This is a genomic window from Pseudomonas taetrolens, assembly GCF_900475285.1.
Classification (GTDB): Bacteria; Pseudomonadota; Gammaproteobacteria; order Pseudomonadales; family Pseudomonadaceae; genus Aquipseudomonas; species Aquipseudomonas taetrolens.
The window spans coordinates 2,925,746-2,981,671 of record NZ_LS483370.1 but is presented as its reverse complement, the minus strand read 5'-3'; the positions used below and the strand labels follow the sequence as shown (position 1 = coordinate 2,981,671).

The 55,926-nt window shown below is 58.6% G+C and carries 55 protein-coding genes and 1 pseudogene (2 of these 56 only partly in view); 27 read left to right on the top strand and 29 right to left on the bottom strand.

Annotated features, from left to right (window positions below; all coding sequences use genetic code 11):
• A protein-coding gene (locus DQN55_RS13580; protein WP_048381937.1) for an SDR family NAD(P)-dependent oxidoreductase crosses the window boundary here: on the bottom strand, positions 1-553 show its 5' portion. It extends 236 nt beyond the left edge of the window; only the first 553 of its 789 coding nucleotides appear in the window; the start codon lies at positions 551-553; the stop codon falls past the left edge of the window.
• Between the two features lie 197 nt (positions 554-750).
• Between DQN55_RS13580 and DQN55_RS13575 the strand changes: the two genes are divergently transcribed.
• Complete coding sequence (locus DQN55_RS13575) at positions 751-1,347, top strand: TetR/AcrR family transcriptional regulator (protein WP_048382232.1); 597 nt, start codon at positions 751-753, stop codon at positions 1,345-1,347.
• A gap of 60 nt (positions 1,348-1,407) precedes the next feature.
• Here DQN55_RS13575 and DQN55_RS13570 read toward each other — a convergent pair whose 3' ends face one another.
• The 4 genes from DQN55_RS13570 to DQN55_RS13545 form a co-directional block, all read right to left on the bottom strand.
• Positions 1,408-3,033: a methyl-accepting chemotaxis protein gene (locus DQN55_RS13570; RefSeq protein WP_048381939.1), complete on the bottom strand. Its 1,626-nt coding sequence runs from the start codon at positions 3,031-3,033 to the stop codon at positions 1,408-1,410.
• Positions 3,034-3,656: 623 nt separating this feature from the next.
• Positions 3,657-5,369 carry a peptidoglycan D,D-transpeptidase FtsI family protein gene (locus tag DQN55_RS13555; protein WP_053070919.1) on the bottom strand — a complete coding sequence of 571 codons (1,713 nt, stop codon included), beginning with the start codon at positions 5,367-5,369 and terminating at the stop codon, positions 3,657-3,659.
• A gap of 197 nt (positions 5,370-5,566) precedes the next feature.
• Positions 5,567-6,082: a DUF1289 domain-containing protein gene (locus tag DQN55_RS13550; RefSeq protein WP_048381944.1), complete on the bottom strand. Its 516-nt coding sequence runs from the start codon at positions 6,080-6,082 to the stop codon at positions 5,567-5,569.
• Between the two features lie 108 nt (positions 6,083-6,190).
• Positions 6,191-7,363, bottom strand: a complete 1,173-nt coding sequence (locus tag DQN55_RS13545) for a ribonucleotide-diphosphate reductase subunit beta (protein ID WP_231995693.1) — start codon at positions 7,361-7,363, stop codon at positions 6,191-6,193.
• Positions 7,364-8,227: 864 nt separating this feature from the next.
• Between DQN55_RS13545 and DQN55_RS13540 the strand changes: the two genes are divergently transcribed.
• A complete protein-coding gene (locus DQN55_RS13540) occupies positions 8,228-9,145 on the top strand; it encodes a LysR substrate-binding domain-containing protein (protein ID WP_048381945.1) in 918 nt (305 codons plus the stop codon).
• 47 nt (positions 9,146-9,192) lie between these two features.
• On the opposite strand, the gene leuD is transcribed toward DQN55_RS13540, so the two are convergent.
• The 6 genes and pseudogenes from leuD to DQN55_RS13515 form a co-directional block, all read right to left on the bottom strand.
• On the bottom strand, positions 9,193-9,798 hold the full coding sequence (gene leuD / locus DQN55_RS13535; RefSeq protein ID WP_048381946.1) for a 3-isopropylmalate dehydratase small subunit: 606 nt from the start codon (positions 9,796-9,798) through the stop codon (positions 9,193-9,195).
• A gap of 3 nt (positions 9,799-9,801) precedes the next feature.
• The gene (leuC, locus tag DQN55_RS13530) at positions 9,802-11,223 is read right to left on the bottom strand and encodes a 3-isopropylmalate dehydratase large subunit (RefSeq protein ID WP_048381947.1); all 1,422 of its coding nucleotides are present in this window, start codon (positions 11,221-11,223) and stop codon (positions 9,802-9,804) included.
• Positions 11,224-11,390: 167 nt separating this feature from the next.
• Positions 11,391-11,623, bottom strand: a pseudogene (locus tag DQN55_RS22595) (sulfite exporter TauE/SafE family protein); the annotation flags it as partial.
• 1 nt (position 11,624) lies between these two features.
• On the bottom strand, positions 11,625-12,326 hold the full coding sequence (locus DQN55_RS13525; RefSeq protein WP_231995587.1) for an RraA family protein: 702 nt from the start codon (positions 12,324-12,326) through the stop codon (positions 11,625-11,627).
• Between the two features lie 130 nt (positions 12,327-12,456).
• The gene (locus DQN55_RS13520; RefSeq protein ID WP_048381950.1) at positions 12,457-13,761 is read right to left on the bottom strand and encodes a dicarboxylate/amino acid:cation symporter; all 1,305 of its coding nucleotides are present in this window, start codon (positions 13,759-13,761) and stop codon (positions 12,457-12,459) included.
• A 97-nt stretch (positions 13,762-13,858) separates the two neighbouring features.
• Complete coding sequence (locus DQN55_RS13515) at positions 13,859-14,734, bottom strand: alpha/beta hydrolase (RefSeq protein ID WP_048381952.1); 876 nt, start codon at positions 14,732-14,734, stop codon at positions 13,859-13,861.
• Positions 14,735-15,172: 438 nt separating this feature from the next.
• On the opposite strand from DQN55_RS13515, the gene DQN55_RS13510 reads away from it, so the two are divergent.
• The 4 genes from DQN55_RS13510 (at position 15,173) to DQN55_RS13495 (ending at position 18,681) form a co-directional block, all read left to right on the top strand.
• On the top strand, positions 15,173-15,532 hold the full coding sequence (locus DQN55_RS13510) for a hypothetical protein (RefSeq protein WP_048381956.1): 360 nt from the start codon (positions 15,173-15,175) through the stop codon (positions 15,530-15,532).
• A gap of 280 nt (positions 15,533-15,812) precedes the next feature.
• Positions 15,813-16,154, top strand: a complete 342-nt coding sequence (locus tag DQN55_RS13505; protein WP_048381958.1) for a hypothetical protein — start codon at positions 15,813-15,815, stop codon at positions 16,152-16,154.
• Positions 16,155-16,196: 42 nt separating this feature from the next.
• Positions 16,197-17,312, top strand: coding sequence for a hypothetical protein (locus DQN55_RS13500; RefSeq protein WP_048381960.1), 1,116 nt, complete (start codon positions 16,197-16,199; stop codon positions 17,310-17,312).
• A 547-nt stretch (positions 17,313-17,859) separates the two neighbouring features.
• Complete coding sequence (locus tag DQN55_RS13495; protein ID WP_048381962.1) at positions 17,860-18,681, top strand: hypothetical protein; 822 nt, start codon at positions 17,860-17,862, stop codon at positions 18,679-18,681.
• Positions 18,682-18,941: 260 nt separating this feature from the next.
• Here DQN55_RS13495 and DQN55_RS13490 read toward each other — a convergent pair whose 3' ends face one another.
• The gene (locus tag DQN55_RS13490) at positions 18,942-19,337 is read right to left on the bottom strand and encodes a RidA family protein (RefSeq protein WP_048381964.1); all 396 of its coding nucleotides are present in this window, start codon (positions 19,335-19,337) and stop codon (positions 18,942-18,944) included.
• 140 nt (positions 19,338-19,477) lie between these two features.
• Between DQN55_RS13490 and DQN55_RS13485 the strand changes: the two genes are divergently transcribed.
• Positions 19,478-20,392: a LysR family transcriptional regulator gene (locus DQN55_RS13485; RefSeq protein WP_048381966.1), complete on the top strand. Its 915-nt coding sequence runs from the start codon at positions 19,478-19,480 to the stop codon at positions 20,390-20,392.
• Between the two features lie 29 nt (positions 20,393-20,421).
• On the opposite strand, the gene DQN55_RS13480 is transcribed toward DQN55_RS13485, so the two are convergent.
• Positions 20,422-21,228: a helix-turn-helix transcriptional regulator gene (locus DQN55_RS13480; protein WP_048381967.1), complete on the bottom strand. Its 807-nt coding sequence runs from the start codon at positions 21,226-21,228 to the stop codon at positions 20,422-20,424.
• A 96-nt stretch (positions 21,229-21,324) separates the two neighbouring features.
• On the opposite strand from DQN55_RS13480, the gene DQN55_RS13475 reads away from it, so the two are divergent.
• Positions 21,325-22,281 carry a threonine dehydratase gene (locus DQN55_RS13475; protein WP_048381969.1) on the top strand — a complete coding sequence of 319 codons (957 nt, stop codon included), beginning with the start codon at positions 21,325-21,327 and terminating at the stop codon, positions 22,279-22,281.
• Between the two features lie 52 nt (positions 22,282-22,333).
• Here DQN55_RS13475 and DQN55_RS13470 read toward each other — a convergent pair whose 3' ends face one another.
• From DQN55_RS13470 to pdxR, 6 genes are all read right to left on the bottom strand, one after another.
• Complete coding sequence (locus DQN55_RS13470; RefSeq protein WP_048381970.1) at positions 22,334-22,810, bottom strand: nuclear transport factor 2 family protein; 477 nt, start codon at positions 22,808-22,810, stop codon at positions 22,334-22,336.
• Between the two features lie 318 nt (positions 22,811-23,128).
• Positions 23,129-25,186: a pyridoxamine 5'-phosphate oxidase family protein gene (locus DQN55_RS13460; RefSeq protein ID WP_048381971.1), complete on the bottom strand. Its 2,058-nt coding sequence runs from the start codon at positions 25,184-25,186 to the stop codon at positions 23,129-23,131.
• Positions 25,187-25,238: 52 nt separating this feature from the next.
• Positions 25,239-25,865 (bottom strand): glutathione S-transferase family protein, encoded by a 627-nt coding sequence (locus tag DQN55_RS13455; protein WP_048381972.1) that lies wholly within the window; start codon positions 25,863-25,865, stop codon positions 25,239-25,241.
• Positions 25,866-26,034: 169 nt separating this feature from the next.
• Positions 26,035-26,937, bottom strand: coding sequence for a LysR family transcriptional regulator (locus tag DQN55_RS13450; protein WP_048381974.1), 903 nt, complete (start codon positions 26,935-26,937; stop codon positions 26,035-26,037).
• A gap of 2 nt (positions 26,938-26,939) precedes the next feature.
• The gene (locus tag DQN55_RS13445; protein WP_048381975.1) at positions 26,940-27,854 is read right to left on the bottom strand and encodes a LysR substrate-binding domain-containing protein; all 915 of its coding nucleotides are present in this window, start codon (positions 27,852-27,854) and stop codon (positions 26,940-26,942) included.
• A 137-nt stretch (positions 27,855-27,991) separates the two neighbouring features.
• A complete protein-coding gene (gene pdxR, locus DQN55_RS13440; RefSeq protein ID WP_048381977.1) occupies positions 27,992-29,392 on the bottom strand; it encodes a MocR-like pyridoxine biosynthesis transcription factor PdxR in 1,401 nt (466 codons plus the stop codon).
• An 86-nt stretch (positions 29,393-29,478) separates the two neighbouring features.
• On the opposite strand from pdxR, the gene DQN55_RS13435 reads away from it, so the two are divergent.
• The 3 genes from DQN55_RS13435 to DQN55_RS13425 are packed head-to-tail and all read left to right on the top strand — an operon-like array spanning position 29,479 to position 31,001.
• Positions 29,479-29,925 carry a GNAT family N-acetyltransferase gene (locus tag DQN55_RS13435; RefSeq protein WP_048381979.1) on the top strand — a complete coding sequence of 149 codons (447 nt, stop codon included), beginning with the start codon at positions 29,479-29,481 and terminating at the stop codon, positions 29,923-29,925.
• On the top strand, positions 29,922-30,542 hold the full coding sequence (locus DQN55_RS13430; protein ID WP_048381981.1) for an FMN-dependent NADH-azoreductase: 621 nt from the start codon (positions 29,922-29,924) through the stop codon (positions 30,540-30,542). Before DQN55_RS13435 ends, DQN55_RS13430 begins: the two co-directional genes overlap by 4 nt.
• Before the next feature lie 27 nt (positions 30,543-30,569).
• On the top strand, positions 30,570-31,001 hold the full coding sequence (locus tag DQN55_RS13425) for a carboxymuconolactone decarboxylase family protein (RefSeq protein WP_048381983.1): 432 nt from the start codon (positions 30,570-30,572) through the stop codon (positions 30,999-31,001).
• Positions 31,002-31,066: 65 nt separating this feature from the next.
• Here DQN55_RS13425 and DQN55_RS13420 read toward each other — a convergent pair whose 3' ends face one another.
• Positions 31,067-31,816: a hypothetical protein gene (locus DQN55_RS13420; RefSeq protein WP_048381985.1), complete on the bottom strand. Its 750-nt coding sequence runs from the start codon at positions 31,814-31,816 to the stop codon at positions 31,067-31,069.
• A gap of 442 nt (positions 31,817-32,258) precedes the next feature.
• On the opposite strand from DQN55_RS13420, the gene DQN55_RS13415 reads away from it, so the two are divergent.
• The 3 genes from DQN55_RS13415 to DQN55_RS13405 all read left to right on the top strand — a co-directional run bounded on the left by DQN55_RS13415 (position 32,259) and on the right by DQN55_RS13405 (position 35,040).
• Complete coding sequence (locus DQN55_RS13415) at positions 32,259-33,356, top strand: carboxynorspermidine decarboxylase (RefSeq protein WP_048381988.1); 1,098 nt, start codon at positions 32,259-32,261, stop codon at positions 33,354-33,356.
• Between the two features lie 28 nt (positions 33,357-33,384).
• Positions 33,385-34,629 (top strand): saccharopine dehydrogenase family protein, encoded by a 1,245-nt coding sequence (locus DQN55_RS13410; protein ID WP_048381989.1) that lies wholly within the window; start codon positions 33,385-33,387, stop codon positions 34,627-34,629.
• 180 nt (positions 34,630-34,809) lie between these two features.
• Positions 34,810-35,040, top strand: a complete 231-nt coding sequence (locus DQN55_RS13405) for a hypothetical protein (protein WP_074702953.1) — start codon at positions 34,810-34,812, stop codon at positions 35,038-35,040.
• Between the two features lie 135 nt (positions 35,041-35,175).
• Here the strand turns inward: DQN55_RS13405 and DQN55_RS13400 are convergent, their stop codons facing one another.
• The gene (locus DQN55_RS13400) at positions 35,176-35,595 is read right to left on the bottom strand and encodes a glycine zipper domain-containing protein (protein WP_048381993.1); all 420 of its coding nucleotides are present in this window, start codon (positions 35,593-35,595) and stop codon (positions 35,176-35,178) included.
• 265 nt (positions 35,596-35,860) lie between these two features.
• Here DQN55_RS13400 and DQN55_RS22300 point away from each other — a divergent pair, with 265 nt between their 5' ends.
• A complete protein-coding gene (locus tag DQN55_RS22300) occupies positions 35,861-36,037 on the top strand; it encodes a hypothetical protein (protein ID WP_162837534.1) in 177 nt (58 codons plus the stop codon).
• A gap of 30 nt (positions 36,038-36,067) precedes the next feature.
• Here the strand turns inward: DQN55_RS22300 and DQN55_RS13395 are convergent, their stop codons facing one another.
• The 3 genes from DQN55_RS13395 to DQN55_RS13385 form a co-directional block, all read right to left on the bottom strand.
• Positions 36,068-36,589, bottom strand: a complete 522-nt coding sequence (locus tag DQN55_RS13395; RefSeq protein ID WP_048381995.1) for a hypothetical protein — start codon at positions 36,587-36,589, stop codon at positions 36,068-36,070.
• A 254-nt stretch (positions 36,590-36,843) separates the two neighbouring features.
• Positions 36,844-38,049 (bottom strand): CynX/NimT family MFS transporter, encoded by a 1,206-nt coding sequence (locus DQN55_RS13390; RefSeq protein WP_048381997.1) that lies wholly within the window; start codon positions 38,047-38,049, stop codon positions 36,844-36,846.
• Positions 38,036-38,497 (bottom strand): nucleoside deaminase, encoded by a 462-nt coding sequence (locus DQN55_RS13385; RefSeq protein WP_048381999.1) that lies wholly within the window; start codon positions 38,495-38,497, stop codon positions 38,036-38,038. The genes DQN55_RS13390 and DQN55_RS13385 overlap by 14 nt, the downstream gene beginning before the upstream one ends.
• Positions 38,498-38,629: 132 nt before the next feature.
• On the opposite strand from DQN55_RS13385, the gene DQN55_RS13380 reads away from it, so the two are divergent.
• Positions 38,630-39,502, top strand: a complete 873-nt coding sequence (locus DQN55_RS13380; RefSeq protein WP_048382001.1) for a LysR family transcriptional regulator — start codon at positions 38,630-38,632, stop codon at positions 39,500-39,502.
• Here the strand turns inward: DQN55_RS13380 and DQN55_RS13375 are convergent.
• Positions 39,483-41,393 carry an avidin/streptavidin family protein gene (locus DQN55_RS13375; RefSeq protein ID WP_048382003.1) on the bottom strand — a complete coding sequence of 637 codons (1,911 nt, stop codon included), beginning with the start codon at positions 41,391-41,393 and terminating at the stop codon, positions 39,483-39,485. The two genes, DQN55_RS13380 and DQN55_RS13375, sit on opposite strands and share 20 nt — an antisense overlap.
• Before the next feature lie 96 nt (positions 41,394-41,489).
• Between DQN55_RS13375 and DQN55_RS22535 the strand changes: the two genes are divergently transcribed.
• A complete protein-coding gene (locus DQN55_RS22535; RefSeq protein WP_268876082.1) occupies positions 41,490-41,612 on the top strand; it encodes a hypothetical protein in 123 nt (40 codons plus the stop codon).
• 89 nt (positions 41,613-41,701) lie between these two features.
• Here the strand turns inward: DQN55_RS22535 and alr are convergent, their stop codons facing one another.
• Together alr and DQN55_RS13365 are read right to left on the bottom strand one after the other, a co-directional pair.
• Positions 41,702-42,931: an alanine racemase gene (gene alr, locus DQN55_RS13370; RefSeq protein WP_048382005.1), complete on the bottom strand. Its 1,230-nt coding sequence runs from the start codon at positions 42,929-42,931 to the stop codon at positions 41,702-41,704.
• 180 nt (positions 42,932-43,111) lie between these two features.
• Positions 43,112-44,446 (bottom strand): amidohydrolase, encoded by a 1,335-nt coding sequence (locus DQN55_RS13365; RefSeq protein WP_082150751.1) that lies wholly within the window; start codon positions 44,444-44,446, stop codon positions 43,112-43,114.
• A gap of 252 nt (positions 44,447-44,698) precedes the next feature.
• Here DQN55_RS13365 and DQN55_RS13360 point away from each other — a divergent pair, with 252 nt between their 5' ends.
• The 8 genes from DQN55_RS13360 (at position 44,699) to catA (ending at position 52,443) form a co-directional block, all read left to right on the top strand.
• Positions 44,699-45,655 carry an AraC family transcriptional regulator gene (locus tag DQN55_RS13360; protein WP_048382006.1) on the top strand — a complete coding sequence of 319 codons (957 nt, stop codon included), beginning with the start codon at positions 44,699-44,701 and terminating at the stop codon, positions 45,653-45,655.
• Between the two features lie 571 nt (positions 45,656-46,226).
• A complete protein-coding gene (benA, locus tag DQN55_RS13355) occupies positions 46,227-47,585 on the top strand; it encodes a benzoate 1,2-dioxygenase large subunit (protein WP_048382008.1) in 1,359 nt (452 codons plus the stop codon).
• Positions 47,582-48,070, top strand: coding sequence for a benzoate 1,2-dioxygenase small subunit (benB, locus tag DQN55_RS13350; RefSeq protein ID WP_048382011.1), 489 nt, complete (start codon positions 47,582-47,584; stop codon positions 48,068-48,070). Before benA ends, benB begins: the two co-directional genes overlap by 4 nt.
• 70 nt (positions 48,071-48,140) lie before the next feature.
• Positions 48,141-49,154: a benzoate 1,2-dioxygenase electron transfer component BenC gene (benC, locus tag DQN55_RS13345; RefSeq protein ID WP_048382012.1), complete on the top strand. Its 1,014-nt coding sequence runs from the start codon at positions 48,141-48,143 to the stop codon at positions 49,152-49,154.
• A 62-nt stretch (positions 49,155-49,216) separates the two neighbouring features.
• Positions 49,217-49,978, top strand: coding sequence for a 1,6-dihydroxycyclohexa-2,4-diene-1-carboxylate dehydrogenase (locus tag DQN55_RS13340; protein ID WP_048382014.1), 762 nt, complete (start codon positions 49,217-49,219; stop codon positions 49,976-49,978).
• A gap of 43 nt (positions 49,979-50,021) precedes the next feature.
• On the top strand, positions 50,022-51,143 hold the full coding sequence (locus tag DQN55_RS13335) for a muconate cycloisomerase family protein (protein ID WP_048382019.1): 1,122 nt from the start codon (positions 50,022-50,024) through the stop codon (positions 51,141-51,143).
• Positions 51,144-51,170: 27 nt separating this feature from the next.
• A complete protein-coding gene (catC, locus tag DQN55_RS13330) occupies positions 51,171-51,461 on the top strand; it encodes a muconolactone Delta-isomerase (RefSeq protein WP_048382021.1) in 291 nt (96 codons plus the stop codon).
• Between the two features lie 55 nt (positions 51,462-51,516).
• Entirely contained in the window at positions 51,517-52,443 is a 927-nt protein-coding gene (gene catA / locus DQN55_RS13325; RefSeq protein WP_048382024.1) for a catechol 1,2-dioxygenase, read from the top strand.
• 51 nt (positions 52,444-52,494) lie between these two features.
• Here the strand turns inward: catA and DQN55_RS13320 are convergent, their stop codons facing one another.
• Positions 52,495-53,247 (bottom strand): AraC family transcriptional regulator, encoded by a 753-nt coding sequence (locus DQN55_RS13320; RefSeq protein ID WP_048382026.1) that lies wholly within the window; start codon positions 53,245-53,247, stop codon positions 52,495-52,497.
• A gap of 98 nt (positions 53,248-53,345) precedes the next feature.
• On the opposite strand from DQN55_RS13320, the gene DQN55_RS13315 reads away from it, so the two are divergent.
• Positions 53,346-54,473: an MFS transporter gene (locus DQN55_RS13315; protein ID WP_048382028.1), complete on the top strand. Its 1,128-nt coding sequence runs from the start codon at positions 53,346-53,348 to the stop codon at positions 54,471-54,473.
• A gap of 10 nt (positions 54,474-54,483) precedes the next feature.
• Here DQN55_RS13315 and DQN55_RS13310 read toward each other — a convergent pair whose 3' ends face one another.
• On the bottom strand, positions 54,484-55,374 hold the full coding sequence (locus DQN55_RS13310) for a LysR family transcriptional regulator (RefSeq protein ID WP_048382030.1): 891 nt from the start codon (positions 55,372-55,374) through the stop codon (positions 54,484-54,486).
• Positions 55,375-55,527: 153 nt separating this feature from the next.
• Here DQN55_RS13310 and DQN55_RS13305 point away from each other — a divergent pair, with 153 nt between their 5' ends.
• A protein-coding gene (locus tag DQN55_RS13305; protein ID WP_048382034.1) for an SDR family NAD(P)-dependent oxidoreductase crosses the window boundary here: on the top strand, positions 55,528-55,926 show its 5' portion. Its footprint extends 375 nt past the window's final position; only the first 399 of its 774 coding nucleotides appear in the window; its start codon is at positions 55,528-55,530; its stop codon lies off the right edge, out of view.

Below are 55,926 nucleotides of genomic sequence, written 5' to 3'. Positions count from 1 at the left end.
CGGCGGGCAGCACGGCTTGTACATAAACACCTTGGGGCGAAAGCTCCAGGCTGAGACCTTGTGAAAGGAACAGTACAAACGCCTTGGTCGCCCCATAGACCGACATGCCGAACTCCGGAGCCAGACCCACCACCGAGCCAATATTGATGATAGCGCCGCTGCCTGCTTTCGCCAGACGTGGAGCGACAGCACTGGCGAGGCGCACCAGCGCGGTGGTATTGAGGGCTACCAGATGCGCAACGCTGTCGGTGCTCTGCTCAATGAAATGGCCGGCCTGCGCGGCGCCGGCGTTATTGATCAGGATCCCGATGCTGGCGTCATCGCGCAGGCGCGCTTCGACGATTGCCAGATCGCTGAGTTGGGTCAGGTCCGCTTGCAGCACTTCAATGCTGACGTCAAAGGCATCCCGCAACCGGGTGGCGAGCGTTTGCAGGCGTACGTGGTCGCGGGCGACCAACACCAGATCATGCCCGCGTTGGGCGAAACGCTCGGCGTAAACAGCGCCGATGCCGGTGGAAGCGCCAGTGATGAGAACGGTGGGGCGAGAAGTCATGGTGTTATCTCTTTTTCATGGGACAGGGGAGTGATCCGCGAAAACGCTTTGCGTGCTTCGCCGCGCCCGTCAACGAATTGAAACCAGGCGTGCCATTAAGATGATGATCTAAATCTAAACTGTCAACGTAATTTGATTACGTTCAACATCTATGTATGATTGGCACACGATTTACGAGCGAATGCGAGGTGTTGAACGTGAGAGTGAGCAAGGCCCAGGCGCAGGCAAACCGCGAGCACATCGTCGAGACGGCTTCAGAGCTGTTTCGCGAGCGTGGTTTTGACGGCGTAGGCGTGGCCGACCTTATGGCGGCTGCCGGATTCACCCACGGAGGTTTCTACAAACATTTCGGCTCGAAGGCTGATTTGATGGCCGAAGCCTCCAGCAATAGCCTTGACCGGTCGCTGGCCAGTGCCGAAGCGCTCGATATTCAGGGTTTTATCGATATCTATGTGTCGAGGGCTCACCGCGACGGGCGTGGCACTGGCTGCACCATGGCTGCGTTGTGTGGCGACGCTGCGCGCCAGCCGGACGAGCTGAAAGCGGCGTTTGCCGAGGGGATAGAGTGCACCCTGCAGACGCTGGCTGAAAAAGACCCGTCGTCGCCCGATGCAGCACCCGCAGACGCGAGAGCGAAGATGATCGAGATGTTCGCGCAGGCGGTAGGCGCGATTATTCTGTCGCGGGCCTGTCCGGATGACGCGCCGCTGGCTGATGAAATCCTCGAGGTTTGCCACGCCAGAATGACGGCATCGATGTCTGTTCAATCGGAGACCGACCCGCAGAGGGGATAGACGCAGGTCACACCTGCGCCTGTCACTTCGACGCCTGAATCAATGGCGACCAGCCCCGTGTCACGCGCTCAAACGGTCCGTCACCTGATTCAACTGCCCTGACAGCTCATGCAGGTGATGACTGGCCGCTTCGGTACGCTGCACGTTGTCCAGGTTGGTACTGGCAATGCTGGTGATTTCGGTCAGGTTGCGCGAAATGTCCTCGGCCACTGATGTCTGTTCTTCCGCCGCGGTAGCGATCTGGCGGTTCATGTCGCGGATCGCTTCCACGGCCTGGGTGATCCGTTCCAGCATGACGCCGGCCAGGGTCACTTGCTCGACGCTTTCCTCGCTACGTGACTGACCGCTTTCAATGGCTTGGGCCGCCTCCACCGCGCCGGTTTGCACGATGTGAATGATCTGGTTGATCTCGATAATCGACTCGGCCGTGCGCTGGGCCAGGCTGCGTACCTCATCGGCCACCACGGCGAATCCGCGCCCGGCTTCCCCGGCGCGGGCGGCTTCGATGGCGGCGTTGAGGGCTAGCAGGTTGGTCTGTTCGGCAATCCCGCGAATCACTTCCAGGACTTTGCCGATGCGGCCGCTGTCGGTTTCCAGGCGATGAATGACAGTGGCAGTGCTGGCGATTTCACTGCGCATCCGGGTGATGAGATCAATGGTGCCTTGCATGACTTTTTCGCCTTGCCGGGCGGACTGGTCGGCGTCGTCGGCAGCATGCGCAGCATCGGCGGCGTGACGCGCCACTTCTTGCGCGGTGGCCGACATTTCGGTCATCGCCGTGGCCACCTGATCCGTGCGGCTGAACTGCTCGTTGGTGCCACCGGCCATCAGGCTGGCGATGGCTTTCAGCTCACTGCTGGCGCTGTCCAGATCCTTGGCGCTGACCTGTAAACGGCTGAAGGTCTCGGCGAGAAAGTCGCGAAGGGTGTTGGCGGCGGCGGCCAATGTACCCAGTTCATCCTGGCGGCCGCTGACCACGCGTTCGGCGAAGCGGCCTTGGCTAAGTTGCGCCACGTATTCAATCAACGCGCGAATCGGTGTGACCAGATGGCGGTTGACCAGCCACAGGCTCAACACACCGATCAGCAGACCAGAAGCAAGCATCACGATGATCCCCAGCAACACCGTGCGATCGGCGCTGGCGCTGATCCGTTTCGATTGTTCGACACCTTGCTGGCGCAACGCATGGACCAGTTCGCTCATCTGCTCGCTGGCGGCACGGTCCACGCCCTTGACGGCGGTGTCACCGGCCGTTGCATCGGCGCCTGCGGCCACATAGGCCTCACGCCCCTTCAGGTAGGCCATACCCAGCAAGCGGTGCTCGTCACGCAAGCGTTCGATGCGGGCCTTGAGGGGGGGCTCGATATCCGCTATTCCGATCAGTTCACCCAGGATGCCCTGCACATCGTTCTGCCGTGCTTCAAACTGCCTCCAGTACTTGTCCAGATCGGCGGGTTGTTTGCCGCGCAGCAGCACGTTTTTCCATTCCTGAACCTGCACCTTGAATTGCAGGTTGGCTTCATCGATCAATTGAGACGTGCGCAGCGGACCCTCGATCAGCGTTGCGTACTGCTGTATGCCGTTCGACAGAAAGTGAAAACACGCCAGGGCGATCAACAGCATTGCCAGCAGACTCCCGCTCAACAGGGCAAGAATTTGCGCTCTCAGGGATTTTTGCAGAAACATCAGAAGGTACTCATGGCAGGGGTGAGGCACGCCTCGTCAAGGCGTGAAAAATGTCCGGGCTTCCCTGTCCGCGACCTTGGCCAATAGGGTCGGGGTCGGACCACTTGGCTTAAACAGGATCGGCGGGCCAGAGCAGTTCTTGAGCAAAATATGATCGTGGGCAACGGATAATTTGATGTGCATGCTTTGCCATCAAAATGTCATGCTGGCTTGGGATAATCCGGTTAACGTGAGCCTGTAGAAATGTCCCGGCCCGAGCGGCTCGGGCGGGAAGGGGGACCTGTGTGTCAGCCGCTACCGGGTGACGCGCAGTGCGGTAAAAAACGGCCAGGATCGGGGCGAATGCAAACACACCAAATAGCCACGCCGCAGCATTGGCAATGCCCGCGGCTCCGCCGGGATCGGTGAGGCCGGCGACGTTTGCCACCATTCCATGGAAGACTGTCCTCTTCGCAATCCCGGTGATCGTTTGAGCCTGCTCGGAGACGGTGCCGTTCTACTCGAAAAAATGCCAAGCCCACCGCGTGAGTGAGCCGCTTGCGGCCAAAAGCAGCTTACGGATCAGCGTCTGGGCAATAAGGAATTGAGGGCGAGTTGCTGGTTTTAGACACATAACCACACCTCTATGCGGAGTCAGAGGGCTCTGGCTCAAGTGAAACGTGGACTGCCGGAAAAACTTCACTTTCATGGCCTGGGATGTTTCTGATCCGAAGAACGTCTTCAAGGACTTCCTTGAAAATCGGTGCTGCAATAGCCCCCCCGAAGTAGCCATGTGCAGTCGGTTCATCCACGACCACAGCCATAATGAATTCAGGTGCATTGGCCGGGGCGATACCCACGAACATGGCTCTATATTTGTTGCTTTTGTATCCGCCACTGGACGCCTTGCGTGAGGTCCCGCTTTTGCCCGCTATCACATAACCTTTGATTGCTGCGCGCTTTCCACCTGCTCCAGGTCCATCCACAGCCTGTATCATCATGTCCAGAACAGTGTTGGCGACCTCCGGACTTATAACATTGCGTGGCGGCTGCGATTTACCTTTGATGAGTGACAGGGAGATCAGATCTCCATCGTTGGCAAAGACGGTATAGGCTTGCGCCAGCTGAGCCAGATTGACCGACAAACTGTATCCGTACGAGAGGCTCGCTGTAGCGATATCCGACCATACTCTCTTGACTGGAACAGTCCCGATACTTTCCCCCGGGAAGTAAATCGCCGTATTATTTCCGAATCCAAGGTCAGTAAGTAATCGCGAAATTACTGCGCCGCCCGTTGGAATGGCGACCTTGCTCATGCCGACATTTGAAGAGCGGCGGATAATTCCTGCCAGGTCTAACTGGTGGTCTCTACCGACATCCCGAATGGTATATCCATTGATTTTTAGGAAGCCAGGGGCTATCTGAATGATTGCATCTTTATCAATGACATTGGCGGTCAGAACGGCGGCCATGCTGAAGGGTTTTATCACCGAGCCGGGCTCATACACATCCGTAAATACACGATTTCTAATGAGTTCAGCATTGAACCCTCTGCGTGCATTTGGGTTGAATGAGGGCATTGTCGACAGGGCTAGTATCTCTCCTGTTCTGGCGTTTATAAGAATGGCACTTGCCGATTTGGCGGCATTGTTCTTGAGCCCTTTAAACAATGCTTTTTCAACGTAATATTGAAGGGTGGAGTCAATGGTTAAATGTAAATCGCCGCCGGGGGTGACGGGTTTGTGCACAAGGGTTTCGCGGGTAAGCCGCTTGTGTAAGTTTAAGGTGCGCTCTTCCAGGCCAGACGTGCCAGAGAGTTGATGGTTGTACATTAATTCGACACCTTCAATACCTTTCTGGTCAATGTTGGTGAAGCCTAATGTCTGAGCCAGCCTCGAGGACTGAGGGTAAAATCTTTTGTATGCCTGGCGCTCATAAAGGCCCGGAATAGAAAGCCTCATTGTTTTTTTTGCGAGCTCGGGGTTGACCCTTCTGGCCAAATAGGCGAACGCTTTACCGCGATCATTCAATGTGAGCTTTTTGATTCGCGAGGCATCAATATCAAGATAGTCAATTAAAAGGGCGGATTGCTGATTCGTTGGGGCGAACTGTCCAGGGTTTACCCATAAGGTGCTGACGGGTGTGGAAACTGCCAATGGCTGATTAAATCTGTCAAATATAGTGCCGCGAACCGGAGCTGTTTCAATCAGCCGCGTTGAGCGTTTACGACCCTCGCTGCTCAAAAATTCATGAGAAAAGACCATGAGGTAAGTTATTTTGGCCGCAAGCACCAGTGAAAGTGAACAAAATATAGCGATGACGATGGTAAATCTCGGGTTTGTCGTCAGGGAACTCACACTGTACATCCTGATATATACGCTCAACACAAGATCAGCCTAACTAAATTATTACCATCCTGCTTTGTAATATAAAGAAATATTCTCGGTGACTGATTGATCTCCAATGTCTTTGGTAGAAAAGTCTGGCGATGAGGTGTCGCGGCGCTGAAGATCAATCACTGGCGCAGCGGTTGTGACCTAGAAGCGCAGGTACGTCACTCCGCAGCGGTGAGCCTGTCAGGTTTTTCTCCAAGCCCTTGGGCATGATCATGGGTATCATTCAAGAAAAATGAGGCAGCATGATGGTGGTAATGTGTCTCGGACAGTATAAAAAATTCCCTGTCTATTTGCTTTCGCAATTCAACCAGCGAAACGTCCCTCGTCCCCAGTCGCACGTCGACGCCATAAGCATTGATATTGATTATATTCTCGGCTCCTTTGGCAATGAGCTGGTATGCCCAGCAGTAGGCTGATTGATGGGGGTAGTAACGTATTTTTCTCGCGTCTAGTTGCTCACGTAAAAGGGCTGCATCCAAAATGATGATTTTGTCTGTCATGACTTGGGTGAGTAATGTCTCAAGTCTCAATAATATGGCGACTTTTTCGTGATCAGTGTAACCATTCCACTGGATGATTTCATGGTGGAAGCGTTTGCAGCCGCGACATATTAAATCGCCGAATACCGTTGAGCAAAGGCCAATGCACGGTGTCGTTACTGTATGTTTTGACATGTTGAATTCTGTGATGTGAGAGGCCAGGGTTTAATGGCTGTATTCGTAAGGTTCGTAAAGGCCCGAATGCATACTCCGACCTTTACGCTGAACGCGTGCCGTGTTTTCTTAATCCCAGCTAAGTGCTCCACCTGTCTGGTATTCAGTCACCCGGGTCTCAAAAAAGTTCTTCTCTTTCTTTAAGTCCATGATTTCACTCATCCAGGGAAACGGATTGGCCGTACTAGGATATTCATCCTTCAACCCTATTTGCGAGAGTCGACGGTTGGCAATGAACTTAAGGTAGTCCTCCATCATCGCAGCGTTCATGCCCAGCACACCGCGTGGCATCGTGTCGCGAGCGTATTCAATTTCTAGCTGGGTCCCCTGCAAAATCATCTGGGTTGCCTCCTCTTTCATCTCGGAGTCCCATAGGTGCGGGTTTTCGATTTTGATCTGATTGATCACATCGATGCCAAAGTTCAGGTGCATCGATTCATCGCGCAGGATGTATTGAAATTGTTCGGCTACGCCAGTTAATTTGTTACGCCGTCCCATCGAAAGGATTTGGGTAAAGCCACAATAGAAGAAAATACCCTCAAGCACGCAGTAGTAGGCGATCAGATTTCGTAACAGCTCTTTATCCGTGTCGACGGTACCGGTCTCAAATGTTGGATCGGAGATTGAACGCGTATATTTGAGCCCCCAGGCAGCCTTCTTCGCGACAGACGGAATCTCGTGGTACATGTTGAAGATCTCTCCCTCATCCATGCCCAGCGATTCAATACAGTATTGATAGGCGTGGGTATGGATCGCTTCTTCAAAGGCTTGGCGCAATATGTACTGACGGCATTCCGGGTTGGTAATCAGGCGGTACACAGCCAGTACCAGATTGTTGGCAACCAGAGAGTCAGCAGTCGCAAAAAAACCGAGGTTACGTAACACGATACGGCGTTCATCTTCGGTCAGGCCTTCGGCACTTTTCCAGAGCGTAATGTCAGCCGTCATATTGACTTCTTGCGGCATCCAGTGGTTAGCGCAGCCATCCAGATATTTCTGCCAGGCCCAATCGTATTTGAAGGGAACTAGCTGATTAAGATCGGCGCGACAGTTAATCATGCGCTTTTCGTCAACCGCTAAACGCGCACTGGCACCTTCAAGTTCTGCAAGCCCTTCAGCGACGTCGAGGGTGTTCAAGGCTGCCTTGGCGCGAGCGATAGCCGCAGAGTCTGATTCAGTGACGGCGCGAGCTTCTTCGGCAGCTGATATCCCGACCAGATCAAGGGTGTTTTTAGCTGCCATGTTTTCATTTCTCTTCGAGGAATGAGTAGCGACAGAGGCGATGGTTACTTCGTTGGACTCGTTCCGGTTCAACATTAGAAGATGCTCCTTATTGGTTTTTTCTGGGCAATAAAATGCCAATTCCAGCTTGAGAAAATCGAGCTGAAGCATTCGATAAATTCGTTTTTGCAATACCCGGTTTGTGGGCGTTGATGGAAAGCCCGGCAAGGCTCTCACAGGTTAAAACACATCATGTAGTGTTCTTGTGTCTACGTGGACACACTATATGGTGGTTGTTTTTTTGGGTCAACCCGATGGCCGGAGCTGTTGGCCATGGTGGCGACTTGGTTTCCCCCCTAACCACAGGATTTCCGGGGGTGACGGGATACTTTTTTTATTTGATTTTTTTGTTCGGCGACTGATGGGCATTTGTAGTGTCTATTCCGCCCTTGACATTCGATATCGCATCAGAATTGGTAAAGTTCGCCGTCATGTGGATCAACTTGTTGTCAGCCAGAAAAGTACGCAGACCGTTAGCCAGCGGGAAACAACCTCCAGCTCTTTGTCGGTAAATCCCTGCGTCAGTACCTGGTTTTCTAGGCGTTATCGATTGTGGAGACTGGATGATCATGGCCTGTTCGTGTGCACAGGTCATTTCCGCTTTCGGTCAGGAGCAGCCCTTGGCACCTGGGGTGTTCAGGGAACAACCGGAAGGCCATTGTGGTGTCTATTTTAAGGATGGCTCATAAGACTTATTCATGGCGCACTTTCCTCATGTTGTGGTGATCGAGGATTCAGATACGCACGGTTACACAGACGCTGATTACCCCTGGATCGATGGTATTCTTCCCGGAAAATGAGAAAAATAGTGGATGCATTAGGCGTATGAACACGAATCGTGAGCAGTTTCCTTTGCCTGAAGATTTGAAGGTCTTTCTTACTGTTATCCGAAAAAATGGCTTCGCGAATGCCGCTGAAGAGTTGGGGTATTCACCAGCCTATATAAGCAAGCGCATCTCCGTACTTGAGTCGACTCTTGCAACAAAGCTGCTGCATCGCACGACAAGACGCATCGCGTTGACCGACGACGGCGAACGAGCCCGGCAATGGGCAGAAAAATTGCTGGGTGACCTCAACGATTTTGTTGGCGAAATATCCGAGGCGCGGCATCAGCCTACGGGGTCGCTGCATATCTGCAGCAGCTTCGGTTTTGGACGTAACCACGTAGCCCCCGCGATCTGCAAACTCTCGCAAACCTACCCTAAACTCGATATCCGCCTGGACGTGTTTGACCGTGTCGTCGATATCGTCGGTGAGGGGTTCGACCTGGAGATACGCGTGGGAGATGACCTGCCGGGTCAGCACCTAGGTCGAAAACTTGTGAGCAATCGACGAGTTCTGTGTGCGACTACGGAGTACCTGGAGCGGCGAGGCATGCCTCACTCGCTAGATGACCTGAAAGCCCATGATTGCTTGGTACTGAAAGAGCGCAATAACGCGTTCGGCGTTTGGAACCTGACAAAGGACGGGCAAGAAGAGTCGGTGCGCGTCAGCGGCCCTTTGTCCTCTAATAACGGAGAGATTGTTCTGGAGTGGGCACTGAGCGGTGGTGGGATCTTGTTGCGGTCGATGTGGGACGTCAAACAGATGTTGGAACAAGAGAGGCTGGTGCAAGTACTTCACGAATACACTCAAAGTGCGAACGTATGGGCTGTGTACCCCACCAGGCTTAGCGAGTCGGCGAAATTAAGGGTTTGTGTCGAGTTTCTCGAAGAGTATTTCCGCCATCTTTCAGTAGAGTAAGGCGCTGGCGGGGATCAATCGGAAATCCGCCGCCAACACTGCTTGCGTCACAACCATGGATTTTCCGACAGATGCCGGGCTTCAAAGCTCCGAATTTCCTTAACACGCTGAAGCGTGGTGCCAATGGCATCTAGACCCAACAGCAGCGATTGCTTGCGCAACTGATCAATCTCGAAGTGAACAACTGCACCATCAGCCAACTCGATTCTTTGCTCTGGCAGGTTCACGTTGATCTTCGCGGTTTCTGCGTTGCTGATCACACCTGCAATTTGTTTCAGTTGCGCTTCGGACACCTGAATGGCCAGCAGGCCATTTCGCTGGCAGTTGTCATAAAAAATCCCGGCAAAGCTGGTGCCAATGAGTGCTCTGATACCGACTTGCTTCAAGCCCCAGACGGCATGCTCGCGGCTTGATCCACAACCAAAGTTAGGCCCGACCACTAGAAACGCGGCATCGTTCCAGGCGGGCTGATTGAGGATGAATTCGGGGTTGGGCGTGCCGGACTTGAGGAACCGCAGATCGAAGAACAGGCCTCGGTCCAGCCCCTTGCGATCAATACCCTTGAGGAACTGCTTGGGCATGATGACGTCGGTGTCGATGTTGGACGCCAACAACGGCGCTGCACTGCCGGTTACCAAGGTAAAAGGTTGCATGTTTCAAGCCTCCAAAGCGAAAGATCGAACGTCAGTCAAATGCCCCGTAATCGCCGCCGCCGCGACCATCGCCGGGCTCATCAGATGAGTGCGCGCACCGGCGCCCTGACGGCCTTCAAAGTTGCGGTTGGTGCTTGATGCACACCGGTCACCTGGTGCGAGCACGTCATCATTCATGGCCAGGCACATCGAGCAGCCCGATTGCCGCCACTCAAAACCCGCATCCAGGAAAATCTGCGCGAGCCCTTCGTCTTCGGCTTGGTGACGCACCAAGGTCGATCCCGGGACGATCATTGCTCGTACATGGGCAGCAACTCGTTTCCCGCGCACCACCCGTGCGACATCACGCAAGTCTTCAATCCTGGCATTGGTGCAGGAACCGATGAACGCATGGCTAATCATCACATCGCTGAGCGGCATTCCGGGTGCCAGGCCCATATAGTCAAGGGCCCGTTGCATGCCCTGACGCAATATGAGGTCTGGTTGAGTGGCGGGGTCTGGCACACGACTGCCAACCGGCGCGGCCTGATCAGGGCTGGTACCCCAGGTGACCATGGGTTCCAGGGCACCAACGTCGAGGATAACTTCGCGATCAAACAGAGCACCCTCGTCGCTATACAGCCCTTTCCATGTTGCGACTGCCTGGTCCCACATTTCGTTTTGAGGCGCGCGGGGTTTAAATTGCAGATAGGCAAAGACCTTATCATCCGGTGCCATGAAGGCACCTCTGGCCCCAGCCTCCACGGCCATGTTGCAGATGGTCATTCGGGCTTCAACGCTGAGGTCATTAATCGCCGGTCCCGCGAACTCAATGGCGTAGCCTGTGGCGCCCGAAGCGCCAATCTTTTCGATCAGGGCCATGATGATGTCTTTGGATGTGACGCCGGTTCCGAGTAAACCGTTCACCGTTACACGCATGGTCTTCAAACGCTTGTAGACCAGCGTCTGCGATGCCAGCAAGTGTTCTATTTCAGAGGTGCCGATACCGAAACCAAATGCGCCCAATGCACCATAGGTCGTGGTATGACTGTCACCGGCCGCGACTACCATGCCCGGCAGTATGAAGCCTTGCTCGGGCGCGACGACGTGCTCAATGCCTTGACGTTTATCGAGAACATCGAACAGCTCAATTCCGAAGTCCCGGCAGTTCTCTTCGAAGTAAGAGACCTGCTGTGCGCCTCCTGTGTCCGGCATGGTGGCAACACGAACTGGAGCCGTTGGGTTAACGTGGTCGACCACCGCGAGAGTAGCGCTCGGGCGCCAGACCTGGCGGCCTGATGCTCGCATACCACTGAAGGCTTGTGGGCTTGTGTATTCATTAGCGACCTGGCGGTCAATGTACAAAAGCACATGGCCTTGATCGTCGAGAGCACAAACAGTGTGGCTGTCGATGTGCTTCTGGTAGAGCGTTCTGGGACTGTTCATTGGGTCGGCTCTTTCTATGTATTAAGCGAGATAACGGGTACACCATATGCACAGCATATTTTCGCCGCAGATCTTGCATCAATAGCGATAAGGTGAAGGCGTTGCGCACGACTTGTGAATAATCGGATGAAGTTTTTATGGACGGTCAATTGGGGGCATGCCTTGCGCATGAGCAGTGCCGTACGCAACAGAAATAGACAGAAAGAAGTAGGGAGCCTTCTTCTCCGGCAAGGCATGAGCAACCTTAATTCCCCCCGTCTGGCGTTATCGGAATGCCAATATTCCAATCAACGTGGTCATGGAGTGCATAAATCAAGAGAGCCACAACGGTGGTCGGCGCAGCCAGCGCCAGTGATAACCCTCATGCGACGACCTGGGTTGTACCGAATACGCTGGTCAAACTAAATCGGACAGCCTTTTGCGCGCAAAATGGCATCAAACCGATCCGGATCGAGTGTTCCAGCCTCAATCGCCGCGAGCGTAGCTTTTTCGCGAGCTAGCAAGTCCAGGCAACGTATGAGCAGTTCAGGCAGTTCGGATCGGGCGGCAGCAACTACGCCATCTTCGTCGCCAATCATCAAGTCACCAGGTGTCACCAACATGCCAGCGCAAGAGATCGGAACATTAATCTCGCCGCCACCATCGGTACTCGGACCACGATGGACCCCAGCAATAGCGTAGGCCGGCAGTGCCCCCGTCTGCCATTCATCGACGTCACGCAGTGCCCCATTGATGACTACGCCAACGATGCCCGCCTTCAGCGCCATTGCCCGCATGACTCCACCAAAGACTGCACGGGTGAGATCCGCACTGCCATCAATCACGAGTACATCGCCGGGTCGCGCCATTTGTATCGCTTTCAGGATCATCAGGTTGTCACCAGGACGTACTCTTACCGTCAAGGCACTCCCCAACATTGGTGTGTTGCCGTGAAAAGGGCGAAGGCCAAGGCCGCCAACATTGCGTCCCAAGCAATCACTGACGGCGGCTGCAGGGATGTTGCTGAAGTGCTTTAGCCACCCGGGATCAAGAGGTTCTGCATTGGGATTGATCAGGTAGCCAGTGGGCCATTTGCCCGAAGTGACGACATCAAACATGAACATCCTCGTGGCCAGCTGGTGCCGGCTTTCAGTAGTAAACTTCGCAATATGAAAAAAAATGTGTCGCGATTCGAAGCGGGCGCGTGGTACTGGCGGCATTAACCGCCAGCATGGCATCTGCGCAGGGGGCGACTTATTCGGTGGAAAGCTTGGCCGCTACGGCTGCCGGTACATGACGGCCGCGCTTGAGGGCAATCGGTGCCATCTTGCTTCGGTCCAGTTCACCTTCCCAGGCCGCCACTACCAGGGCTGCGACGGCATTGCCTATGATGTTGGTCAGGGCTCGACATTCAGCCATGAAGCGGTCGACGCCTAGGATCAGCACCATCGCCGCCACAGGTACGGTCGGCACTACCGCAAGGCTCGCAGCGAGCGCGACGAAACCCGCACCGACCACTGCGCCGGCACCTTTGGAGGTGAGCATGGCCACTGCCAGCAAGGTCAGTTGTTGCTCAAGACTCAAATCGATGTTGGTCGCCTGAGCAAGGAACAACACCGCCAAGGTCATATAGATATTGGTTCCGTCCAGGTTGAAGGTGTATCCGGTTGGAACAACGATCCCGACTACACCTTTGGACGCACCAAGGTTTTCGAGTTTCTGAATCAGTTGTGGCAGCGCCGATTCCGAAGAGCTGGTGCCGAGCACGATCAAAAGTTCGGCTTTGATGTACGCCATCAGTTTACAAATGCTGAAGCCGGCATAGCGGGCAATACCGCCAAGTACGCAGGCAATGAAAATGAACGCTGTCAGATAAAAGGTCCCAATCAGTTTCAGCAGCGGCAACAGCGAGCCAAGGCCGTACTTTCCAATGGTAAATGCAATCGCGCCAAACGCTCCGATCGGTGCCACGCGACTGATGATGCCGACAATGCGGAAGAAAACTTCGCTGGCCTGATTGATCACACTCACCAACGGCCGACCCTTTTCTCCGACCATCACCAGCGCAATGCCGAACAACACCGAAACAAACAGTACGGGCAGAATTTCACCCTTAGAGAACGCATCAAAAAAGGTCGTTGGAATCACATGCAGCAGAAAACCGATAATCCCTACGCCGTGTTCGGCCTGGCCTACAAACCCGGCAATCGTGGATGAATCGAGGGTGTTGACGTCGATGTTGAAGCCCGCACCGGGTTGCAACAGGTGTGCCGCCAACAGTCCAATGACCAGGGCTATGCTCGAGACGATTTCGAAATACAGCAATGCCTTGCTGCCCACCCGACCGACTTGCTTCACGTCGTGCATGCTGGTGATTCCCGAGACCACCGTGCAGAAGATGATCGGGCCGATGATCATCTTGATCAGCTTGATGAATCCGTCGCCCAACGGCTTGAGGTCGACGCCAATCTGAGGCCAGTAGTGACCGATCACAATGCCTAGGGCGATCGCGATGATGACCTGTACATAGAGAGTTGCCAGCAGTTTTCTGATTGTCATTTTTATTATCTCCAGCGTATTTCAGGCATAACTATCCCGCCGCAGGCCGGTGATGACCCGCGGTGAGAGGTTGGTTCAGATCAGTGAGATACGAATGTCAGCGCAGGAAAGCCAAGGCTTCGGCGAGCAACAGTTCAGGGGCTTCTTCGGCGATGTAATGGCCGACGGGCAACGCCTTGCCACGGACATCGGTGGCGACCTGTTGCCACTCCTTGAGCGGTTCGAAGCAGCGTCCGACCGTGCCTTTGGCACCCCACAGAACCAGTAATGGCAGGTTCAGATGACGGTCGGCTTCGATGTCGGCACGATCATGCTCCAGATCAATACTGGCGCTGGCGCGGTAGTCCTCGCAGATTCCGCTGGCAGAGCCTGGCAGTTGCAGGCAGCGCAGGTATTCGCTAAAGGCCTCGGGGGTAAAGGGTTTAAGCCCGGCGCTGCGACTTCCCATCACGCTGCGCAGGTAGGATTCGGGATCGGCTTCGATCAAGGTTTCCGGCAGCGGCGCCGGGAGGATCAGGAAGAACCAATGCCAATAGGCACGGGCAAAGGCTTCGTGAGTTTGCGCGTACATCGACAGGGTCGGCGCGATGTCGAGCAGCACCATGCGTTGCACGGCAGCGGGATGATCCAGCCCCAGGCGATGGGCCACGCGGGCGCCACGATCGTGGGCCAGTACCGAGAACCGTTCGAAGCCCAGGGACTTCATCAGCTCCACAGCATCCTTGGCCATTTCACGTTTCGAGTAGCTGGTGTGTTGGTCGTTGGCTAGCGGCTTACCGCTGTCACCGTAACCGCGCAGGTCGGCGGCGATCACGGTGAAATGCTCGGCCAGTTGTTCGGCGACCTTGTGCCAAATGACATGGGTCTGTGGATGACCGTGTAGCAACAGCAGGCCCGGCCCGCTGCCGCCAATGCGATAGGCAATGTTCACGCCGTTGACGTGACGCTGGTCTTTGAGGAATCCGGCAAACATGGGGTGACTCCTTGTTGTAGTTGCCTACATCCTGAAAGCGTTGGCGCTGAAGAAAAAGTCGCAAAGTGTGGTGATATTGTTCATGAAGCGTGTTCAAAAGATAACTGGCGCTCGATCGGGTCCCATTGCGAGCAAGCACAGCCCCATATTCAGACCCGCCCTTTACGATACCTGACAAGGTAGCGCGCTCCACAATTCATCGCGCCGAAGTAATGAGGCAACTGACACCACCCCTGAAATCAGCCACTTGTTTGAGCACGTTTTCGGGCGTTCGCTTCTGACCGACAGTAGCCCCTCACGAAGGGCTGCTTTCGGCCAAAAGCGGACGTTGGCGAGTGACCGCTTTCGACCCATAGCAGACATTCAGATGGAAGCCCCAACCATCTAGATATAGGCTGTGCGTTCTGAAATGGATTACCAGTTAAGGGCAAGCGGCTTATGGCAAGTTCCGAAATTCACGAACGGTTGAACAACCGTCGATTCACCGTAGCCAACAACACCCACGGGCTATCGGGCAACGGAACGGTATTTCATTATCTCGTCGACGGTGGGGCCATCACCGGCACTTACCGGGGTGGCCGCATCCGCATGGGCTCTCAAGTGGGTCGGGTGACAGGCCGCAACACCATCGAGCTTCTTTATCACTGCATTACCACTGAGGATGAGATCCTCGCTGGCTGGTCGCGCGGCGAGATTGGCCAAGACCAACATGGGCTCACTACGCTTCACTTTGTCTGGGGATGGTTATCTGGTGCGACGGGTGGGGGCGAGTCTAGTTACGTCGAGCTTGCCGACTAGCTAGCCTATTGCAGAAGCAGCGATTCTCGAACGTTTGCAATGGGGCGATGCCGGTCAAAACTCTCTTCAAGGGAGTGTGAATTGTGCGGGCGGTCTGCAGCTATCTTCAGCATGCAGATATTTTCAACAATGGCTGCGCTGCACTTTATTTTGCCGTCAAGAAAAAAGGGTGGCAGCTGGACGTAGGTCGACGGACCGAGACTCCATAGCCGGCTCTGCTAGGATGGCTCGCTCACCAGAACTTGAGCTACAGACGATCAACCACTAAAAGGAATTTCCATTGATCAAGCAATGTGTACTCGGTCTTGCAATCGCATCGATACTAACAGGCTGCGGCGAGGACAGAGAGAAGACCGCCCGCACCAAGATCGGCGCAATCAGCGTAGCGTTCGATGCCCGCCCGCAAGGCATCCCAAACTCCAGCGGCACCAGAACGCTGACCCGGCAAACCATCAACCAGTGCGTCGAACACCTGACCAAAACCAAGGCCGACTTCGACGTCATCCGCAAGGACTATGCCGACACCCAGGCAGTGCAGTCGATGGAGACCAAAGCGCTGTATGGCAAGGTGCGCGGCCAGCTGGCGACTTGTCAGCAGACGAAGGCTACGTTGGATTATTGAGAGCTGACGCAACACACTCAAAGGAATTGAGGACCGGATGCCATGAACGACATCAACAACGTGCAACGTTTGTATTCCATGGAAGGCGCAGCCCACCTGTACTCCAGCGACCCTGCAATGCTCACCCCCGCAGATCTCTACAATGTGAAGTACGAGCCCGCACACCTTGCGGCGCTGCAGAACTGCAACATCTACCTCATCGTCCGCCGCCCCCGGGTGTACCTGCAGCCGGAGAGTTTCAGCCTCAGCGGCCGGACCGTAACCGGCAACTTCCTGGTTCGCCGTGCGCAGGGCATGGTGGCGGTGCCGTTTGTCTACGAAATTCCAGAAAGCTCCATCCCCGCAGATGTGCCGATCGTGGATGTCGCTATCGCGGTCAATGGTGCCGCGATGGTTGCTATAACACCCTGTGGCAAGCAGATGATGTCGGCTAGCGTGATCATCGCGGCATCGGAACATGAGCTTGCCGATGAAGACACCGCGATGGAGGTGCTGTATGTGGGGCAGGGGATTGGCCGAACCCGTGCGCGCACGGCGCTGGACAGGCTGCAATGCCACAGCACCCTGCAGAGGATCCTTGCCGACACGCTCACCAACTTCTACGAGCACGAGGTTTTGCTGTTGCTGTATCGCTTCGAGCACGGGCGCACGGTGGTCAGCAATGGCGGCGATTTCAACGTCGATGCCCAGGCGGACGACAACGCCGACCTGGCACACTTCAAGCGCTTGCAGGGCGTGCGTCTGAAGCGCCATGAAGTTGTGTCGCTGGTCGAAGCGGGCCTTATCAATTACTTCAAGCCCTACTACAACAGTTTGCTCAAGGCGACGAGCTTCTCGGCGAAAAACAAGCTGAAGGTTCTCAGGCAATTGATGGCCAAGGGGCCGACCGGGTTGATTGTGGAGCTGTCGACCGTGAACCTGCGTTCGCGCATCGGCACGCTCCATGCCATACCGGTTGACCTTGCAGCTGCCTATCCGCCCGAGGTGCTTGATGGGCGCAACATTGATGATGAGCAAACGCGTGAGCGGTGGCGGGAAGAGCTGAGAAGGGTCGCGCATACCCACATCGCAAAGTTTGCCCTGACCACAGCCGATGAGCGAGAGACCTTCATGCATGGGACGGTTTTTCTGGGGGATAGCGAGCGGATTATGCTGTGAGCCGATGCTTCCGCCGATTGCTGCCTGATGCGGTTAGACGCACGCAACTTCCGTCACGCGCGTTCTGCGATCAAAAACAGCAGAAAGCTTCTTGGTCATCTGCAAGCGGCCATCGCCTCGATCTCCACCAGCATTCCATCCAGCGCCAGCCGAGCCTTCACGCGCCGTCTCGGGGTCAGTCCGAGTAACTATCGAAAGCGGTTTTCTTCAATGTGATGTAAAGGGGGCCGCAGGCACTGATGGAACAGCCAAAGTGACGTTGTGATAGTCATCGACACGTGCGTTCAATGATGCCTTGGTTCCACGGAACTCAACTGTATCGGGCCAACATTTCAATGTCTGTGTCTGGCCGAATTTTTCCGTACCTAACCGGCAGCTATGGGTCGATTCTTGCCTGTCATGAGGGGCAGAAAAACGACCCAAAGCACCCATTCAAGAGCGGCAGCAACCCGCCATGAGCAGGTGTTAAATGCGTCTACTCAACCAAGGGCGGTTCAGGTCTAGCCTGCTAAGATCGATGCGTCTACCTCGCGCAAAGGATGCAGTAATGGGAAACTACACGAAAGGACTCACAGAGCGCCGTCATCACACTCAGCTCAGGGAGGGCTACTGTCTGATCTGCGGAACCTTCGGCCCTCTCAGTTGGGATCATGTTCCGCCCCAAGGTAGTATCACGATCACCAAAGTTGAGCAGGCTCACCTGACTGAGGTTATGGGAATCAATTCTGATCCTGTCATTGGTGTGAAGTCTTCTAACGGCAGTAAGTTCAGAACCATCTGCAAGCATTGCAATAGCTCACATCTCGGTACTAATGACCAAGAGGTTGCGAGGGTCTACAAAGGCATATCAGAGAAGATCAAACACTATTTTTTGAGAGCCGACAGCCCAGTCAATCACGTGCATATGCTGTTTGATGGGATGAGATTTTGCCGCGCAATGGTTGGACACGTACTCTCAGCAACCACTGTAAAGGACTGCCTGCAAGAGCCGGTGCCTGTTCCCTACTATGCCCCGTTACAAAAGTTTGTCATGGGGGACGATACCGCAACCGATGACAGCCATGATTTCTATGTCTGGTTCTATCCGCACCGTAGGCACATGAGCATAAAAATGTTTACTTGCAAAAATCACGGACACATTGCGACCCTAAGTCTCCTGTCATTTTTTCCGCTGGCATTTTTGATCACAGAAAAAGGACAGGGAATTTATCCCTCTGGTGCAACGCCTGTGAAGCCCACTGACGAAACACTTTACGTGAAACTCGATTCAGGACATCTGCCTTACGCTGCCTTTCCCAATGCTGGGCTGGAGGGGGATCAGATGATTCTATTAGATGGTAGTCGATCGATTGTGAGCTACCCCATCTGAATGCCTATGTTTCTGCCTCTCTGAGAAAGTCTATTCACTCTCCTATACGAATGGAAAGCTGCTCGAAGCTCTTTTTGAATCGAGCTAAATTCGTGGACGTTGGAAGGCAACTATTGGCCGATTGCTGTCTGTCACGAAAGTCTGCAATCGGCCAAGAGCGGATGGTGGCACCAGGCAGAAACCGATCGGGAGTGGAGGGCCACTCTTTGGGGAAAGCGAGAAGGCTGCCTTGGGTTGTCGCAGGCGAGGCTGAGCTGAGTCTATTGCGGTAGTTTGGCGATCACCTTGATCTCGAAGTCGAAGCCGGCCAGCCAGGTCACGCCAACAGCGGTCACCGTCGGGTAGGGTGCTTCGCCCCAGTACGCTGCCGCTGCTTCCCAGAGGGTTTCGAATGTCGAGTCGGGGTCGATCATGAAGAGGGTGGTGTCGATCACATCCTCGAAACTACTGCCGGCCTCGGCCAGGATCGCGTTGAGGTTGGCGAAGGCCAGGCGAACCTGGGCCGCGAGGTCCGGCTCGGCCGAGCCATCCTTGCGGCTGCCGACCTGGCCGGAGACGAACAGGAAACCGTTGGAGCGAATCGCTGGCGAGTAACGGTGAAGCTCGTACAGTGCATGGCGGTCAGGCGGGAAAACGACATCACGTTTGCTGGTCATGGCATACCTTCTTCGGGGCCATCGCGGCCCGCTGTTTACGGTGGAGCCACTATAAAAAGGCGACCGGCCTGAATAAACGGGCAACACTGGTCATGACTGTTTGTAGAATCCAAACTATCCAGTCCCGAATGAGGCGTGAAATGGACCGTTTCGATGCAATGCAGGCCTTTGCCCGAGTAGTGGAAACCGGCAGCTTCACCAAGGCGGCAGCCACCCTGCACATGAGCAAGACCACCGTGACGCAGCTGGTTCAGCAACTGGAAGCGAGGCTGCGCGTACGCCTGCTCAACCGCACTACACGCAAGGTCAACGTCACCGCCGATGGTGCGGCCTACTACGAGCGTGTCATCCGGCTGCTGGTCGATATGGACGACGCTGAGACAAGTGTGTCCAGCGCGTCGATGGCACCGCGTGGGCGGCTGCGGGTGGATGTGCCCAGCCCACTGGCGCGAATGCTGCTGATTCCAGCCTTGCCGGGGTTCTTTGCGCGCTATCCGGAAATCCAGCTGACCGTGGGCGCGAGCGATCGCATCGTCGACATCATTGGCGAAAACGTGGACTGCGTAGTGCGTGGTGGTGAAATCACCGATCAGTCCCTGGTGGCAAGGCATGTGGGCGATCTGAAACTCGGCATTTATGCCACGCCTGGCTATTTGCAGCGTTTCGGTACACCGGCGCACCCCCGCGAGCTGGAGGAGGGCAGGCACAGTACCGTCGGTTTCCTCTGGTTTCGTACAGGCAAAACCTTGCCCTACGTGATGCAGCGGGGTGAGGAGCGCATCGAGGCCCAAGGTCGTCCGCAACTGACGGTCGACGATGGCAATGCGTACCTCGCCGCCGGCCTGGCGGGTCTGGGTATTCTCTGGCTACCGCAGTACATGGCCAAGCCGCATCTGGGCAGCGGTGAGCTGCTGCCGTTGTTTGAGGACTGGACCATGGCGCCAATGCCGATGTATCTGGCATTCCCGCCGAATCGCCACGTCAGCGCCAAGGTGCGGGCATTTATCGACTGGGTCATGGAATTGATGGCCGAACATGCGCCGGTGGTTGGGTGAAACAGGTGCACACCCATTCCGGCCTTTGATTATCCACGCAGTTGTACCGGACTCAACCCAAGGCGTTGCTTGAACGTGGTTGCCATGTGCGCCTGGGAGTTGAAGCCGCAGGTGTGGGCGATCTCTGCCAGGCTGGCGGCTGAATCGCGTATCAGTGCCCGGGCCTTGGCGATGCGCCGGTCGATCAGGTAGCTGTGGGGGCTCTTGCCCGTGGTGCTCTTGAACGCCCGCATAAAATACCCTTCGGACAATCCCAGTAACCCCGCCATTGCCGGGACGCTCAGCGGCCCGTCGAGACCGGCGTCAATGAACTCATCGAGCAGGCGCATCCGACTGAGGGTGAAAGTGCCTTGGGGCGGCCTCGACAGCGTTTCATCGACTGTCGCGCGTTCAGCCAATGCGAGTGCCCAAGCCTCCCAGTCGTCTTCCACCGAGCCGTGTAACATCGCGCCGCGCATACGCAGCGCGAGGGTAATGGCCGGAGGGTCAATGCGATTGTTGAAGGCTCGGTCCCCTGGCAACGGGACACCGTCGATGCGCATGATCCGCAGGTATTCACCGCCCAAGGGTGACTCGGACAACACGTCACAGCCGGCGGGAACGAACGCCAGGCCGTTGGGCAGTGCAGTGAAGGGCTGTACCCGGTCGCTGCCAATGGCGTGCAGGCCGTGCTGGCTGTCAAAAGCAAAACCAATCGCTGCCCGGGGCGCTACATACCGGGTCGCGTAGGCGGCACCGGGTAGCAGTTCGATCGCCCAAGGCCCTGCCTCGACACGGCGGACCGGTTCGGGGCAGGGCGCTGGCAGACGGCGGTTTCGATGGTTCATGCACAGCATAGTAGTGAAGAGGGGGCACAAAAGTCAGGTCAGTTTTTTGAAAGCCTGCGTGATGCGCCCGTGCCTAGACTGGGCAACACCTCAGGGAGACGACTCATGCACAGACTGACCCGCGACGATATCGAACAAGCGGCCCGCCACGTATACCAGGTCATGCCCGCTACCGCGCAATACCCTTGGCCGTTGCTGGCAGAGCGCCTGGGTTGCACAGTGTGGGTCAAGCACGAAAACCACACACCGACAGGCGCGTTCAAAATACGCGGCGGCATTACATTCATGCACTGGCTCAAACGCGAGCACCCGTACACCAAGGGCATTGTCAGCGCCACCCGCGGCAACCATGGCCAGAGCCTGGCGCTAGCGGCAAGGACGCTGGGTTTGAGGGCGCTGATCGTCGTGCCGGAAGGCAACTCGGTAGAAAAGAACACTGCCATGCGCGCCTTTGGTGCCGAAGTGGTCGAGTGTGGCCGCGATTTCGATGAGGCGCGTGATGCCGCTGCGCACCTGGCGCAAATGCGTGGCCTGTATCTGGTTCCGCCGTTCCATACCGAACTGGTCAAAGGCGTGGCCACTTACGCGCTGGAGCTGTTTCAGGCTGCGCCGGATCTGGATACCGTCTACGTGCCGATTGGCTGTGGATCGGGGATTTGCGGGGTCATTGCCGCCCGTGACGCGCTCGGCCTGAAAACCCGTGTTGTGGGGGTGGTTTCCACAGAGGCTGGCGCTGCAAAATTGTCGTTCGACGCTGGCGCACTGCGTGAAACCGTCTCGGCCAATACTTTTGCCGATGGCCTTGCCGTGCGTAAACCAATCCCCGAGGCCTTTGCCGTCTACGGCGCCGCCGCGCAACGGATCGTAGCGGTCAGCGATGAGCAGATTGCCGAAGCCATGCGCGTGTATTACACCGACACCCATAACCTCGCTGAAGGCGCTGGTGCCGCTGCCCTGGCTGCGCTTATTCAGGAACGAGAGGCAATGGCGGGAAGCAAGGTGGGGGTGATTTTGTCCGGCGGTAATGTTGACCGGTCGGTGTATGCGAGCGTGATTGCATGAAGCCGGCTGATGACCGGTAGCTGCCTGTAACGGATGGCAGCTATCGGCCGGTTCACAACCCCAGCTGCGACAGACTGGGGTGGTCATCCGGCCGACGGCCAAGCGGCCAGCGGAATTTCCGCTCCGCTTCGGAAATAGGCAGATCGTTAATGCAAGCGAATCGATGCGCCATCAAGCCGCTCTCAGCGAATTCCCAGTTCTCATTGCCGTAGGAGCGGAACCATGTTCCGGAGTCGTCATGCCATTCATAGGCATACCGGACAGCAATGCGATTTTCAGTGAATGCCCACAGCTCCTTGATCAAGCGGTATTCAATTTCCAAATTCCACTTGCGAGTTAAAAATGCCTCGGCCTCGGCCCGGCTGGTGACGAACTCTGTGCGGTTGCGCCATTTGGTGTCGGGGGTATAAGCGAGCGCCACTTTGGCAGCATCGCGGCTGTTCCAGCCGTCTTCAGCCAGCCGGACTTTGAGGATGGCGGTCTCGTGGGTAAAGGGCGGAACCGGATGACGAACTTCAGCTGTGGACATGCTGGTTGCTCCTGTTGGTGAAGGTGAAGCGGCTCAGTTGGCCAATAAAAGGCAACGCCTGCGTATGGAAGGGCCGACGGTTGTTCGCAATGCTCGCCAAGCGCTCGGAAGGCGGTTGACCGATTCGTGCGTCGACTCGCTGACGAGCCCGGTGCAGTGCTCGGGCGCGGCGATCAGCTGCGGCAGGAGCAGGCTCACCTCCCATTCCATGGCTTCAGCGCTCCACGACGAAGGTACGGGCGAATCATCTCGCGCCGAAAGCGGGTGGTCCTTTGCCCAGCCATGGAAAACTGTCCTGTTCATCTCAAGGCCACCTCGCTATAGATCAAGGACCAAGGGCTGTGGGTTGCCTTCGGTTTGCGCGGGTACAGCGCAGCAGATCAGCACATTGTTGCCGTCCGGAAATTGCGCGGGAGGATTGGTGTAATGCACAGAACCACTGATCATCCGGACGGCGCAGGTCCCGCACGAGCCACCACGGCAGCTGAACTCGGGCGTCAGCCCACGACTTTCGGCCAGTTCCAGCAGGCTGCCGCTGTCGGGCTTCCAGCGCGCCTCGGTGGCGGATGCAGAGAAATACACGGGCACCGGCACCGCAGCCGCTGGTGGCTGAGCCTGTGTCGGTGGTTGTTCGGTTTTCGAACGGCGCAGCGCCGACGGGCCGAATGCCTCTGCGTGGATGCGATGGTCCGGGATGTTCAGCTCACGCAGACCGTCGTACATGTCCTGAAGAAACCCGCCAGGGCCGCACAGATAGAAGTCGTAGTTATCCAGCGGCAGTCGCGCCTTGACCTGGGCGAAGGTCAACCGGCCCGCCATCTGGTAATCACGGTCAAGTAGCGCCTCGGTGCCCGGATTACTCAAGGTACGGTGGATATGCAGCAGCCCGGCCGAGCGTTGCAGCAATTGCGCGAGTTCCAGCTGAAATGGCAGGTCCTCCAAGGACCGTGCGCTCTGGAACAGATGTATATTGCGTACCCTCCGGTGTCGCTGGTTTTGCGCCACCAGTTCTCGGACCATCGAGATCATCGGAGTGATGCCCACTCCAGCAGCGATTAACACCACCGGTCGTGTGTTTTCATCGACCAGGGTGAAGTTGCCCAGAGGCGCCCGCGCCTCCAGCAGATCACCCACCTGCACGTTCTCGTGCAGGTGGCGCGAAGCATTGCCCTGCAATTTCACGCTGATGCGGATATGCCCGTCAGAAGGCGCGCTAGAGACGCTGTAGGTTCTGACCAGGATGTCTTCTCCTGCGGTCACGATGCGCATCGGCAGGTGCTGGCCCGGGGCGAATGGCACCACGGCGTTGTCCTGTGGTTCGAGGTAGAACGAGCGGATATCGCTGCTTTCCTGCTGCACGCGTGCGACTCGCCACTGCTGCCATTGCCGCCGTTGTTCGTACTGCCGCACGCGCTCGTCGGCTTCCTCCCAGGTGCCAGTCGCCAAGCTGGTGACGGCGTAGTCGTGAAATTGCCAGCGAATGGACACAGCGGCCGGGCGCAGTACCACGTGCTCAACTTCGACAGTGAAGAGACGCTCGGCACCTTCGAAGGACTTGATCAAGGGGCTGTCCAGTAACAGCTGGCTGCGTCCGCTGAGTTGCAGCATGTCGCCGGTAGCAAAATCTATAAAGAGCAACCCGGCGACAGGATTGGTTTGCAGGTTCCCCAGGGTGTTAAAAAACAGGTTGCCGGCGTAGTCGGGAATGGTCAGTCGGTTGCCTTCGACCTTGACGAAGCCGGCACGTCCGCCCCGATGGGATACGTCCACAGAGCGGTGGTGGGCATCATGATCGACGTAGCTTGCGATGAAAAAAGTGTCGGCTGTACGAATCAGAGCGCTGCTGTACTCGTCCAGATGATTGGAGTCCTGACGCGGTACCTTGCCGAATGCCGTCTCGGTAACGCGTGTAAAGGAACGCTGCTGAATATATTTGGGGCAGTTTCCGTAAGAGTGTTCGACCAAGACTTCAAGACCTTGCGCCGAGACTTGTTGGATCACGCCATTGATGCGATTACGCCGCCGCGTATGCAGTTCAATGCCGAGCATGCCAATGGCATTGCCTGCCTGCAGACCAGACGCGGCCGGGTCTTGCGGGTCGGGTTGCGCGGCCAGCACCAGGTGCTGCGGATCAGCTGATGTGACGAAACCTTGCGTCCCTTCGAGCAGCGTGGCCCAGGGGCGGCCGCCTGCATCTACCGCGCCAGCTATCATGAATGGCAACTGGGAATAGAACTCCCGGTGCTGGTCGGGCATGTAGTCGCGAATGACCTTCTGCCCGATCACTTCCATACGCTCGGAGGCGTGAACTTTCCGCTGAAGCACCCTCTCTCCAGCATGCCACGGGGATTTACGGTGCTTGGGCAAATGATCCATGGCCGAGGCTCCTGGGCGAGCTGCCGGGATGCCCGGCAGCATGGGTTAGCACTTAGCTGGCGTGCAAACCTGCGACGGTGCGCTGCATGGGCACGAAGCCAGGCAGCGCTTCGATACGTTGCAGCCAGGCGCGCACATTCGGGTACTCCTCCAGCGATACGTTGCCTTCCGGAGCGTGAGCGATATAGCTGTAGTTGGCCACATCGGCGATGCTGGGCTCGGTTCCCGCCAAGAATGGACTGTCGCTGAGTTCGGCCTCGATGACCTTGAGCAGGGCATGGGCCCGGGCGATGACTTCGTCAGCATTGAATGACGCGCCGAATACCGTAATCAGCCGCGCTGCGGCAGGGCCGTAGGCCACCTGGCCGGCAGCCACCGATAACCAGCGCTGGACCCGCGCCTCGGTGATCGGGTCTTGTAGCTGCCAGCTACCGCTGCCGTATTTCTTCGCCAAGTAGGCAATGATTGCGTTGGAGTCGCTGATCAGCGTGCCGTTGTCGTCAATCACCGGCACTTGGCCAAAGGCGTTGATAGCCAAATACTCGGCTTTCTTATGGGCGCCGTTTGCCAGGTCGACAAACACCAGTTCGGTGGGCAGGTTCAGCAGCGAGAGCATCAACTCGACGCGGTGGGAATGACCCGATAGGGGGTGGCGATATAGCTTGATGGCGTTTGACATGGCGCAGGCTCCTTAATGGTCGCGGGAATCAACGCAGCTGCAAACCATGTTGGCGGCTATGACGTTGTTGGAGCCATGCTGCGCTCATCGCTGGCCAAGCAGAATCACCACGCAGAACAATCCATAATTTCGTTTTCCGAAATCAGACGTGGTGGGGAAATTGATGATTTCAGCCCATAAACGCTGGGTGGGAACGCAGCAGGGGGCTAGCAAAGTCGATAAAAGATCGCACTCGTGCCTCGGCGCGGCGACCGTGGCGGTAGATCAACTGCGCCGGCATGCTCAGGCCGGTGAACTTCTCCAGTACTGGCACGAGTGCTCCACCGGCCAGCTCATCATAAACTTCATGGCTCATGCAGCGAGTCAAACCCACGCCCAGTGTTGCTGCACGAATGGCCGCACGCGGCGTCGTGCAGGTCAGCACCGGTGTCGGTTTTATCTGGCGGATGGAGTGACCACAAAGAAAGCGCCAATCGGTCTCGTAGCCTGGTGATGAGCTCACCACCGCTCGATGTGCCTTCAGGTCTTCGGGGGTTTCGGGGCGCCCCCATGCGGCCAGGTAGTCGGGTGAGCCACACACAATCGGCCTGACCATGCCCAGTGAAGCCGCGAACTCGGAGGAATGGGGTAATTGGCCGATGGCCAACGCAATATCGATGCCATCCTCAAGGAGCTTGGGGGCTCCGCGGCTGGCCTGGACGGCCAGATATACATCAGGATAGGCGGCCAGGTAGGAGAGGATGATCGGAGTGAAGACCTCTGAGTCCATCTGTAACGGTAGTGCTATCGTCAGTTTGCCGTCAGGTCGAGCATGCAGGCCAGCCGCAGACCGATCGGCAAGCTCGGTCCGTTCCAGGATTTGCCGACAGCTTTGTATGAACTGTTCGCCAGCAGGGCTCAGCGTTACACCGCGCGGAGTGCGATTCAGCAAGGTGTTGTGTAGACGCGCTTCCAGGGACGCAATGGTGCGCATGACCGTCGCAGGTGACACCTCGAGATACCGTGCGGCGGCGGCCAGACTGCCGGCCTGCGCCACCGCTACGAATGTCTGCATCTCACGATAGCGGCCCATGCCTATACCACCGGAACGGCTTGCAGTGCAGGATCTGCGGCGAGTCGAGCGGAGCAGTAGTCAACGAAAGTACGGACCTTTGCAGATACCCGTTTACCGCCCTGATACAAGATATGCACCGGTAGCGCAGGTGTCTGGTACGCCTCTAGAAGGATCTCCAGCTCGCCTTTGGCGACTGGCTCGGCCACTTGGTAGGACAGAACCCGTGTGAGTCCCCAGCCCATTCGGGCCGCATTGATTGATGCCTGGTTGGAGCTGACAACCAGGCGCGTTTTGGGATGCAAGGCGATGGTGCGTTCACCGACACTGAATTGCCAGTCAGTGAGCAAAGTACTCGCCGACGACATCACGATTGGCAGCCCTAACACATCGCTGGGGTGCATGGGTCTGCCGACGTGATCAAGAAACGTCGGCGCAGCACATATCACGGTAGAGACCTGTCCGACCCTGATGGCCTGCAGGCCGGTATCAGGCAGCTGACCTATACGAATGGCGACGTCCACCCCTTCGTCGAGCATGTTCACAAGGCGATCTACCAGCAGGGCATTTATTGTCACCTCAGGGTGTTCCGCCAGGTATTGTGTGATCAGCGGTATTAGATATTGTTCGCCAAACATGACCGGCGCAGTCACCGTCAGGTTGCCGCGGGCACGGACACTGCTTCCGGTGGCCAGCTCTTCCGCTTCCTCCACGTCGAGCAGGATGCGCTTGCAGTCATCCACATAGCGGCGTCCCGCCTCAGTCAGCCGTAAGCTCCTGGTGCTACGTGCGAGCAGCAATATGCCCAGGCGATTTTCAAGACCGGCTATGACACGCGTGACGCTTGGTGGCGACATCCTCATCAACTTAGCGCCTCCAGCAAAACTCTCTGCTTCCGCGACGGCCAGCAGCACCTTCATTTCCTGAAACCTGTCCATGTCACCGCCAGTTAGCCGGGTGGGTTTAGCTGCTACAACGTAGCGTTCGACGCCAGTCTAATAAAGTCAATGATCGTTTGTTACGGCCAACGTCACCATCGTTCCACCTGCACCAGACGTTGGAACAAACCACTTGCTCACTCCAGCACTTGAACCAGTCGCAGTGCCACCGCTGAAGCCTGTTCGGCGCTGGCGATGTTGGTGAAGCCGATAACCAGACCGTGTTGAGGCTTGGCTTCCAGGTACCACTGGGACAGTGGTTCGATGGCGATGCCGACGGCTTGGGCCCGTTGGACGAGTTCGAGGTCGTTCCCCTCGCGAAGACCGGCAACCAGGTGCATGCCGCCGGCCTGGGGGTTGATCTGCAGGCGTTCGCCGAAGTGTTGCTGCAGGGCATCGATCAGCCATTGGCGGCGGCGTGCGTAGAGGCTGCGCATTTTCTTTAAGTGCCGGGCGAAGTGGCCTTCGTTGAGAAAGGCGCTGACGGTTGCCTGAAGCAGCTGGGGGCAGTGGTTGTGCAGGCGGTCCGCCTGGCGGGCAAATGCTCGGGTCTGCTCGGCGGGCACCACCAGGTAGGCCAGGCGCAGCCCTGGAAACAGTACTTTGCTGAAGGTCCCGGTATATAGCACGCGGCCCTGCTGGTCGAGGCTCTTGAGGGCCGGCAAGGGTTTGCCTTGATAGCGGTATTCACTGTCGTAATCGTCTTCGATTATCCAGCTGCCCTGGCGGTTGGCCCACTCGAGCAACGCTAACCGGCGCGGCAATGACAGCGACACCCCCAGCGGGCTTTGATGGGTCGGCGTGACCACGGCAAAGCGCGCATCAGGCGCGCGGGCGATGCCTTGTGCGACGTCCAGCCCTTGATCATCCACGGGCACCGGCACCAACTGTGCACCGGCTTCCAGCAGCGCGTGCCTGGCCATGAAGTAGCCCGGCTCTTCCAGCCAGCAGGAGTCGCCCTGGCGCATCAACGTGTGGCTGATCAAATCGAGACAGGCGCGGTAGCCAGCGCACACGAACACCTGATCCGGGTGGCAGGTGATGCCCCGCGAAATTCCCAGGTAGGCGGCAATGGCCGCGCGCAGCGGTGCATAGCCCTGGGCGTCCGGGTAGACGAGGCCTTCGAGGCCCGACTGCCTGAGCTGACGGCCCGCCAGTCTTGTCCAGAGTTTGCGCGGAAAGGCGTCCAGCGCCGGAAGCCCCATCTGCAGGGCCAGTGGTTGCGTCCCGGAATGGGTGGCTTGATACGTCGTCGACGTGACCGGAGTGCGAACCGGGGGGGCGGTGGGGGTCAATTGCGGTGTGACCACTGTCCCGGCTGCTCCGCGAGCGATCAGGTAGCCCTCGCCAATCAGCAACTGATAGGCCGCGTCCACGGTGCCACGGGCCAGGTTCAGCTCCGCCGCGAGGGCGCGCACAGCCGGTACCCGGTCTCCCGGGCGCAGGCGACCGTCAGCGATCGACTCACGAAAACGCTGATAAAGCTGGCGATAAATCGGCGCTGACTGGCTGCGGTCCAGTTCGAAGGGAATCATCATGGCCTAGTCATTGATGCATTTTTTGGCTCTGTAGATTAAACCATCACACTTCTAAAGTGGGCGCCTCTCTACAACGGACGACGGCGATGACTTACACACTTCAACACCTCGAAAATGAGGAGGCTTTTGCAGCCAGTTTCGCTTTGATGCGGGTCTTGAGGCCGCATCTCGTCGATCCGGCGGCCTATGCTGCGCAATTGGCTCGACAGGCCCGCCAGGGCTACCGTTTGCTGGCTGCATGGAGCGCAGAGCAGGTGGTCGGTCTGGCCGGCTATCGCGAGCTGGAAAACCTGCTCTATGGGCGCTTCATCTATGTCGATGATCTGGTGGTGAGTCCCGGGCTTCAGCGCAGCGGCCTGGGCGGGCGGCTGTTGAGTGCTGTGCGTGATGAAGCCGTGCTGCGCGGTTGTGATCACTTTGTGCTGGATACCGGCCTGCATATGCCGTTGGCCCAGCGCTTCTATTTCCGCCAGGGGCTGCTGGCCCGTGGCATGCATTTCACCCAGAGCCTTCGGCAAGAGGAATCGGCATGAACCATGCCCTGTTGATCAACGCCAGCCCCCATGGGCAGACTTCCCATGCGAATCAGTTGGCCCTGGAGGCAGTAGCCTCCCTGCGGCAGCGGTATCCGCAGCTTGAACTGGTTGAGCGGGATCTGGGCGCGTCTCCGTTGCCACCGCTGGGTAGGGACTACGCCCATGCCCTGACTCGGGTAACGCCCTTCGACGCGCCAGAGTTCGAGCTGTCCGAAGCGCTGATCGGCGAGCTGGAGCGCAGCGATATCCTGCTCATTGCCACGCCCATGCACAACTTTACGCTCCCGGCCGCGCTCAAGCTCTGGGTCGACTATGTGCTGCGTATTCACCGGACATTCAGTTCCAGTGCCGCGGGCAAGGTCGGGCTGCTGCGCGACCGCCCGGTGTACGTAGTGGTGGGGTCCGGAGGTGTTCACCAGGGTGAGCAGGCACGCCAGCCGGATTTTCTGACGCCTTACCTGCGGCAGGTGCTGAACACCCTCGGTCTGTTCAACCTGCAGTTCATCTATCTCCAGGGGTTGGTGTTCGGCGATGAGGCCATCCAGGCAACCATCGAAAATGCCCGGGCCGTGCTGTCACAAGACCCGTTGTTCAACCCTTTAGTTTGCGCCTGACCCTTTTCTCGACACAGGAGTTTCACCATGAGCCAAGCCCGACTGCAGTTTCCTTCCCTGTCGCCTGCCGCCTACCAGGGCCTGGTCGCCACCAGCACAGCGCTGGCCACCAGCACGTTAGGCTTGCCGCTGCTTGAGCTGGTGTATTTGCGCATTTCGCAGATCAACGGCTGTGCTTACTGCCTGGGCATGCATTCCAAAAGCCTGCGAGAGTGTGAAATGCCGCAGGAGAAACTGGATTGCCTCGCTGGCTGGCGCATCAGCGCACTGTTCAACGACCGCGAGCGCGCTGCCCTGGCGTGGGCCGAGACACTCACAGACATCAGTGAAAGCGGTGCGCCAGACGCGTTGTACGCGCCGTTGAAAGCGCATTTCAGTGATGCCGAGATTTCCGACCTGACACTGGCAGCGGCCTTGATGAATGCCTTTAACCGGCTGGCGGTGGGCATGAATCTCTGACTGCGAGGTTAGCGCCGACCTGGTAACGGTCTGGGATGAACGTCCGCGCACAGCAGCGAGGATTGTCACTGCACCGGCAGGAAATTCATCAGCAACAAGCTTTGCGCATAGTTGAGGCCAATGCGCCGGTAGCGCTCATCGAGCATCTGGGACAACAGGTCGAGGCGCGCGACGATCTTGCCGAATTCAACGGCAAAACTGAGGTTGCTGGACTGTTCTGATATTTCATTGGAAAACAGCAGCAACGCTCCGCTCTCATCCTGACGCTGGCTGAGCAGCCAGGTGGCCTTTTCGATATTACGTGCGGCATTGCTCACGAACTGCGGATTGATCGCGTTCGTCATGAAAAACTCGGTGTGTCCGCCGTGGGCGGTGACCAGCATGCTACCGATCGCGTAGATAAAGGCCCCGACCCGATCGCCGCGAAATTCCGGACTCAAGGAGTAGCTCAACGCTTCCAGGTCACGGCGATCTCCCAGGGCGGGCAGCGGCTGTTGCAGCTCGATGGCCTGGCGGATCTCCCGCGCCGCACTCACCGCATCCAGATACCCCGACTGGCGCCACTGGTTGGGGTTTCGCAGGTAGAGCTTGTTCATCAGCAAGTACAGACTTTGCAGGTTGTCCTTCATGCTGAGGGTGGCCATGCGATCGACGCTGGTCTGGAAGAACTCTTGAGGCTTGCCTTCATTGAATTGTCGGGCGATATCGCGCCCCTGTTGCTGGCTGCAACCGGTGGCAACCAGGGTGAAGAGGGCGGCAGGCACCAGCGTGCCACGCATCCAGCGCAGGGTAAAAACAGGTCGCGTTCGATTCATCGGCACCCAGTCTGGTTCTTCGGTCTTCGCAGGGAATCAGCATGACCTGGACAGACATAGAGCGGAAAACCGGCAAAAAGTGCGACGGCCAGGGGCAGAATATTCAGATTGGCCTGAACGGCCTGGGGGGGCTTGAACATCACACGTGATGACAAGGCACCGTCACATGGCTGAAATATTTCAATCTTATGATCGCGGGACTTTTGCGCTCGGGCCGTTCATTTCATGCGTCGTAGGGCATTCACACCGATAGCGGGCGCCAGCCCGTCAGGCATCCCTGGGAGGTCCGCCGATGCCTCCGGGCCCGCGCGTCGCCAGCCCACCCATTGATCCCGGTCAGGATGGCCACATGTCGAACCGGGCGTTCTGCTCTTTCGATATCCAGTCAGTGAAGGCACAATGCGCATCCTTTTTTGGCTGGCCTTGCTGGAGGCGCCTCGAAATGATCAAAACGCCGTACTACCTCATTGATAAACAGAAACTGCTGGCGAACATGCAGAAGATCGCCTACGTGCGCGAACAGTCCGGCGCCAAGGCCCTGCTGGCACTCAAGTGCTTCGCCACCTGGTCGGTGTTCGACCTGATGCAGCAATACATGGACGGCACCACATCGTCGTCGCTGTACGAGCTCAAGCTCGGTCGCCAGAAGTTCGAAGGTGAAGCGCACGCCTACAGCGTGGCCTGGGCCGACGATGAGATCGAAGAGATGCTCGAGAACTGCGACAAGATCATCTTCAACTCCATCGGCCAGCTGCAGCGTTTTGCCGAACGCTCCGCAGGCAAGACCCGCGGCCTGCGGGTCAACCCGCAAGTCAGCAGCTCGGATTACCTGCTGGCCGACCCGGCACGTCCGTTCAGCCGTCTGGGTGAATGGGATCCGGTGAAGATCGAAGGCGTCATCGATCAGATTTCGGGTTTCATGTTCCACAACAACTGCGAGAACGGTGACTTCGACCTGTTCGACCAGATGCTGTGCACCATTGAAGACCGCTTTGGCGAGCTGCTGCACAAGGTCACGTGGGTCAGCCTCGGCGGCGGCATCCACTTCACCGGTGAAGGCTATGCGCTGGACGCGTTCTGTGCCCGCCTGAAAGCGTTCTCGCAAAAGTACGGCGTGCAGGTTTACCTGGAGCCGGGCGAAGCGGCGATCACCAACAGTGCTTCGCTGGAAGTGACCGTGCTTGACACCCTCTACAATGGCAAGCACCTGGCGGTGGTGGACAGCTCCATTGAAGCTCACCTGCTTGACCTGCTGATCTATCGCCTCAACGCCAAGCTGGCACCAAGCGAAGGCGAACACACCTACATGGTGTGCGGCAAATCCTGCCTGGCTGGGGATATTTTTGGCGAATACCAATTTGATCGTCCGTTGACCATCGGCGATCGGCTGTCGTTCATCGACACCGCGGGCTACACCATGGTCAAGAAAAACTGGTTCAACGGTTTGAAAATGCCGTCCATCGTAGTGAAACAACTCGACGGTACAGTCGAAGTGGTTCGTGAATTTGGTTACGAAGACTACCTGTCCAGCCTTTCGTAAGCTGGCGGATAAAGGAGAGATAAAGCAATTGAAAAAGAACGTTCTTATCATTGGTGCAGGAGGTGTCGCCAAGGTGGTGGCCCACAAGTGCGCGCAGCACAACGACGAACTCGGTCGTATTGCTATCGCGTCGCGCAACATCTCCAAATGCCAGGCCATCATCGACAGCGTCAAGGCCAAGGGTAGCCTCAAGCAGCCTGCCGAAATCAAAGCCTTTGCGCTGAACGCCCTGGACGTCGAAGCGACCAAGGCCCTGATCCGCGAAACCGAATCGCAGATCGTCATCAACGTAGGCTCCGCGTTCCTCAACATGTCGGTGCTGCGTGCTTGCATCGATACGGGCGTGGCCTATCTGGACACTGCCATCCACGAAGAACCGGGCAAAATCTGCGAGACGCCGCCCTGGTACGGCAACTACGAGTGGAATCACCTCGAGGAATGCAAAGAGAAGAACATCACCGCGATCCTTGGTGTGGGCTTCGACCCGGGTGTGGTCAACGCTTATGCAGCGCTGGCTCAGCAACAGTATTTCGACCGCATTGATTCGATCGACATTCTCGATGTCAATGCCGGTTCACATGGCAAATATTTCGCTACCAACTTCGACCCTGAAATCAACTTCCGTGAATTTACCGGGCAGGTGTGGAGCTGGCAGAACAGCGAGTGGACAAGCAACACCATGTTCGAAGTCAAGCGCACTGACGACCTGCCGGTTGTCGGGGCGCAGAATCTGTACCTGACCGGCCATGATGAAGTGCACTCGTTGTCGAAGAACCTCAACGTGCCGAACGTACGGTTCTGGATGAGCTTTGGCGAACACTACATCAATGTGTTCACCGTTCTGAAAAACCTCGGTCTGCTCTCCGAGCAGCCGGTCAAGACCGCCGAGGGCCTGGAAGTCGTGCCGTTGAAAGTGGTCAAGGCTGTATTGCCTGACCCGAGCTCGCTGGCGCCCGGTTATACCGGCAAGACCTGCATCGGTGATCTGGTCAAGGGCACCAAGGACGGTCAACCGCGCGAGGTGTTCATCTACAACGTCGCCGATCATGAAGATGCCTACGCAGAAACTGACAGCCAGGGCATTTCCTACACCGCCGGTGTGCCGCCTGTCGCGGCAGCGCTGCTGGTCGCTCGTGGCGAGTGGGACGTGCAACGCATGGCCAACGTCGAAGAGTTGCCGGCCGAGCCGTTCCTCAAGGCGCTGGATGTGATGGGCCTGCCGACCCGCATCAAAGACGAGAACGGCGACCGTCCGTGGGACTGTAACGCCTGAGGCGCCTGAATCTCGGGTGAACCTCGTTCCCGCGCACAGCGCCAAGCAAAACGCCGCTCCTTGAGCGGCGTTTTGCCATGTGCGTTATGTGTTCCGAATAGGGTGAGAACACAAGCTCGCCGAGGAATCATTTTGCGCTCTGATGGTCAAACCCCCGACCTTTGTGTTCAGGACCTTTAAATGAAGCGCTTAGCAAAAATGCTCTTGGCCGTTTCCGGTGTTCTCCTCTTGGGAGGGTGCGTACACCATTGGGATGATGGCGACAGATACAGCCGCGATCGTGATCGTGGATACGATCGGGGACGTGATTACGACCGGGACGATCATCATCGTTATGACCGCCGTGAGTATGATCGCCGTTATGACCGGCGCCGTGACCGCGATCGTGATGATGACCGCGACGACGATTGATGCGCTTTGGGCACCCATCGGGGCAGGGACGCCGGGGGTGACGGTCGATTCACGGTTGGCAGCGTGCTGATCCAAAGACGAAATAGCAAAAGCCCGGCACTGGCCGGGCTTTTGCGTTGAACTGAACTCAGTTCATCAGTGGTTTTTGTGTTTGTTCTTATGCTTGTGCTTATGCTTGCCATTGGAGCGGTGATTGTCATCGTCACCCAGGTTATTACCAATCGCGCCGCCGGCTGCGCCGCCGAGTCCGGCGCCAATGGTGGAGCCGGTCGAGCCTCCCAGCTTATTGCCGATGATCGAGCCACCGGCCGAGCCGACGCCCCCGCCAATGGCCGCTTCGGTTTTGTTCCCTCTAGGAGCTCCGATCGCGCTGCCGGCAGCACCTCCGACGCCAGCCCCGACCGCGGCTCCTGTCGAACCGCCCAATTGTTGGCCCACGATATTCCCCAGCGCACCGCCGAGACCGCCTCCGACAGCGGCCGTACCATCTCCGGCGGCCATTGCGCCTTGTGTAACCAGGATGCCTATAACGAGTGCAGGCAATGTCATTCGCATTTTATTAACCTCAGGAATAAGCGAGCAGGGTATCAATTCAGGCTCGTGCAGGAATATAGATAAGGGGTTCGAGTTTTAAGTTCTTGAAAGCAAGTTTTGCGGAGGTTGCAGATTGTAACTGAATGTATCTAAAGGGTCGGCAAGGTGTCGCCGAACACCCGCCTTGAGCCGTGGCGAGCGCCAGCCTGCGCAGCAAGGGGTTATATCCTGCTGGACATTGCGGTAGGGTCAGGCGGGAGTGCCAAAATATTAAGGGGAAAGGGGTATGACCAAGGCGTTTCGTAATCCGATGTTTTTGGTGGGCTTCCCCCTGGTGATTTGCGGCAGCGTTTTTGGCCTGGTCGGCCTGCTCAGCAATCTGACATTCGCCTACATGGCACCGGGTTTGCTGGTGCCAGGCATGGCCTTGATGTTGTCCGGTTGGAGGCAGCGCCACGCGTAAGCCTGCGGGCCGGGAGGCGATGACGCAGGGCTAGGCCTTCGCAGACAGGCAGGTTTGCAAGGTTTTGTGGTGCTGATCAAGCAAGGCGTTGATCTCGGCTTTTCTTTGCGCGTCCGGTGGGTGGCCGAGCGAAGCAAAGGAGCGACCGGCGAGCTCTTTTTGCAATTCGACAATCTCTTCGCGATCGGGGGCGCAGCGCTTCGAGCTGTCGGCCAGGGCTGCAAATCGCTGGGCTTGCCCGGACAGTTGTTCTATTTGCCGGTTTGCTTGCGCGAGCTGAGTGTCTCGTTGTTGAAGCTGGCTTTTGAAGTGCGAAGCTTCCACGAGGTGCAGGTTATTGGCGGCGGTTGACTCATCTACCTTGAGCCGAAGCGCGGTGTTGTCTTGTTTCAAATGGCTGACCTGATCTTTCAGGAAGCTGTTCTCGGCTTCGATGCGGCCAATTTGTCTCGACTGTTGCGATGAGTACTGCAGGTAGATAAAGGCTCCGCTTGCGCAACCAAAAATCATTGCGCTCGCCGTCGTGATTATCCATTGGGTTTTGGTGTTCATGGCAGGGTCCTTTTGACATAAGCGCGTGACCCTATCCCGTGAGCGTTTGAACGCGCAAGCCAGGCCATTTTCAGCAGTCAGTCGCACCCCTGTCATGCACAACGAGTCTTTTGCGTCTGGCCGGGGCATGTCGCGTGCGTGCACGGTTGTTTGTCAGATCGGACGGCCTGTGTATTGCAGAATGTCCTTACGCAAAAATGCGCCAATTCTCTGCCAAAATGACCTTTTTCGTATGGTCGAAGGCGCGGCCCGTATCAACCGGCATGCACGGCACACGCCGTAGCGGGCGGAGCCTCCCGATAGCTGCCCGGGCTGAACCGACGGGTCAGGATCAGCATCGTCAGTACGGTGATGATGAGCACCCACCAGGCGCTGACGAAACTGCCGGTAAGCTCCCGTAGCCAGCCGCTCATCCAGGGTGACAGGGCGTTGATCAAAAAGCCGATGCCCTGTACGAACGCCGCCAGTTGCCCGGCCTGTTGCGGGTCGCGTCGGTGGTCGAGGGTGAGGATCAGGCTCAGGGCAAAGCAGGCGCCCAGCCCGAAGCCGATCAGCGCGACCCACAGTTGCGGGGCTTGCAGGGGCCACAAGGCCAGGCCGGCAAAGCCGATGGCCTGGGCGCTGAGGCTGATGGCAAGCAGCAGGCGGCGATCGGTCTGGCGTTGCGCCAGCGCTGGCATCAGCAGGGCGGCGATGACCTGGAAAATGGTCATGAACGCCAGCAGGGTGCCGCTCTGGGTGGCGCTCCATCCCAGTTGCAGGTAGTAGGCCGGTAGCCAGGCCACCATGCTCATGTACCCGCAATTGACCAGACCAAAGTACAGCGCCAGCAACCAGGCTCTGCGGTTGTGCCAGAAGGCATCGGGCGAGCGGGTCGAAACCTTGGGGCGGGCGCTGAAGGGCAATCGCCACCACAGCAGCAGGGCCAGCGCTGCCGGTATCAGCCACACTCCGAGCCCGGCCTGCCATTGGCCAAAGTGGTTGGCCACCCAAGGGCTGAACAGAGCGGCCAGACCGCCGCCGCCCATCAGCGAGGCCGAATAGACCCCCATCGCCAGCGCCACCCGTTGCTGGAACTGCTGCTTGATCAAGCCCGGCACCAGTGCCTGGATCAGGGCCACGCCCGCGCCACCGAGCAAAGCGGTGGTGAGCAGGGCATTGGCCTGGCTGAACAGCAACCGCGCCGCGCAGGCCAGCAGAATCATCGCCAGGCCCAAGGCCACGCCACGCCGCTGGCCCAGTCGCGCTTCCAGGCGAATCCCGAACAACGCCACCAGGCCCATGCACACCACGGGCAGGCCGGTGAGCCACGCGCTGCTTTTGAAACTCATGCCGGTGGCGTCGCGGATGTCCATCAACAGCGGGCTGATGGAACTCAGCAACGGCCGCAGGTTGAGCCCCAGCGCAATCAGCAGTGCCCAGGCGCCCAGGCGGCGCAGGTTCGACTCAGTGACCGGCATGGCGGGCCTGCCAGTCGTGATAGAGCGCGGTCATGCTGGCCTGGGGCACATGCTGTATCGGCAGGCGCTGGTCCTTCAGGGGCAGGCTGATCTGTTCGTAGATGGCTGCCGTCGACAGGCCGAACGCGGCAGCGCTTTCGTTACTGGCGGCAAACACCACGCGGGCGATACCGCATAAATACAGGGCGCTCAAGCACATCGGGCAGGGCTGGCCGGTGGCATAAATCACGCAGTCATCCAGGCGTGCCCCCAGTTGCCGGCTCGCCGCACGAATCGCCAGCAATTCGGCATGGGCGGTGGGGTCCTGACTGAGGTGGATTTCGTTGACGGCCTCGACCAGCACCTGGCCGTCGCGTACCAGCAGCGCAGCGAACGGTCGGCCACCGGCTTCGACATTGCGTCGGGCCAAGGTGATCGCATGCTGCAGGTAGTGTTGATCGTCGTGCATCGGGACGCTCCTGGGTCTGGTTGAAGAGGCGATCGCAGTCATCTTTGATGAGGTGCGAGTATGGTCAGTGACTGATGTATTCTGAAATTAAATATAATCATGCCAATCAGTGGCATCAGGAATGGTGACCTCGTGTTCGACCCCCAGTTGTTACGCAGCTTTGTCGCGGTGGTGGATTGCGCCAACTTCACCCGGGCCGCGGAACGCCTGCACCTCACACAATCCACCGTCAGCCAGCAAGTGCGGCGCCTTGAACAGGGCCTGGATTGCAAGTTGCTCGACCGGGATCAGCGCCGGGTGCAGGCGACGGCCGAGGGCGAACGGCTGTTGGGTTACGCCCGGCGCATCCTGGCCCTGCATGAAGAGGCGAGTGATGTACTGCTCCACCAGCAAAACGAAGAGGTGTTGCGCCTTGGGGTTCCGGAGGACTTTGCCGCCGAGCGCCTGATGCCTTTGCTGTCACGCTTTGGCCTGGAGCATTCGAGTGTGCGCCTGGAGGTCACCAGTGGTCTCGGGCCAGAGTTGACCCGGCTCTATCGGCGGGGTGAGTTCGACCTGTTGCTGGTCAAGCAGATGGGAGCCAGCGACGATTGCCTGGTGTCCTGGCCGGAACCGCTGTGCTGGGTTGACAGCGACAGCACGCCAGCCCTGGGCCGGGATCCGTTGCCTTTGGTGACGTTCCCGGTCGGCGGATTGTATCGTCACGAAATGCTGTATCACCTGGAGGTCAATGACTGGCGCTGGCGCATTGGTTATTCAAGTTCAAGCCTGGCCAGTGTGTGCGCCGCCGTGGCCGCCGGGCTGGGTATCAGTTTGTTGCCGGTGCGGGTGGTGGGCACCGGGCACCGGATACTCGCGGCCGGCAGCGGCTTGCCGGATATTCAGGGGGTGCGTCTGGCGCTGTATGCGCGCAGTGGCCTGAGCCGGGCAGGCAAGGAGCTCGTGCAGCAGTTGCGTGAGCTGTGCCAGGCCAGTTGCAGCGAGGCTAGCGAGGCTTGCGCTTGAACGCGATCGGGGCAATTTGCGTTTGCACATAGGTTTGCGTGGGGGGCGTCGGCGCACTGGTAAGAATCAGCAGATTCAGAACGTCATCCTTGAGGTTCAGCGCGCCGCACAAAGACATGACGCTCGAAGCCTGCACGGCGTTGATGCTCACGGACTGCAAGGTCAGGTCGCTGGCCGAAGCACTGATGTCGGTGAAGCCGCAGACCTCGGTCTGGCCCTGTGCGGAGCTTAGATAGCCGTGGACCCGGCCCGGCAGGTCTGGCCCGGCAGCGTCGACAGTCAGTTTCAGGCGTGTCCCGTCTGCGGCTTTCCAGTTGCCGCTCAAGGGGTTCTTCGTCGTGGATCGTCGGGGTACGACAACAGTCGCGGTTGCGTTGGGTAGGGGTGGGGAACGCCGATAGACCAGTTTGTCGATGTAGTTACCCTGGTTGAACACCCCCGGGAAGTCGCTGCTCGCCACCAGCAAATGTGAGAGCGTCAGCACTTCTTCAGTGCCGATGACGCTGATCTGGCCGCACAGCCCGGATGACCAGTTCCTGCTGGGGACGGCCGGTGTCTTGTCTATGGTTTGCCAGCCGATGGCGAGGGCCACGGGCCGTCCCAGGTTGTGCGCCGGGTCGGTACCCAGTTGGAATCCGCTCACTTCATAGGTTCCGGTGGCCCCGGTCGAGGACTGATAAAGACCGCTCACCCGATTGCCGGAAACGCTGAGGGTCATCATCGAGCCGTAGTCGTTTTTCCAGGTACCGGCCACCGACCCTGCAGAGTCGGGCGGGATTGGCCGCTTGGCTGGCAAGCCGGGGGTGAAACGGCGTGACGAAGAACGGCTGATGATCCGGGGGCCGTCGGGGCGATTGAACAGCCAGATGCCGACGGGTTCGAGTGAATGGCCGTGCGACCTGCCCGCGACGACCCGGTACTCGTAAACCGTGTAGCAATGCTCCATCACCAGCGAGCCGACCAGCACCAGATCGGGCAGGCCAATCGGCTCGAACTGCGGACGTGTCTGACCGTGCTCCGGTCCTTCTTCAATCAGCACATTGTACTGATCGGGCCCCAGAGTGATCTCGCCGTCGGCAAAACCGAGGACGACCTGCGAATCCCCTCCGTGGGTAATGCGTTCCAGGGTTTGCCGCATCAACCGGTCATCGCCCTTGAATCGGGAGGAGCCGGAGTCCAGGGCAAAGCTGATATCGGTCGCCAGGGTTTCGCCGTTGACCGAGTAGCTGTTCAGTTCAGTCGACCAGATGTATTCCATGCCGGGTTGCGCGAGGTACGGCGACCACGGCAGGAACACATGGGGGCCCTGGATTTTCGACGCCTCCACGGCGCCCATCCGGCAACTGCCGCGACGGGTCAGCGGGTCCCAGTCGAAACTGACATAGGGTTGGTCCGGGTTGATCTGTCCATTTTCCAGCAACGCCTGGAACAGCAGTGATGGATGACTTTCAAGGTCAGGGGCGCTCGAGGGCAGGCCGATTCCGCCGTCCCAGTCCAGTTGGCGAAACTGCTTGCCCGCGTAATGGGCCGCCAGAAACAGCTCCATCTCCAGTGCGGCACCATTGGGCATCGTCACCACGTCGGCCCCGTACTCCACCTGCATCGTGCCCCAGGGGCCGAAGCTGAACGGGTGCTGCGTGCTGTCTCTGAAGGCAAAGGTCCGGGAGGCCAGGTAATCAAAGCGATTGCCCGCGAAATGCTGGCATTGGTCAGGCGGGCAAAGTGTCGACGACACCCAGGTGATGTGGGTGCCGGTGTCGATCGCCAGCTTCAGCGGTTGAGGTGGGGTGCCCACGGTGACGGTGGCGTACCACGGTGAGGCGCCGTTGTTCTGGAAGGGGCCGCGGTGCATGGGAAACACCAGCCCGTCCGCCAAGGAATGTGTACTCATGGGAGATTCCGTTTCTGTGCTCGGGTTCGGCGCAGTGAAAGGCTCTCCGGCAGTCGGGAGCCCGTTTCAGGAGGGCATGGCGACTGCGGTTCATCCATGCCCCAGTGCGCATTCAAGTGGATTTGCCTGGCGATGGATGCCGGGCAGACACGCGCTGCACTGTCGGAAACCGCCATGTATTCCAGGTGCACCGATTACGGGAGTGTCGAAGGTGTGTGAAGGGCGCGCGGGGTGATGTCACTGGGAGGGGAAGTGCGGTATGCGCGGCAGGACAGAGGCCGCTGCAGCGGCCTCGTTCAATATACGGTTTACTGATCTTTCAGGATTTTAGGGTTGGAATTGCCCCACACGGTATACAGATCCGCAAGCAGTGCACCGTTGATGTCTTCGATCTCAGCCTGGGTAATCTCGGCCTTGCCCTGGTGCCCGAACAGCACCACTTCATCGCCGCTTTTCACATCCGGCGCGTCAGTGACGTCCACCATCAGGGTGTTCATCGAGACTTTGCCCACCACTGGCACGCGATGGCCGTTGATCAGCACAATCCCTTTATTGGTAAACGCGCGGCGGTAGCCGTCAGAGTAGCCGACGGTGATGTTGGCCAGCCGCGAGTCGCGGCCCAGGGTGTACGTGCGGTCATAACCGACGGTGTTGCCCTTGGGGTAGCTGTTGACCGACGCCACGTGGGACTTGAACTGCATGACCCGCTTGTACTCGGTGTGGGACGGTACGGTGTCGCCGAACAGCGCGCCGCCGGGGCGGACCATGTCCAGATGCGATTCGGGCACCTCCAGTGTGGCGAACGAGTTGGCCGCGTGCAGGGTGATCTTGCTGCGATCAAGCTGGGCCACGTTCATCAGCCATTGGGCTTGCTGATTGAAGGCCTTGAGCCCGGCACGCACGTCGGCAGCATCTTCGACCGCGAAGTGGGTCATGATCGCCCGCACTTCCAGGTTTGGCACCTTGGTGATAGCTACCGCATCACGACGGCCCTGAGCGGTGGTCATGTCCACTCCGTTACGGCTCATGCCGCTGGAATTCAGACCCAGGTGCACCACCAGCGGGCGACCGTGATCCTCGGCAATCAGGCTGGCCTTGACCGCGAAGTCCAGGTTGCCCACCAGCTCTTCCATGTTGTACGGCAGTGCAGCTTCCAGTTCGCTCAGGGCAGCGGTGCGCACGCGTATCAGTTGACCCTTGAAACCGCTCTCGCGCACGACGCGGGCTTCTTCGTTGCTGGCGACACCGACACAGGGAACACCCATGGCGATCACCGAGGGCATCAACAAGCCGATACCGTGGCCATAGGCATCCGCCTTGAGTACGGCGCAGATCTGCGACTTGCCGGCGAGGGCGGTTTGCAGAGTCCGTATGTTGTGCTCGAACGCGGCTTTATTGATTTCGACCCAGGCATTGCTGTCCTGGGTATTCACTTGAGCTACGCCGTCGGTCATCGACAGGGGTGGCGCAGCAAAGGCCGGGTTTTGCAGCAATGCCATGCCAAGGGAAAGGGCGAGCAGGGTACGGGAGAAGGGCATTATCTGAATTTCCATGCATTATTTTTTTGGGCGCGCCTGTGCGCTGGCCGATACTAGGATCGGCCTGTGTGAATGTCACTCCCTCAGCCGCGGATCTGTCCGAAAGTGTCGTGGTGCGCTACAGACGTCTTGAAAAGGGTGGGCCCGGTCGTGTTCCGGGCCGGTGAGCTGCCCCGATTGTCATGACTTGTCAGCGCGGTCCGGGTAGTTCAGCACGAACTGCACATGGGCCTTAACCCCGGTGGCCAGGGTTGCATCGTCGGCGGTGAAGTAGGGGCTGTGATTGTTTGCAGCCTTGCTCATGTCCTGGTCCTCGGGGGTAGCTCCCAGAAACACGAACAGCCCCGGGACTTTTTGTGCGTAATACGAGAAGTCCTCGCTGGGGGACAGGGAAGAGGTCAGCGCGTGCACTTTGCCCGGGGCCGCCCGTTCCAGCGCCGGGATCATGGCTTCGGTCAGGCTCGGGTCATTGCGCGTGACCGGCGCAATATTGGCCACTACCAGTTTCGCTTCAGTGCCATAGGCGTTGGAGATGCCCTGGACCATTGGCGGCATTTCTTTCAGGAGGGTATCGCGGATAGTCGCGTTGTTGCTGCGAATGGTCCCGGTCATTTCCACGGTTTCGGGGATGATGTTGGCTGCAGAGCCGCCATTGAGGGTGCCAACGCTGATGACGCCCATGCCCTGGCTGAGGTCGACACGTCGGCTGACCAGCGTCTGCAGGCCGCCAATCACCGCCGAGCTGGCGACTATCGGGTCAACCCCGCTCCAGGGCGCCGAGCCATGGGTCTGCCGGCCCTTGAGGCTGATGCGGAAGGCGTCGCTGCTGTTGAGCACGGTGCCGGCTTTGTAATACAGGTGGCCGGTCGGATAGCCCGCCATCACGTGTACGCCGAAGATGGCTTCAACCTTGGGCGAGTCCAGCGCGCCATCGCGGATCATGGCTTGCGCACCAATCAGCGTATCGCTCTGGAATTCGTCCACGTCGGCAGCCCCCTCTTCGGCGGGCTGAAACAAAAACACCACTGTGCCTCGCACTTGATCGCGGTGTTGGGCCAGCACCTTGGCTGCGCCCAGCAACATCGCGGTATGGGTGTCGTGACCGCAGGCATGCATCACCGGGACCGTTTTACCCTGGCGTATGCCGCTGGCCTTGCTGGCAAAAGACAGCCCCGTCAGCTCCTTGACGGGCAGGGCGTCCATGTCGGCGCGCAGGGCCACGACCGGGCCGGGCAGGCCGCCCTTGAGGACACCGACGACACCGGTCTTGCCGACCTGGGTGCGCACGTCGATGTTCAGGGCCTTGAGCTGTTCGGCCACCAGGGCCGCGGTCTTGAACTCCAGGTTACCCAGTTCGGGGTGCTGATGAATTGTGTGGCGCAGGGCGATAACGTCCTGATTGACCGACGCAACCGCTGGATCGACCCAGGCAGGATCGGCCGCCTGGCTGGTGGTGGCCGTCAGTGCGCTGAACAACGCAAGGTACAAAGGGGCAGGGCGTAGACGCATAAACATGGAAGTGCTCGTGGGATTATTTTTAGAGGAGGCAGAGTATGTCGAGGCGCGGAACGGGACAAAGGCAGATGGCCGGTAATCGCCCGGAATCATGTTTTTTTGCGGAATGGGCAACAGCTCAACCACTGGGCGGATAGTGTTCGGTTATCGGCCTGTTGGCCGAGTATCTAATTGATATGTCAGCCCGCACGTAGGTACTCTGGCGTGCATGATGAGCAAAATAATTAAAAAAATTGATTGAGTGCCTAGCCGATGGATAGCCGCCTGCTGAGTGAGCGCAGTAGCGTGTTCCGACACGCAGACCCCCATGCCGTGTCTGACTATGTGAACCAGCATGTCGGCCAGCATTGTATCGGCCTGTCCAGGACCACCCGTCCCGAGGCCAGCCTCAACCACCGCAAATTTGCCGAGCTTGACCTGTGCCGTATCAGCTACGGCGGCAGTGTGCGTGTGACGTCGCCAGCCCTGGAAAGCATCTTCCACCTGCAGGTGCTGCTGCGTGGCAATTGCCTGTGGCGCGGCCCCAAGCGCGAGCACTATCTGGTGCCGGGCGAGCTGTTGCTGATCAACCCGGATGATCCGGTCGACCTGACCTACTCGCAGGATTGCGAAAAATTCATCCTCAAGCTGCCGGTCACGGTGCTCGAATCGGTCTGCGACGAGCAGCGCTGGAAACGCCCGGCCGGCGGTGTGCGCTTTTTGCGCAACCATTACCAGCTTGATGAGCTGGAGGGATTCCTCGGCCTGCTCGCGATGGTCTGTCAGGAATCCGAGGCCATCGACCCGCTGTTGCGGGTGCAGGAACACTACACGCAGATTGTCGGCAGCAAACTGTTGACGCTCATGACCACCAACATCACCCGCGAATGCCTGGCGTCGCCGAGCGCCAGCATCGAGCGCATCCTTGATTACATCGAGCGCAACCTGAAACAGGACCTCGGTGCCGAAGACCTGGCGGCGCAAGCCCGCATGAGCCAGCGTTCCTTGTATGTGCTGTTCGAGCGGGAACTGGGCGTGACCCCGTTGCAGTATGTCCGCCAGCGCAAGCTGGAGCGGATCCACAGTTGCCTGAGCGATCCGAGCTGTTCAGTGCGCAGCCTCACCGAGCTGGCCCTGGACTACGGTTTTCTGCACCTCGGGCGCTTTTCTGACAGCTATCGCCAGCAATTTGGCGAGCTCCCTTCCAATACCCTCAAACGCCGCCACTGATGCAGTAGCCTTCGTGCCTCGTCAGCGGCGACAGAGGTGATGTGGCGCGTGATCTGTAGCAGCGGACGAGTAGAACGATGCCGCGTCCGCTTGCGGCCTTAAAACCTGATACGCCGAGAGACCTGGATTGGCGACTGCTGCGCAGCCGGACGTAGCCTCGCTGAGCTCGTCAACTGCTACGAACACCTGTCGCCGCTGGCGAATGTGGCGCGTGATCTGTAGCAGCGGACGAGTAGAACGAGGCCGCGTCCGCTTGCGGCCATAAAACCTGACCCGCCGAGAGACCTGAACTGACGACTGCTGCGCAGCCGGACGTAGCCTCGCTGAGCTCGTCAACTGCTACGAACACCTGTCGCCGCTGGCGAATGAGGCGCGTGATCTGTAGCAGCGGACGAGTAGAACGAGGCCGCGTCCGCTTGCGGCCATAAAACCTGACACCCCGAGAGACCTGAACTGAATCTCAAACGCCCTCTGCGGTAAACGGATAGCGATCTGCAGTAATTGGATATTGCCGTGGGTATCGACTCCCTACTCTGATCAGGCCTGAACAATAACAACGGAGGCCCTGGCCATGTCCCTGGGAATCGATTACTTGAATGCCATGCTTGAGGAAGACAAGGAGAAGGGCGTCCACCGCTGCAAGCGGGAAATGTTCACGGATCCTCGTCTTTTCGACCTTGAAATGAAACACATCTTCGAGGGCAACTGGATCTACCTGGCGCACGAAAGCCAGATCCCCAATATCAACGACTTTTTGACCACCACCATCGGGCGCCAGCCGATCTTCATCGCGCGCAACAAGGCCGGTGAGTTGAATGCGTTCCTCAATGCCTGCAGCCACCGGGGTGCGATGTTGTGCCGGCACAAGACCGGCAACCGTTCCAGCTATACCTGCCCGTTCCACGGCTGGACGTTCAACAACAGTGGCAAGCTGCTCAAGGTCAAGGATCCGAGCGAAGCCGGCTACCCTGAAGGCTTCAATTGTGAAGGCTCCCACGATCTGACCAAGGTCGCGCGTTTTGAATCCTATCGCGGCTTTTTGTTCGGCAGCCTGAACCCGGACGTGACCTCGCTCGCCGAGCACCTGGGCGAGTCGGCGAAGATCATTGACATGATCGTCGACCAGTCGCCGGAGGGCCTGGAAGTCCTGCGCGGTTCCAGCTCGTATATCTACGAGGGTAACTGGAAACTCGCCGCCGAGAATGGCGCCGATGGCTACCACGTCAGCTCCGTGCACTGGAATTACGCGGCGACTCAAAACCAGCGCGCGTTGCGTGAAGCCGGCGAAGAAATCAAAACCATGAGCGCTGGCAGCTGGGCCAAGAGCGGCGGTGGTTTCTATTCCTTCGACAATGGCCATTTGTTGCTCTGGACCCGTTGGGCCAACCCTGAAGACCGTCCGGCCTATGAGCGTCGCGATGAGCTGGCCCGCGATTTCGGCAAGGCCCGTGCTGACTGGATGATCGAGAACTCGCGCAACCTGTGCCTGTACCCGAACGTTTACCTGATGGACCAGTTCAGTTCGCAAATCCGTATCGCCCGGCCGATCTCTGTCGACAAGACCGAAATCACCATTTACTGCATCGCACCCAAGGGCGAGAGCAGTGAAGCCCGTACCAAGCGTATTCGCCAGTACGAAGACTTTTTCAATGTCAGTGGCATGGCCACCCCGGATGACCTTGAGGAGTTCCGCTCCTGCCAGACTGGCTACGGTGCCGGCCGCGGCTGGAACGACATGTCTCGCGGCGCGACTCACTGGGTCGAGGGGGCCGACGAGGCCGCCAAAGAGATCGATCTCAAACCGTTGTTGTCAGGTGTGCGTACCGAAGATGAGGGCCTGTTCGTGCTGCAACACAAGTACTGGCAGGAAGTGATGCTCAAGGCCGATGCCGCCGAGCAGGAACTGATCCCCGTGGAGGCCGTGCAATGAGTACTTCCCATGACATCGTGCGTGACTTCCTGTACCGCGAAGCGCGTTATCTGGACGACGGCCAGTGGGACCAGTGGCTGGAGCTGTATGCCAGCGACGCCACTTACTGGATGCCTTCCTGGGATGACAACGACACGCTGACCGAAGACCCGCAGAGCGAAATCTCGCTGATCTGGTACGGCAACCGTGGTGGCCTGGAAGATCGTATCTTCCGGATCAAGACCGAGCGCTCCAGTGCGACCATGCCTGACACCCGCACCTCACACAATCTGAGCAATATCGAGATCGTCGAGGAGGCCGATGGACTGTGCCACGTGCGTTTCAACTGGCACACCCTGAGCTTCCGTTACAAGACCACGGACAGTTACTTCGGGACCAGCTTCTACACCCTTGACATGCGTGGTCCCCAGCCACTGATCAAGGCCAAGAAAGTGGTGCTGAAAAACGATTATGTCCGTCAAGTCATCGACATCTACCACATCTGATCAACGGGGTGACGAGTGGCTGGAGGCGCCTGAGGGCGATCCGGGCTCGGCATTGCGTGCGAGGTACATCATGAGCTTTCAGATCGCGCTCAACTTTGAAGACGGGGTGACCCGATTCATCGAAGCCACTGGCAACGAAACCGTGGCCGACGCTGCCTATCGCCAGGGCATCAATATTCCGCTGGACTGCCGTGATGGCGCCTGCGGTACCTGCAAATGTTTCGCTGAAGCCGGTCGCTACGAACTGGGTGACGACTTCATCGAAGACGCCCTCAGCGACGACGAGGTTCAGCAAGGTTATGTGCTGACCTGCCAGATGCGCGCCGCCAGCGATTGTGTGTTGCGTGTGCCGGCTTCATCCACGGTGTGCAAGACTCAGCAGGCCAGTTTCGAAGCCTCCATCAGCGATATACGACAGTTGTCTGAAAGCACCATCGCGCTGTCGATCAAGGGCGAGTCGTTGAGCAGCCTGGCATTCTTGCCGGGGCAATACGTCAACCTGCAGGTGCCGGGCAGCGAGCAGACCCGCGCCTATTCGTTCAGCAGCCTGCAAAAGGGTGGCGAAGTCAGCTTCTTGATTCGCAATGTCCCGGGCGGCCTGATGAGCAGCTTCCTGACCGGTATCGCCAAAGCCGGCGACAACATGACCCTGGCCGGGCCCTTGGGCAGCTTTTACCTGCGTCAGATTGATCGCCCGCTGCTGCTGCTGGCTGGCGGCACAGGGCTGGCGCCGTTCACGGCGATGCTCGAAAAAATTGCCGAGCAGGGCAGCCCGCACCCGGTGCATTTGATCTACGGCGTGACCAACGACTTCGACCTTGTGGAGCTGGACCGCCTGCAAGCCTTGAGCGCTCTCATTCCCAATTTCAGTTTCAGTGCCTGCGTGGCCAACCCGCAGAGCCAGCATCCGCTCAAGGGCTATGTCACCCAGCACATCGAGCCGACCCATCTCAATGAGGGTGACGTCGACGTGTACCTGTGCGGGCCACCGCCGATGGTGGAAGCGGTCAGCCTGTATATCCGCGAGCAAGGCATTACCCCGGCCCACTTCTACTACGAGAAGTTCGCTGCCTCAGCTGCTTGATCCTGTTTTCGGGGTCGCACCATGAACGATTCGGGTGCGATCCCTTTTTAATCGAGGTTGTCATGAACCCTAGATTCGACAACAAAGTCGCGCTGGTGACCGGCGCCGCCCAAGGTATCGGTCGTCGTGTCTGCGAACGGCTGCTGGCTGAGGGCGCACAAGTGATCGCGGTGGATCGCTCCGAGCTGGTTCACGAGCTGCAAGGCGAGGGCGTACTGACCCTGACCGCCGACCTTGAACTCTATACGGACTGCGCACGGGTGATGGCCGCCGGGGTTGAAGCCTTTGGCCGCCTCGACGTGTTGATCAATAACGTCGGCGGTACCATCTGGGCCAAGCCCTTCGAGCATTACCAGGTCGAAGAGATCGAAGCCGAAGTGCGCCGTTCGCTGTTCCCCACGCTGTGGTGTTGCCACGCCGCGTTGCCCTACATGCTCGAACAGGGCAGCGGTGCGATCGTCAACGTGTCGTCCATCGCCACTCGCAGCATCAATCGCGTGCCTTACGGTGCAGCCAAGGGCGGCGTCAATGCGCTGACCGCCTGCCTGGCGTTCGAGAACGCCGAGCGCGGCATCCGGGTCAACGCCACGGCACCCGGCGGCACCGAGGCTCCGCCCCGGCGCATTCCGCGCAATGCCGCCGAGCAGAGCCCGGAGGAGAAGGGCTGGTATCAGCAGATCGTCGACCAGACCCTCGACAGCAGCCTGATGAAGCGCTACGGCACCATGGACGAACAGGTCGGCGCGATTCTGTTTCTGGCCAGTGACGAAGCGTCCTATATCACCGGCGTGACCCTGCCGGTCGGCGGCGGTGATCTCGGCTGATACCGCCGAGTCGCCTGCACCTTCACCTGAGTGGAAGACTGAAATGAGCCAAGCCCTGATTGAAAGCCTGACGACCCTCATCGTCGACCTGCCGACCATCCGCCCGCACAAGCTGGCGATGCACACCATGCAGAAACAGACCCTGGTGATCCTGCGCCTGCGTTGCAGCGACGGCATCGAAGGGATCGGCGAGGCCACCACCATCGGTGGGCTGGCCTACGGTTACGAAAGCCCGGAAAGCATGAAGGCCAACATCGATGCGCACCTGGCACCGATGCTGGTGGGCATGGCTGCCGACAATATCAACGCGGCCATGCAGACCCTGGACAAGATCGCCAAGGGTAACACCTTCGCCAAGTCCGGGATTGAAAGCGCATTGCTCGATGCCCAGGGCAAGCGCCTGGGCCTGCCGGTCAGCGAGCTGCTGGGCGGTCGTGTGCGCGACAGCCTGGAAGTGGCCTGGACGCTGGCCAGCGGCGACACGGCCCGTGACATCGCGGAAGCCGAGCAGATGCTGGACGTGCGACGTCACCGGATCTTCAAACTGAAGATCGGCGCCAATCCGCTGGAGCAGGACCTCAAGCATGTGATCGCGATCAAAAAGGCCCTGGGTGACCGGGCCAGCGTACGTGTTGACGTCAACCAGTATTGGGATGAATCCCAGGCGATTCGTGGTTGCCAGGTGCTGGGTGACAACGGTATCGATCTGATTGAGCAGCCGATCTCACGGGTCAACCGTTCGGGGCAGGTGCGTCTGAACCTGCGCAGCCCGGCCCCGATCATGGCTGACGAGTCCATTGAAAGTGTCGAGGATGCGTTCAGCCTGGCCGCGGACGGCGCTGCCAGCGTGTTTGCCCTGAAGATCGCCAAAAATGGCGGCCCTCGCGCTGTGCTGCGCACTGCCCAGATCGCCGAAGCGGCCGGGGTCGCCCTGTATGGCGGGACCATGCTCGAAGGCTCGGTGGGCACCCTGGCCTCGGCCCATGCGTTCCTGACGCTCAAGCAACTGACCTGGGGCACCGAGCTGTTCGGGCCGCTGCTGTTGACCGCCGACATCATTACCGAGGCGCCGCAGTATCGTGACTTCGAGCTGCACATTCCGCGTACGCCGGGGCTGGGCCTGACCCTGGACGAAGAGCGCCTGGCGCACTTCCGTCGCACTTGAACCCACTGCCTCTTTTAGGAGAACACCATGCTATTCCACGTGAAAATGACCGTGAAACTGCCGGTTGATATGGACCCGGCCAAAGCGGCCAAGCTCAAGGCCGACGAGAAGGAGCTGGCTCACCGTCTGCAGCGCGAAGGCACATGGCGGCACCTGTGGCGTATTGCCGGGCACTACGCCAACTACAGCGTATTCGATGTGGCCAGCGTCGAGGCGCTGCACGATACCCTGATGCAACTGCCGTTATTCCCGTACATGGATATCGAAGTCGATGGGCTCTGCCGCCATCCGTCCTCGATTCATGACGACGACCGTTAAGGCGTTCGCTATCCCGTTCAAATTCCTTGCATAAGAACAAGATGAGGTGAGCAGCATGACCGTGAAAATCACTCACACAGACGCTATCCAGAGCTTCTTCAAAGAAGCCGCCGGCTTTGGTAACGATAACGGCAGCCCGCGCTTGAAAAGCATCATTCTGCGTGTACTGCAAGACGCCGCCAAAATCATCGAAGACCTCGATATCACGGAAGACGAGTTCTGGAAGTCGGTGGATTACCTCAACCGTCTGGGTGGTCGCTCGGAAGCCGGCTTGCTGGTTGCAGGCCTGGGCATCGAGCACTTCCTTGACCTGCTGCAGGACACCAAAGACGCCCAGGTTGGCTTGACCGGCGGTACACCGCGGACCATCGAAGGTCCGTTGTATGTGGCCGGGGCGCCGATCTGTAACGCTGAAGCGCGCATGGACGACGGCAGCGAAGAGGGCGTCGCCACGGTCATGTTTCTGGAGGGCCAGGTGCTCGACACCCTGGGCAAACCGGTTGCCGGTGCGACGGTGGACCTGTGGCACGCTAACACCAAGGGCACTTACTCGTTCTTCGATCAGAGCCAGACCGAGTACAACCTGCGCCGCCGCATCATCACCGACGCCGAGGGCCGCTATCGCGCCCGCAGTATCGTGCCATCGGGCTATGGCTGCGATCCGCAGGGCCCGACCCAGGAATGCCTGGACTTGCTGGGTCGCCATGGCCAGCGGCCGGCCCACGTGCATTTCTTTATCTCGGCGCCGGGGCACCGTCACCTGACCACCCAGATCAACCTGTCGGGCGAGAAGTACCTGTGGGATGACTTCGCCTACGCCACCCGTGAAGGGCTGGTCGGTGAGGTGGTGTTCCACGAGGATGGCGCCCGCGGTGTGGCGGGCCGTTATGCCGAACTGAAATTCGACTTCCAGCTGCAACAGGCCGTCGATACCGCCGCCGAACTTCGCAGCCACCGTCCACGGGCGCTGCAGGAAGGTTGATTGACCAGACCGGCACGGGTCGCCCTGGCCCGTGCCGGTCTTTGCAGGCGATTACTTGAAATATCCCCGCGGCGTACAGCCCGTCATGCCTTTGAAAAACGCGATGAACGCACTGTCGCTGGCAAAGCCCAGCTCATCAGCACAGCAATCAAGACTACGGCCGGTGGCGAGCAGTTCGACGGCACGCAACAGCCGCCATTGCTGATAACCCATCCCTGTTTCTCGCCTGAAGATACGGCCGATGGTCCTGTCGCTGGCCCCTACGCGTGTGACCAGCGTTTGCAGGTCGGGGGGCAATTGCTCAAGGTTCTCCAGCAACGGCGACAGGCGCCTGTCTACGGGCAGGGGCAACAGCATCGGTTGTGCAGGGGCGGCGGCGATTTCATCGAGGCACAGGCTGAGCAGGTGGAACGGTTTGCCGTGATGCCAGTCAGTCTTGAACGGTGCCTCGCAAATGCTTTCCAGCACGGCACGCAACAACGAGCTGACCGACATCACCTGCACATGATCGGGTAACTGCCGGGACAGCGTTTGATCCAGGTAGACCGAGCGATAGTCCACCGTCTGCTGCATGACGGCCCGGTGCTCAACGCCGGGCGGAATCCAGGCAACCTGGGTCGGTGGCAGCATGCACACTTGATGGTCGAGCGTAATGCGCGTGCATCCTCGCTGGGTGAAGAGCAGTTGCCCGCAGCGATGGCGATGCAAGCCCGAGTCGTGATTGCCCAGCAAGGCACCGATGCCGATCACCGGGGTGTCCAATTGATCGGGGTCAAACGGGCTATCGGCCTTGAGCCAGGGCATAGGTTGTTCGATTTCATGGGTTATTTGACGTAATCCGGATAATACGCCGAAAACGGCTGATTAAAATCCTCGCTCAATTCCCTGTTGAGCCTTGCTTGATGAATCTGAAAAGCCTCCTGCCGCTGGCCATTGCCTTGCTGATGTTCCCGCAAATCGCCCAGACCCTCTACAGCCCGGCGTTGTCGGACCTTGGGCTGGCATTGGCCGTAAGCCCGCAACAAGCGGCCCAGACCCTGTCGGTGTTCTTCCTGGCGTTTGCCGTGGGTGTAGTGATCTGGGGGCGCCTCAGTGATCGTCTGGGGCGACGCCTGACGTTGCTCGCAGGCTTGGCGCTGTACGCTGTGGCGACGGGGCTGGCATTGAGTGCCAGGCGCCTCGAAGCGTTGCTGCTGGCCCAGGCCGTGGCGGCATTTGGGGCTGCCGTTGCTTCGGTAGTGACTCAAACGGTCTTGCGTGACCGCTACCGCGGCGCCGAGCTGGCCCGGGTGTTTTCGCTGGTGGGCATTGCCCTGGCGGCCAGCCCCGCGCTGGGGTTGGTGGCCGGCACGGGGCTGGTGCATCTGTATGGCTATCGCGGCGTGCTGGCCTGCCTGTTGCTGCTGGCGCTGTTGCTGGGTGGCTGGTGCACATGGGCCTTGCCGGAAACCCGTCCGGTCGACGTGCCCGTGGCGCCGCTGGCCGACACCTTGTGGCGGATGCTTAAAGATGGGGACATCTGGCGCTGCGCTGTGCTCGTCAGCGCGTTTAACGTTGCCTTGTTCAGCTATTACAGCCTTGGACCTTTCATGTTTGAAAGACTGGGCCTGACGCCTCAGGCATTTGGTCAGAGCGGGGTGCTGCTGGCCCTGGGCTCGGGCTCCGGCGCGTGGCTAAACAAGACCCTGCTCAAGCGCGGTTTCGGCAGCGCGGCCCTGGTGAAAATGGCCAGCGGATTGCTGTTGGCGGGAGCCATTCTGGTCGGGCTGCTGCAGGACAGCGGTCTGTTCGCCTGGGCGATGCTGGGCGTGGTGCTGGCGTTCGGCATGGCGATTCCCAATGTCCTGGGGGCAGCACTGACGGCGTACCAAGACCGTCTGGGTACTGCCGGAGCGTTGTTTGGCTTGCTGTATTACCTGCTTATCGGCGCTGCGCTGTCGCTGGTGGCCTGGGGGCAGAGTTTGAGCCTGACCTTGTTCGCCTGCGCCGCCGCAGCGCTGCTGTGCAGTCACCGCACTGCTGGCGGGTGAAGCGAGACCGTCATGGCGCGGGAGGGAGCAGCAGTTCGTTCATCAAATTGAACACGGTGTTTTTCACGGCGCTGTTGAGATCAACCCAGGCCAGCCCGGTGGATGCCCGGTAACTGCCCAGGTCCAACGGTCGGGAGATGACATTGGCGGGCAGTGCGCGGGCGGCATTGGCGGGCAGCAGGCCAACACCCAGGCCGGCAGATACCAGCGCGAGCATGGTGGTGAACTCGCCCAGCTCCGAGGCGATGGCCAGCGGTGTTCCTTGGCTGTTCAGGGCCTGCATCAGCGCATCATGGAAGCCCGGGGCGTAACGTCTGGCCAGCATGAAGACCGGGATGCGGGCCAGATCTGCCGGGTGCAGGGTGTCGCACGCCACCAGCGGGTGATCGCCGGGCAGGGCAATGCTGAACGATTCCTGCAACACCTCACGGGTTTGAATGCCCGGGATGACGGCGGGCAAGCGCATCAGGCCAAAGTCGAGCTGGCCATTGATCAATGCAGCCGCCTGGTCAGGCCCCGGCATGTCCTTGAGTTCCAGCTCTATGCCCGGAAAGCGCGCATGCAGCGAGCGGATCAGCGAGGGCAGCAGGTGCGGCAACACCGATGACACAAAACCCAGACGCACACGACCGATTTCACCGCGTCCACCGGCTTTGGCCACCTGCACCGCATGGGCCGATTGAGCCAGCGTGGCGCGTGCCTCGGGCAGGAACAGTACGCCCACTTCCGTGAGCATGACCGAGTGCCGATTACGCTCGAACAAGCGCACCCCCAATTCTTCTTCCAGCATTTTTATCTGCATGCTCAGTGCTGGCTGCACGATCGACAGGCGTTGCGCGGCGCGCCCGAAGTGGAGCTCTTCGGCCAAGGTTACAAATGAGCGCAGGTGTTTGATTTCCAATGATGATCTCCGGGTTGAACAGCCATGTACGAAGGGTGATCAAAATCCTTGATCACCCGATCATGAATGACGATTGGACGCTGCTGTTGACCTCAGGTGAAGTGGCGGCAGGTCGAAAACAATCAATAAAAATGTCTGTTTGTGGAGTACAGCATGTCATTCACTACCACTAGCTTCCAGCTTGACGGGCGGCGAGCCTTGATCACCGGTTCATGCAAAGGCATCGGACTTGAGCTGGCCCGGGGATTGGGTAGCGCCGGTGCCAGTCTGGTGATCAACGATCGCAATCTACAAAAAGCCCAGGCCGTGGCCAGCCAACTGCGCGACGAAGGGCTCAGCGTAGAAATCGCGGTGTTCGATGTCACGGACCGCACGCAGTTGCGCGAAGCGATCAACGGGTTTGAAGCGCAGACCGGGGCCATCGATATCCTGATCAACAACGCCGGCATTCAGCGCCGCGCGCCCCTGGAAGACTTCAGCGCCGAAGACTGGCACGAGCTGATGCGGGTCAATCTGGATGGCGTGTTCCATGTTTCCCAGGCGGTGGCGCAG

What these genes read in the sequence shown, in the direction of transcription:
- DQN55_RS13570 (WP_048381939.1), bottom strand. Translation starts at nt 3,033, where the DNA reads ATGTTTCTGCAAAAATCCCTGAGAGCGCAAATTCTTGCCCTGTTGAGC.
- DQN55_RS13550 (WP_048381944.1), bottom strand. Translation starts at nt 6,082, where the DNA reads ATGTCAAAACATACAGTAACGACACCGTGCATTGGCCTTTGCTCAACG.
- DQN55_RS13545 (WP_231995693.1), bottom strand. Translation starts at nt 7,363, where the DNA reads ATGGCAGCTAAAAACACCCTTGATCTGGTCGGGATATCAGCTGCCGAA.
- DQN55_RS13540 (WP_048381945.1), top strand. Translation starts at nt 8,228, where the DNA reads ATGAACACGAATCGTGAGCAGTTTCCTTTGCCTGAAGATTTGAAGGTC.
- leuD (WP_048381946.1), bottom strand. Translation starts at nt 9,798, where the DNA reads ATGCAACCTTTTACCTTGGTAACCGGCAGTGCAGCGCCGTTGTTGGCG.
- leuC (WP_048381947.1), bottom strand. Translation starts at nt 11,223, where the DNA reads ATGAACAGTCCCAGAACGCTCTACCAGAAGCACATCGACAGCCACACT.
- DQN55_RS13525 (WP_231995587.1), bottom strand. Translation starts at nt 12,326, where the DNA reads ATGTTCATGTTTGATGTCGTCACTTCGGGCAAATGGCCCACTGGCTAC.
- DQN55_RS13520 (WP_048381950.1), bottom strand. Translation starts at nt 13,761, where the DNA reads ATGACAATCAGAAAACTGCTGGCAACTCTCTATGTACAGGTCATCATC.
- DQN55_RS13515 (WP_048381952.1), bottom strand. Translation starts at nt 14,734, where the DNA reads ATGTTTGCCGGATTCCTCAAAGACCAGCGTCACGTCAACGGCGTGAAC.
- DQN55_RS13510 (WP_048381956.1), top strand. Translation starts at nt 15,173, where the DNA reads ATGGCAAGTTCCGAAATTCACGAACGGTTGAACAACCGTCGATTCACC.
- DQN55_RS13500 (WP_048381960.1), top strand. Translation starts at nt 16,197, where the DNA reads ATGAACGACATCAACAACGTGCAACGTTTGTATTCCATGGAAGGCGCA.
- DQN55_RS13495 (WP_048381962.1), top strand. Translation starts at nt 17,860, where the DNA reads ATGGGAAACTACACGAAAGGACTCACAGAGCGCCGTCATCACACTCAG.
- DQN55_RS13490 (WP_048381964.1), bottom strand. Translation starts at nt 19,337, where the DNA reads ATGACCAGCAAACGTGATGTCGTTTTCCCGCCTGACCGCCATGCACTG.
- DQN55_RS13485 (WP_048381966.1), top strand. Translation starts at nt 19,478, where the DNA reads ATGGACCGTTTCGATGCAATGCAGGCCTTTGCCCGAGTAGTGGAAACC.
- DQN55_RS13480 (WP_048381967.1), bottom strand. Translation starts at nt 21,228, where the DNA reads ATGCTGTGCATGAACCATCGAAACCGCCGTCTGCCAGCGCCCTGCCCC.
- DQN55_RS13475 (WP_048381969.1), top strand. Translation starts at nt 21,325, where the DNA reads ATGCACAGACTGACCCGCGACGATATCGAACAAGCGGCCCGCCACGTA.
- DQN55_RS13470 (WP_048381970.1), bottom strand. Translation starts at nt 22,810, where the DNA reads ATGTCCACAGCTGAAGTTCGTCATCCGGTTCCGCCCTTTACCCACGAG.
- DQN55_RS13460 (WP_048381971.1), bottom strand. Translation starts at nt 25,186, where the DNA reads ATGGATCATTTGCCCAAGCACCGTAAATCCCCGTGGCATGCTGGAGAG.
- DQN55_RS13455 (WP_048381972.1), bottom strand. Translation starts at nt 25,865, where the DNA reads ATGTCAAACGCCATCAAGCTATATCGCCACCCCCTATCGGGTCATTCC.
- DQN55_RS13450 (WP_048381974.1), bottom strand. Translation starts at nt 26,937, where the DNA reads ATGGGCCGCTATCGTGAGATGCAGACATTCGTAGCGGTGGCGCAGGCC.
- DQN55_RS13445 (WP_048381975.1), bottom strand. Translation starts at nt 27,854, where the DNA reads ATGGACAGGTTTCAGGAAATGAAGGTGCTGCTGGCCGTCGCGGAAGCA.
- pdxR (WP_048381977.1), bottom strand. Translation starts at nt 29,392, where the DNA reads ATGATGATTCCCTTCGAACTGGACCGCAGCCAGTCAGCGCCGATTTAT.
- DQN55_RS13435 (WP_048381979.1), top strand. Translation starts at nt 29,479, where the DNA reads ATGACTTACACACTTCAACACCTCGAAAATGAGGAGGCTTTTGCAGCC.
- DQN55_RS13430 (WP_048381981.1), top strand. Translation starts at nt 29,922, where the DNA reads ATGAACCATGCCCTGTTGATCAACGCCAGCCCCCATGGGCAGACTTCC.
- DQN55_RS13425 (WP_048381983.1), top strand. Translation starts at nt 30,570, where the DNA reads ATGAGCCAAGCCCGACTGCAGTTTCCTTCCCTGTCGCCTGCCGCCTAC.
- DQN55_RS13420 (WP_048381985.1), bottom strand. Translation starts at nt 31,816, where the DNA reads ATGAATCGAACGCGACCTGTTTTTACCCTGCGCTGGATGCGTGGCACG.
- DQN55_RS13415 (WP_048381988.1), top strand. Translation starts at nt 32,259, where the DNA reads ATGATCAAAACGCCGTACTACCTCATTGATAAACAGAAACTGCTGGCG.
- DQN55_RS13405 (WP_074702953.1), top strand. Translation starts at nt 34,810, where the DNA reads ATGAAGCGCTTAGCAAAAATGCTCTTGGCCGTTTCCGGTGTTCTCCTC.
- DQN55_RS13400 (WP_048381993.1), bottom strand. Translation starts at nt 35,595, where the DNA reads ATGCGAATGACATTGCCTGCACTCGTTATAGGCATCCTGGTTACACAA.
- DQN55_RS22300 (WP_162837534.1), top strand. Translation starts at nt 35,861, where the DNA reads ATGACCAAGGCGTTTCGTAATCCGATGTTTTTGGTGGGCTTCCCCCTG.
- DQN55_RS13395 (WP_048381995.1), bottom strand. Translation starts at nt 36,589, where the DNA reads ATGAACACCAAAACCCAATGGATAATCACGACGGCGAGCGCAATGATT.
- DQN55_RS13390 (WP_048381997.1), bottom strand. Translation starts at nt 38,049, where the DNA reads ATGCCGGTCACTGAGTCGAACCTGCGCCGCCTGGGCGCCTGGGCACTG.
- DQN55_RS13385 (WP_048381999.1), bottom strand. Translation starts at nt 38,497, where the DNA reads ATGCACGACGATCAACACTACCTGCAGCATGCGATCACCTTGGCCCGA.
- DQN55_RS13375 (WP_048382003.1), bottom strand. Translation starts at nt 41,393, where the DNA reads ATGAGTACACATTCCTTGGCGGACGGGCTGGTGTTTCCCATGCACCGC.
- DQN55_RS22535 (WP_268876082.1), top strand. Translation starts at nt 41,490, where the DNA reads ATGCCCCAGTGCGCATTCAAGTGGATTTGCCTGGCGATGGATGCCGGG.
- alr (WP_048382005.1), bottom strand. Translation starts at nt 42,931, where the DNA reads ATGCCCTTCTCCCGTACCCTGCTCGCCCTTTCCCTTGGCATGGCATTG.
- DQN55_RS13365 (WP_082150751.1), bottom strand. Translation starts at nt 44,446, where the DNA reads ATGTTTATGCGTCTACGCCCTGCCCCTTTGTACCTTGCGTTGTTCAGC.
- DQN55_RS13360 (WP_048382006.1), top strand. Translation starts at nt 44,699, where the DNA reads ATGGATAGCCGCCTGCTGAGTGAGCGCAGTAGCGTGTTCCGACACGCA.
- benA (WP_048382008.1), top strand. Translation starts at nt 46,227, where the DNA reads ATGTCCCTGGGAATCGATTACTTGAATGCCATGCTTGAGGAAGACAAG.
- benB (WP_048382011.1), top strand. Translation starts at nt 47,582, where the DNA reads ATGAGTACTTCCCATGACATCGTGCGTGACTTCCTGTACCGCGAAGCG.
- benC (WP_048382012.1), top strand. Translation starts at nt 48,141, where the DNA reads ATGAGCTTTCAGATCGCGCTCAACTTTGAAGACGGGGTGACCCGATTC.
- DQN55_RS13340 (WP_048382014.1), top strand. Translation starts at nt 49,217, where the DNA reads ATGAACCCTAGATTCGACAACAAAGTCGCGCTGGTGACCGGCGCCGCC.
- DQN55_RS13335 (WP_048382019.1), top strand. Translation starts at nt 50,022, where the DNA reads ATGAGCCAAGCCCTGATTGAAAGCCTGACGACCCTCATCGTCGACCTG.
- catC (WP_048382021.1), top strand. Translation starts at nt 51,171, where the DNA reads ATGCTATTCCACGTGAAAATGACCGTGAAACTGCCGGTTGATATGGAC.
- catA (WP_048382024.1), top strand. Translation starts at nt 51,517, where the DNA reads ATGACCGTGAAAATCACTCACACAGACGCTATCCAGAGCTTCTTCAAA.
- DQN55_RS13320 (WP_048382026.1), bottom strand. Translation starts at nt 53,247, where the DNA reads ATGCCCTGGCTCAAGGCCGATAGCCCGTTTGACCCCGATCAATTGGAC.
- DQN55_RS13315 (WP_048382028.1), top strand. Translation starts at nt 53,346, where the DNA reads ATGAATCTGAAAAGCCTCCTGCCGCTGGCCATTGCCTTGCTGATGTTC.